Consider the following 57,399-nt stretch of genomic DNA (forward strand, 5'->3'; position numbering starts at 1 on the left):
TGCACCACTTGCAGCTTAAACTGGTCGCTGTACTGGTTCCGCATAGAAACACCCCGAAGGTTGGATTGGGTGTCCAACTTTCGGGGTGCAGTTCACCTTGGACCGGGCGCCGTGCGTTTGGGGCGGGGAAATAGTAGAGCGCGGCGACGGTGGCGCCATCGCCGATACGTCGGACCGGCTCTATGCCTGCGTTTTGCGGGGACGCCCCCTTTAGTGCCATTGGCCCGGGATGTTTTGAGTCTAAATATTAAATATTTAACTATAAAGTATGAGTTATTTCGCACTTTTTGAAGTGACAAGAAAAGGCTTTTTCTCGTCAAGTCTATTCTAAATTAATGATGAATCTGGCGGTTAAGCTTGCCACTTTATTTGTATGCAAGAAGTTAAGTAATATTCTTTATGCCAGTATAAAGAATCAAAAATTTGTTTCTGATGTGGATATTATTTAATGCTTGAGAAAACCGAGGTATATTTTCCAGAATGTCTTATTATTAAGGCCATGTTTCAGACAACGATGACGGGCCATGGGACGGCGGCGATGTCCTAGCGGTAGCGTGGCCGAAAGTTTCAGATAGCCGGCGTGTCGCTAACAGATTATGCATCAAATTTTATCTAAAGGGAGCTCTGGCATGATTTATTTTTTTAATTATTTTCAATGAGCTACATGAAAAATTCGGGCCTTGGTGGTGGTGAGGTATGGATTTGTGTTGCCAGGGGGCGACAGGGAAGATGAGGCGTGAAGGACGCACGGCAGCACCCATTAAAGCCAGCGAATGATGCATTGGTGAGTCAAGAAAAAGCAGCGCATTGAAGCGTGTAGAACCGTCTTCACGCGTTGCTGTAGCGGCTGATCGTGACGACTAATTTCGAGGTTTCCGAAAGCTAGGATCATGAGATCTAGTGAGTATGTGGCTTATTCAGATGAGTTATTTAAGCGCCTGGCGAGGCTCCGGAAGGCAGCTGAGGTAATGGGAAGTTGCTGTGTTGGATGCCTGCCGGGCGAATCGCGAAGGTTACCCAGTGACAGAGCAGTCCCCTTCGACGCACACAGGCCCACAGGATATTGATCTCAATCACTTCGTCGGCTGGCTGCTCGATCACAAGTGGTTGATTGCCTTGAGCGTGATGCTGTTCGGCATCGGCGGTTACCTGTATGCCGGCGCACAGCCGCGCATTTACAGCGCCGATTCGCTGATTCAGGTTGAAAGCGAGAACAGTTCGCTGATCAATCTGTCGGGAGGGCCCGGGCAGGGTGGGGTCGGGCAGAACCGCACGCTCACCGAGATCGGCATACTGCGCTCACGAATGGTGCTGGGAGAGGCCGTCGACCGTGAGACCCTGACCCTCGGTGTCACGCCCAGGCGCTTTCCCCTGCTCGGCAACTTCCTGGTCAACAAGGGCGTGACCTTACCCCCTTTCCTGGCGGGCCAACCCTATGTCTGGGCGGGGGAGTTCGCCGAGGTGTCGCGCTTCGAGGTACCGGAAGAGGCGGCGGGTGGGCCCTATATCCTCCGCGCCCAGGGCCAGGGACGTTACACCCTGCACCAGGGGGGGCGCCGCGTGCTGACCGGCCAGGTAGGTGAGACGGTCCACGGCGACGCCGGCCATCGCCTCTTCGTGCAGCGCCTCGAGGCCCATGCGGGGGCCGAGTTCCAGCTGCATCTCAGTAGCCGGCTGGGGGCCATCAACGGACTGAAGTCGCGGTTCAGCAGCATGCAGGCGGAAGGGGTCTGGCTGGTGAGCCTCAACTTGACGGGGGAGGACCCGGCGAGCATCGAGCGCACGCTCAATACCATCATGCAGGTCTTTCTGGCCCAGAATATCGAACGTCAGTCGGCGGAGGCCGATCGACAGCTTGAATTTCTGGAAGAGCAGATCCCCCAGGTCGGTGACCAGCTGGCCGCTTCGGAAACTGACCTTAACAGCTATCGCGTCCAGCACGACTCCGTGGACCTAGACTTCCAGACCGAGGCCTTGCTGAATTCGCTAGTGGCGATCGAGAATCAGCTGGCGGATCTCGAGTTCAGGCGGCTCGAGCTGCAGCTACGTATTACTCGCGTCCACCCCACCTACCAGGCGCTGCTTGAGAAGCGTCAGCAGTTGCAAGCCAACAAGGCCGAGCTGGAGGCCCGCATCGAAGAGCTGCCTGATGCCCAGCAGCAGGTCCTCCGCCTGGAGCGCGCCACACGGGTCAATCAGGAGATCTATGTTCAGCTGCTCAACAAGCAGCAGGAGATGCGCCTGGTCAAGGCGGGGGCCATCGGCAACGTCAGGATACTCGACGCGGCGGTGGTCCAGCCGGGTCCCATTGCGCCGCGATCGGACGTGATTCTGCTGATGAGCCTGCTGCTGGGACTGGGAGTGGCCGTGGCCATCGTCATGGTCCGCTACGTGCTGAACCGCGGGATCGAAACGCCTAAACAGCTCGGGGCGCAGGGCCTGCCGGTCTATACCACCATCCCGCTCTCCAGAGAGCAGAGGCGACTTGCCCATGGGGTGCGGTCGGGAGAGCGTCGGCCTCATGGCGCGGAGGGGGCCGACGTGTTGGCCCTGCGCAGCCCTACCGACCTGGCGGTCGAGGCGCTACGGAGTCTGCGCACCAGCCTGCACTTCACCATGCTGGAGGCCCCTGACAATCGGCTCATGATCACCGGGCCCGCCACGGCCGTGGGCAAGAGCTTCCTGTGCATTAACCTGGCGGCGGTATTTGCGCAGGTGGGCAAGCGGGTGCTGGTGATCGACGGGGACATGCGCAAGGGGCATATCCATGAGGTCTTTCATGGTGAAAGTGACGGCGGGCTTTCCGACCTGCTGGTCGGCCAGCTGACTCTGCAGGAGACCATCCGGGGGACCGAGGTGCCGGGGCTGGACTATATCGCCCGCGGCTTCTTGCCGGATAACCCTTCCGAGTTGCTGATGCGAGAAAGCTTCACCCGGCTGCTGGCGGAGGCGTCATCAGGTTACGACTTGGTGATCATCGATACGCCGCCGGTGCTAGCGGTGACGGATGCCGCCATCGTCGGTAAGCAGGTGGGGACCAGCCTGCTGGTCGCGCGGTTCGGCATGACGCCTCCGGGCGAGATAGAGGCCACGATAGAGAAACTGGAAAACAGCGGTGTGGTGCTCAAGGGCGCCATCCTCAATGGCATGCAGCGCAAGGCGTCGACCAAGTACAGCTATTATAACTACGCCTACAAGTAAGCCGATTACCCCATTAAGAACTTCTTTCCCAACCATTCAGACAGTGTGGGCTTTTCCGTCGGCAAGGCTTGGCGAGCGCGCTGTGAATCCCTCCCTGGGCGCTACCTTTGCCCTGCGGCGCTCTCGCGTCCTGCTCCGCTTGCAGGGCCTGGGTTGGCCATCCATGGCCAACCCGTTCGGCGGGAAGAACATCCACTGGATGTTCTTCTACTTCCGCCTCACCCATGGCAAAGGACACTCGCTTCGCCTTGCCCCCGGTGCCCACTATGGCTGGGGTTAAAAGGAGCTCTCAACAGGACTTCCTGTACAACACGAGTCTCTTTTCATTATGGTCACGATGGCTTCCGCCTTTCCGGGGCAGGGGCAGCATTCGCGTTATTTCAAGCGATTATTCCATAACGGCAAGCTGCAGTTATGGCTGGGGGGCATGCTCACCGTGCTGCTGCCGTCGCTGGCGGCCTGGGGAGGCGCCTTCTGGCAGACGGCCGATGCCACGCAGTGGCTGACCTTGCTGCTTATAGCGCTGGCTTACTGGAGCGCGATGACGACCGTGCAGCGCATGGGGCGCTTACCGGGCACTTGCGCCTACCTGCTGAGCCTACCGGCCGCCACGGTCTGTTATCTGGTGCCCTACCTCGTGGTGCAGGGGACGGAAAATGCCCTGCATCTTCGGCTCTATGTCGCCAGCTACTTGCTCACGGCGCTGTACTGTACCGCCGGCTACTGGTTCGGACGCCGTTACCGGGTGCTCAAGCTGGCCGTGGTGCCTTTCGGCAAGGCCCCCGGGCTATGCCACAACCATGGCGTGGAGTGGCTCAGCCTGCGTGCCCCGACCCTGGGCCAGGCCTACGTGGATGCGGTGGTCGCCGACCTGTGCACCGAGCTACCGCCGGAGTGGGAGCGTTTCCTGGCGGACTGCACCCTGGAGCGGATACCCGTCTACCACGTCAGCAGCACCTATGAGTGGCTGACCGGCCGGGTCCAGATCGGCTATCTTCACGAGAATCGCTACGGTAGCCTGCAGCCGGATGAAGGCTATCAGGTGATCAAACGTGGCCTGGACCTGCTCATCGTGCTGGCCCTACTGCCCGTGGCGCTGCCGTTGATGGCTATCATCGCCACTGCTATCCGCCTGGACAGCCGGGGGGCGGCGTTGTTCGCCCAGCAGCGCATGGGGTTTCAGTGCCGCCCCTTCACGGTTTACAAGTTTCGCAGCATGTTCTGTGATCGCCAGGGGGCCGGTTTTACTCGGCATGGCCACGACCCGCGCATCACGCGTGTTGGCCGGGTGATCCGCAAGTATCGGCTGGATGAGCTGCCGCAGCTGTTCAATGTGCTAAAGGGGGAGATGAGCCTGATTGGCCCGCGACCGGAGTGCATGGACCTGGCCGACTGGTATCAGAAGGATGTGGCGTTCTTTCACTATCGTCATGTGGTGCGTCCTGGCATCTCCGGCTGGGCCCAAGTGGAGCAGGGCTACGCCGCCGAGGTGGAGGGCATGGTCCGCAAGTTGGAGTACGACTTCTATTACATCAAGAACATCTCGTTCTGGCTCGACCTGCTGATCGTGCTGCGCACCATCCGCACCGTATTGACCGGTTTCGGCTCGCGCTGAGCGACACCGCCGGCCTGGCCTTTCGTCACGATACGCGCCCTCTACCCAGGCGCGTTCTACCCAGGCACCCCTTTCCATGCTGAGTCAGCTCAAGGAACTCTACACTCTTCTCACCGCCGAGCAGCGCAGGAAGCTGCTGCGCCTGCAGGGGCTGGTGGTACTGATGTCCATTGCCGAGATCGCTGGGGTGGTGTCCATTGGTCCCTTCATGGCCCTGGTGGGTGACATGAGCCAGCTGCAGGGCGAGGGAATGATCGCCGGGCTTTACCATGCCAGCGGTGTCGAGACGCCACGCGCCTTTCTGTTCTGGCTGGGCATTGGAGTGCTGGTGGTGCTCACCGGGGCGGCGCTGGTCTCGATGTTCACCATCTGGCGGCTCTCCATGTACGGGGCGCGGGTCGGGGCCGAGCTGTCCAGTCGGCTCTATCGCCACTACATGCATCAGCCTTGGCTGTTCCACGCCACGGGCAGCAGCAGCCAGCTGACCAACCAGATCGCCCAGGAGTGCGGACGAATCACCAATGGGATCATCAATCCGCTGATGCAGATGAATGCCAAGCTGGTGATGGCCTTGCTGATGTCATTGGCGATCTTTCTCTACAACCCGCTGGTCGCGCTGGCCGGGTTGGGGATCTTCTCCGCCGCCTACATTCTGCTTTACCGCACAGTGCGAAAACGCCTGATTCGCAATGGTAAGACGATTTCCGGTGTTCAGCGTCAGCGCTTCCAGCTGATGGGAGAAGGGTTCGGCGGCATCAAGGATGCGTTGCTGCTAGGGCGCCAGCAGTGGTTCACCGAGCGTTTCGACAGGGCCTGCGAGCGCTTCGCCAGGGCGCAGGGCACCAATCAGGCCATGAGCCAGGCGCCCCGCTACGCCATGGAGTTGGTGGCGTTCGGCAGCGTGATCTTTCTGGTGCTCTATCTGTTGGCCGTTCACCAAGGCAACCTGGGCACCATTCTGCCGGTGCTCTCCGTCTACGCCCTGGCAGGCTTCAAGCTGCTGCCGGCCTTTCAGCAAGTCTATACCAGTGTCTCGCGCATCCGCGGCAACCTGGCGGCCTTCGAGGGGTTGCGGGATGACCTGCGCGCCAGTGCCCTGATGCCACCGGCCATACCTAGCCACCAGCCTCGTAAGCCGCGAGCAGACAGCTGGGCGCCGCACCATGCTATTCGGTTGGAAAACGTCAGCTTCACCTATCCCGGCAAGCAGCAGCCGGCGTTGAAGGGGGTGGACCTGGAGATACCGGTCAATCGGGTGATTGGTCTGGTGGGGGCCTCCGGTTCCGGCAAGTCGACCGCCATCGATCTGCTGCTGGGACTGATCGAGCCGTGCCGGGGCCAGCTCTTGGTGGATGGGCGGCCGGTGACAGCCGGTAACCGCCGTGCCTGGCAGAACGCCCTGGGGTTCGTGCCCCAGGCGATCTTCCTGGCGGACAGCAGCATCCGCGAGAACATCGGCTTCGGGTTGCCGCCCGATATCATCGAGGACGATAAGGTTCGGCATGCGGCCCACCTGGCGCATCTGGATGAGCTGCTAAACGAGCTGCCCGAGGGGCTGGAAACCCGGGTCGGTGAGCGCGGCGTGCAGTTGTCCGGTGGTCAGCGTCAGCGTATCGGGATTGCCCGGGCGCTCTACCACGACGCGGAGGTGCTGATCCTGGACGAAGCCACCAGTGCCCTGGATGGCATCACCGAGAACGCCATCATGAAGGCTATCCATGACTTCTCTGGCAAGAAGACGGTCATCATGGTGGCCCATCGCCTGGCGACAGTTAGGCAGTGCGACCACATCTATCTGCTTTCCGGAGGGCAGGTCGTGGATCAGGGCAATTATCCATCCTTGTTGAAGCACAGCAGGACGTTCCAGCGCATGGCGCAACATGCATAAAAGAACGTAAATTTGCCTTTTCTGGGCAAGCTCTTTTTGGGAAAAGCAGCTACATAAACAAAACCCGATCGGCAACGTTCATGTCAGGGCCAACTGGGCTGACGTGGCGCGCTGCTTGCGTGGCGATTCTTCAAAAGGGCAAGGGAGAATACCATGATCAATACCATACTCGTGACCGGCGGCGCCGGGTTTCTGGGCTCGCACCTCTGCGAGCGGTTGCTGAATGAAGGCAACAACGTCATCTGTGTCGACAACTTCTCGACGGGAAGCAAGGACAATATCCTGCATCTGCACGGCAATCCGAGGTTCGAGATCATACGCCACGATATCAATTTCCCCCTCTATGTAGAAATCGATCAGATCTATAATCTCGCCTGTCCGGCAAGCCCCGTGCACTATCAGCTCGACCCGGTGCAGACCATCAAGACGAATGTCCACGGCTCGATCAATCTTCTGGGACTGGCCAAGCGCACCAAAGCTAAAATTCTTCAGGCTTCGACGAGCGAAGTCTATGGCGACCCGGAGGTGCACCCTCAGCCTGAATCCTATTGCGGCATGGTCAATCCCATCGGCAGAAGGAGCTGTTATGACGAAGGTAAGCGCTGCGCCGAAGCGCTGTTCTTCGATTACTATCGACAGTACAATCTTGATATAAAAGTGGCGCGTATTTTCAATACCTACGGACCACGGATGCATCCTGACGATGGACGCGTGGTCAGCAACTTCATCATGCAGGCCCTACAGGGCAAGGAGATCACCATCTATGGAGATGGCCATCAGTCGCGTAGTTTCTGCTATGTCGATGACCTGGTGGATGGGCTGATTCGACTCATGAATACCGACAAGGTGGTCGGACCTGTCAATCTCGGAAACGATGGCGAGTTCTCGATGCGCGAGCTGGCGGAAAAGGTGATCCGGCTCACGGGCAGCCATAGCCAGCTCAGCTACCACCCCTTGCCCATGGATGATCCCAGGCAGCGCCGGCCGGAGCTCGGCCAGGCCAGGGAAAAGTTGGGCTGGCAGCCCACCGTGGCACTGGAAGAGGGGTTGAAGGCGACGATCGACTATTTTGCCGGCCTGTTGCAACGCCATGGTGACGCCGTGAATGTCAACGCGGATGTCAACATACCGGAGCTTGCCGTCAAGGCATCTTGAAACGAGTCCGGCACGCCTACGCTGACCTTTCCTGAGATAGTGTTGCCTTGAGAAATTGTATGGCCAAGCCTGTGATAATGTTCGTGAAGAAAGTGGTGAACAACGTCATCAGGGGGGCGATGAAGAAAACTCCTGTTCTTCTGGAGCATGTTTGGTTTGTGAGCCCTAGGCGCTCCAGGTTTTCTTCGTGGTATCAGGATACGGTGACGGCACAAGACTGGTTTGTGGAGGCGGCCAGTGCTCAAGAAATGTTGGCCGTGCAGCCGAAGTGGAAAGGCAACAAAAAAGTCACGTATTCTGGCGTCAGTGTTTTGTCCAAGGCCAAGCTGTTGATGTGTCGACCGCCGGAGATTCATCAAAGGCACCCTGCCTCACGAAAGGCCATTGTCTGTACCCGGCATTACCGACCATTGAAGTATCCAGGTGCGCAGTCGGTATTGTTTTCATTGAACTTCATGTTGACTCATTTCGGCATCTGGCGCAATGGGAAAAAAATGGAGCACCTGTCTGCCACGGTAGCCTTGTTAGGCAATCGCGTTTTTGACAATATCAATTATTACCATTTCTGGGCCGACGTAATTGCCGATGTCTGGTATATAAAAAATAATCTACCTCGGTCAGAGTGGCCAGATTATTATCTTGTGCCTTTCGCAGAGCTGGCCTGGCAGTGGGAAGTGTTATGGCAGTGTGGTGTAAGGGAGGAGCAAGTAATACCTTATGCCAAGTACGACGTCCTGTTTGTTGAAAAGGTCGTTATTCCGATTCGCGACAAGGGGGCTGCAAATCTTCCTCCGTGGCTATCTCGTGCAATTCATGACATGTCGGGGTGGTCACCTAGGTCAGGGGGAAATGGACGGTTGGTCTTCGTGTCGCGAGCCGATGCCAGTCGGCGAAGACTTGTCAATGAAGATCGACTGCGGGAGCGCCTTCGCCAAGAAGGGTTTGAAGTGCATGCCTTAACAGGATTGAGTATTAAGGAGCAGCAACATCTTTTTTCCTCTGCCTCGATAATTTGTGCGCCTCATGGTGCATCTCTGACAAATCTGGTGTGGTGTTGCCCTGGTACTGTGGTCATCGATTTTCTTTCAGAGCGGCACCTGGTGCCTTGTTTTAAAGAGTTGGCGGAACAAAACCAGGTGATCTATTATCCTTATGTTTGCCGGGCGGCAGCAGAAGACGAGGGTGGTATTAATGATGACATGGTGTTGCTAGATGGCCAAATTGAGTCGGTGGTAGAGGTTGTCAGCCGGCATGTTGGGACATCCGGCCACGCTTTGGATATCAGAAAAGGATAGCGCCTCAGGTTAATCGGGTCTTTTTGAGGTTCTGGTGCGAGAACCGGATGGGAGAGTGCACAAGTGGAAGCAAATTCCGACAGCCTTGTATCCATGATTGTGCCAGCTTACAATGTAGAGGATTATATAAATGGATGTGTGGAGTCACTTGTTCATCAGTCACATCCTGATCTCGAGATTATCGTCGTCAACGACGCGTCGACCGACAAGACCTCCGGTGCGGTGCTGGAAGGTTTCACGCGTGATAGCCGCGTGAGGCTTATTGACCTAGAGCATAATGTGGGAGTCCATGCCGCTCGAGCGAGAGGGATTCGCGAGGCACGAGGACGCTTTATCGGGTTTGTCGATAGTGATGACAAAGTCGCACCACACATGGTGGAGCGCCTGTTTGAGGTGGCGCAGGCCCATCATGCTGACATTGTCGTATGTGGTGCAGAGAAGGTGTCTGAATCAGGCGAATCTCTCGGCAGGAAAGTAAGATTTACGCATTCCTTTGCTCGTCATCATCATCTTCTGGAAGCTTTTTGCAGTAGGCAATATGGCTCCGGGGTGCTTTGGAATAAATTATACAAAGCAGAGCTGATAAAAAAGCATGGCACGATACCTCTGGATAGAAAAGTCGATGCCTCTGAAGATTATGTAGTAAATGTCGGTTGTTTTTCTGAAGCGACATGTGTTGCCACGGTCGCCGATACGCTGTATTTTTATTTGATACGAGCTGACAGCGCTTCTCGTAACGAAGATAAGGCCAGGCACTTTGTTCGAATCATGGCGGCATATGCAAGCTGCCTTGAGATTTATGCAGATTTCTCACCGCAGCAGAAGGAAGAGGTGACCAAGCTGTTTGCGAGCCAGCTTTGTTTTAGTGATTACCAAATTCACGCGGTGGAGCAGCTGTATCGCCATGACGAGAATTTGAGGGAAAGCCTTTCGAGCCTGTCAGCGCTGTATCCGGCGGGGGTGTATACGCTTATTCACGCGTTTCACCGGCCAGAAAATGCCAGTAACCACGGTTTCATAAAATATGCCGGCCAAGTGCATAAAGCTATAAGAAAATGGTTTTAAGAGCAGTCCGGTTCTTGGGTCCGTTGTTGGATCACGTGCGACTATAAATGACAATCTCTTGACGGGCCACTAGGTAGGACGATGCTTAAGGCACTGGCAAAAAAAATACCGGGGGCCCACCGTGGCTACGATGCTGTGGTCGTGGTGCGTCGCAATCTAGCGAATGAGCTTAAGGTTTGGAAGCTGTTGCAACATCAGCGCCAGCCGTTTATCGGCAACCCCGATTCCAATGTTGTTGTCAGCTTGACCTCGTTTCCGGCCCGGATCCATCATGCCTGGATTACGGTTGAAACTCTGTTTCAGCAAGAGTTCAAGCCTTGGAAAGTAGTGTTGGTGCTTGCGGAAGAAGAGTTTCCCGAAAAGAAACTGCCCAAGAGGTTGCGAGCACAGACCGAGCGTGGACTCGAGGTATTATGGACAAAAAGAAACACTCGCAGCTATAAGAAACTGTTACCGACCCGCAACCACTACCCCGATGCCACGATCGTCACGTTTGATGACGACGTGTACTATGAGCCATGGCGCCTTGGGCAGTTAGTCGAGGCATCACGGCGATATCCAGAAAGTGTGATTGGTCATAGAGGGCGGGAAGTCACGTTGGGTCGGACTGGCTTGCTTCCCTATATTGAATGGAAATACGCGACGCTCTCGACGCCTTCCCACCGCACCCTATTAACAGGCGTCGGGGGGATTCTCTATCCCCCCCATATTTTAGACCATGACTTGCTGTTGGATCGGAAGCGTGCCATGAGATATTGCCCCACTGCGGATGATATCTGGTTCTGGGCGGTTTGCCTCAAGTCCGGCACGTCAGTCCGGTGCTTGGGGCACTCTGCTCGTTGCCAGGTCAAAAAGGAGCTTGCTCGGCACTCTCTGGATGCGGTTAATCGCGTAGGGGGACAGAACGATGTTCAGTTGAAAAACGTGATCGATGGTTTGCAGCTGTGGCCTACCGTGATGCGTGGTGAATGTCAGGCCAGGCCGATGGAGTCGGCCCGGCTGCCAACAAGTCTTTACCAATAAACTCCGAGTCGGTCGTTTTGGTGGTCATCGTGGATGAGCCCGTATTGGTTTCTGTCATTATCCCTACATATCGTGACTGGCAGCGCCTGCAGCAATGTCTTGGTGCGCTGGCCCATCAGTCGATGCTTGACAAAGAATACGAAGTGGTCGTTGTGAATAACGATCCTGACGACGCGCCTCCGGCCGGCTGGTGCTTACCCAAAAACGTTAGAATGCTTCAGGAGCGCAAGCCGGGTGCGTACGCGGCAAGAAATGCAGGATTGAAAGCTGCTAGAGGACAGTTTTTGGCCTTTACGGACTCTGATTGCCTGCCTCAGCCGGACTGGCTAACACATGGTATCGCAGCTCTCGTAGCCGATAATGCAGATCGAGTAGCCGGGTGCATTGAGGTATTGAGTGATAACAAGAAAATGACGCCGACGGAGTGCTATGAAAGCCTTTTTGCCTTTGATCAGCCGCAGAATGTCACCCGCGGCGTGGGCGTGACGGCGAACCTGCTGGCACGTGCTAATTTGTTTGACACGGTGGGGATGTTCAATGAGGACTTACTGTCAGGTGGCGACATCGAGTGGAATCGCCGTGCCACGGCAATGGGATATACGATCAGGTATTGCCAGCAGGCGGTTGTCGGGCATCCGGCGCGTCGTACCTGGTCGGAAATGGCTCGCAAGGTGCGAAGAACCACGGGAGGTAAGTTGGCGATCAATCCCCAGTATCGCCTCACTATTTTCAGGTCGCTATGCCCCCCTCTCGAGGCTAGTGCCCATATTGCAAGACAGGACGGCGCCTTCCTGCGCACAAGAATGTTGGCCTTCTGGGTGGCCTATCGTATCAAGGTGTTTCGCTACTTCTACTTTCGGAAGTTGAAATCGGGCCGCTGTGCGGCCGAGAGGGGTTGACCCAGGGGTGAAGATCGCGATCGTGCTACCAGACCTTCGCGGGGGAGGGGTCGAGCGTATCCGGCTGTCGCTGGCGGGCGAGTTCCGCCGGCTGGGACATGGCGTCGAGTTCGTGCTGATGCAGGCGCAGGGTGAGTTGCTTAGCGAAGCGATGGCCTCCTTTGCGGTGCACGATCTTGCCTGTCGCCGTATCCGTCAGCTGCCTTGGGCGCTCGCTCGGTACCTTAGGCGTTACCAGCCCGACGCGCTGCTTGTGGCCATGTGGCCGCTGACAGTCGTCGCGCCCTTGGCGTCTAGGCTTTCCGGTCATCCTTGTGACGTGCTGATATCGGAGCACAACACGCTATCGGCACAGTACGCGGCCCAGGGGTCGCTGCATTTGCGGCTGCTTCGCTTCAGTATGGCCTTGGGGTACCGGCTTGCCCGGTCGCGCGTGGCGGTGTCGGAGGGCGTGTCACGCGATCTGGCGGCGCTTTCCGGGCTCGAGCGAGACCGCTTCACGGTGATCCATAACCCGGTGCCATGTCGTCCCCCTCCCAGCCGGGAGGCCATGGCCAGGGCAACTGCGTGTTGGGGAATAGCCGGCGGACAGCGCATCGTATCGGTGGGAAGTTTCAAGCCACAAAAGAATCATGCCATGCTGCTGCGTGCCTTTGCGAGACTGGAAAGACGTAATGCACGACTCATGTTGGTAGGCGCTGGCGCCGAAGAAGATGAGCTGCGCCGGCTTGCGGTTGAGCTGGATATTGGCCACAAGGTGATTTTTGCCGGTTTCCATGCAGACCCCACTCCTTTTTACTTGACAGCGGATCTCTTCGTACTAGCTTCGGATTTTGAAGGGTTTGGCAATGTCATCATTGAAGCCTTGGCGTGCGGAACTCCCGTCGTATCGACCAATTGTCCTTCCGGACCCGCTGAAATATTGAAGCATGGCGAGTATGGTCGTCTGGTGCCGGTAGGCGATGATACGGCCATGGCGGATGCCTTGGCGGATGCCTTGGCGTCCGAGCATGATACCCAACGACTGAAAGCCAGGGCCACAGAGTTTTCGCCGGCGATAGCGGCAAGCAAGCACCTCGACTTGTTAGCTAAGTGAATCACGGTATCTGATCGTGTATGCGTGACTTTCGTTTATCAAAGAATGTGTTGACGTCGCCTGCCTTTTTTGTAGAGTTTGTGGGGCCGGCAGGCAGCGGAAAGTCAACATTGATTGATTATATACGGCGTCGTCATGGACATGAGTTTTCCCATGTCGGCGTGCCGCACCGCTCAATTTTTCATAGAGCCAAGTCTCGGATTATTGAAGAAATCTTCACGAGGCGAACTTTTGACGGTCATGATTTGGATGGTTTTTCAAAAGATAGGCTGGTAAAAAGGTTTTCGAAAATCAATGCAGGCCTTGACTGGTATGCTGACCGTCGAAGTGGCATCTTTTTGCTTGACGAAGGGCCGTTGCGCATCATGATGGATTATTCTTGTCATAACCAGAATCAGTACAGGATATGGCGTAATTTTTGCCTGAGGGCTTTGCAACGTTTTTCGCATTATCGTGTCCTAGTGATTTTCGTCAAGGTGCGTCCAGAAACTCGGCACGAGTGGAGAAAGAAAAGAATGGGGCCTCTGGAAATGGCTAACCCGAATTTCAATCCACACTTCAGAGGAGAGTGTCCGACCCCGGGAGAGCTTTTGTTCTTTCGAGAAGAGGCCAAGCGGACCCTGGCTAGCCGCATGTTTGAGCATGTTGCAATGGATGAGTTGGAGAATCAAGGCGATGTGGACGAGGTAGCAGCCCGTGCGCGCCAGTTGATACACGCCTATTGCAGTAGAGAGCCTTGAAGGAATGCTGACACTCAAGGACAGAGCAGAGGTCTGGTTGAAGCACCTCCAGTTTCACTGGGAAATGGTAGCCGTGTTTCCAGTGCCTTGTTTGGTGAGCCCGTAGGACATCGACCTATCCGTCACCACCTGGCCTATGCGCCTGATCTTGTAGATAATTACTTCACCTTTACTTTCGTTCGAAATCCCCGGGAACGTTTGTATTCAGGATATCATTACTTTGCGAGTCGCGCCGGATCCGATGGGCATCGGGATCATCGCTGGGCCAGCGTCATGTTATCGGAGGTTTCCTCATTTCGAGAGTTCGTAATTCTTCTTGAAAACTCGGCTTATGCCAGTCAGTGAATCCGGTCAGCGGTGAGCTGATGATGGATTTTATCGAGCGTTTCGAACAGCTGGAGCGAGATTTTTCACATGTGAGCCATTGTCTGAGTGCTCAGGTGATACTGCCGCATCTTCGCAAGGGGCCCTAGGGCGCATACCTTGACGCTTATGATGCGCATATGGTGGAGGTGGTGCGGTGCTTTTATGCCACCGATGTTGAGCGGCTAGGTTATGAATTCAAAGAGCGCGCAGGGGTATCATCCCGCAATAGCAAGCACCTGTAAATGAAAAATCATGATGTCACACACGCAGGGTATCGTAGAAATCATCGGCCCCACCGGCGCAGGTAAGACCGCGCACCTCAAGGCGCTGAGCAACGAGGCGCCTTTCTTTATTGAAGCTCGACACCGTGTTCGTCAGCATCTGTTCATGCTGGTTAGATCAACCATGGCCTGGGTTTTTCTGCAGCTGAGGTTTTGCTTTCTGGATGCCAGACTGTCTCTGTTCAAACGCATATGTGTCTATTATGCTGCGTTGAAGACGGTGGAGGAGGGCGATAAGAAGGCCTGCGAGAAGGGAAAGTCGCATGAAAAAGTTCAGCATGAGGTGCATCTAGTGGATGAAGGGGTTTTCCATGTTCTGTTGATGCATCGGTTTGCTTCACTGAAAGAGCAGGCGGCCTGGGCCTTTTTCTCCCGGCAGCAGATCTGCAGGCTGGCAAAAAACGAGAGCATTGTGATTTTTGTTCTGTCAGTATCTCGAGAGCGCCGCCACGAAAGGCTAAGAGTTCGTAATGAAATAGAGTCGGAAAGATTGCGTGTGGCCAATCATCATAAAGGCGGAGCCTTTGGCCCACTGGGGGTGGAGTTTATTCGTTCGCTGGAATGTGAAGCGGCGGGTCGTGTAAAGGTGGTGGTGCTGGATAACAATGGTGAGGATAGTGTCGCCGCCAATGTGGCCATGATCCAGGCGATGCTGATGACCCAAGAGGAAGTTCTGGGGCCAGTGGGCGCGCCGGCCGCAGTAGAAGGGGCATGGAAGCGAAAGCATGGAGCTCTGTAGGTGAAAGGTGACATGCTACTTCCCAACGGTGGGACAAGCCGCAACGCTGCTACGTTGTTCATTACATATGATGGGTTGCTTGACCCGCTGGGAGGCAGCCAGATCCTGCCCTATCTGTACAGCATTGCAGAGCATCCACGGGCCGTGCATGTCGTGAGTTTCGAAAAGCCTGTGCGGTTCGCCAACGGGGCCGCAACGCTTCGGTGCGAGTTGGAGAGGCGACAGATCGGCTGGACCCCGCTTACGTTCACGTCACGCCTGGGAAAGCTGGGGAAAGGCTGGGATCTGCTGCGCATGCACACGACAGCGCTCAGGCTGCAATGGCGTCATCGGTTCGGCGTGGTCCACTGTCGCAGCTATCCGGCCATGCAGGTGGGCTATTTCCTTCGCCGTCTCACCGGCGTGAAGACCATATTCGATATGCGGGGGCTGTGGGTCGATGACCGAGTGGAGGGTCAGCTATGGCCGCAGGAGCTCTGGCTCTACCGTCGGCTCTATCGCCATTACAAGCGCTTGGAGCAGCGGCTGCTGGAGGGGACAGACGCGGTCGTCGTACTGACCGAGCGCGTGGTGCCAGAACTGCGTCGCCTGGCGCCTCGCATGCAGGCGCCCGTGACGGTGATTCCCTGCTGTGCGGATTTCGATCATTTTTCAGCGGTAACGACGGCTCACAAGCGAACGACGCGTGCCGAGATCGGCATCCATAAGGACGCCTTGGTCATCGCCTATCTGGGATCGCTGGGTACCGTCTACCTGCTCGACGAGATGTTTCGCCTGTTCGAGACCATAGCGCGTCGGCGTGAGGATGCCCACCTGCTGCTGATCACCCAGGATTGGTCGGATCGGCATGAGGCACGCCTGGCCGCATCGTCGCTCACCGACCTTCGCCATCGCATTCATGTCAGGTCGGCGCATCGTGACGAGGTCCCCAGGGTGCTCGGCACTGCGGACATCATGTTGAGTTTTCGACGCGCCACCTATTCCCAGATGGCATGCTCACCGACGAAGCTCGCCGAGGCGTTTGCCCTAGGGATCCCGGCGATCAGCAATGCCGGCGTGGGCGATATCGATGCGCTCACCCGGATCCTGGATGCCGGCATGGTGATCGATCTGCATGACCCGGCCGCCTTCGAGCGCGTGGCCGCCAATCTCGACAGCCTACTGGCCAAGGGAGGGGGGCGGTTGCGTCATAGGGCGCAAAAGCATCTGGGGCTGGAAAGGGCCCGGCACGCCTATCGCCGGCTCTATGCGCAACTCGAGGCGATGCCATGAGAGGCGAGCCTGAGCTCTATGTGGTGGATGTGTGCGGCACCCTGGTATTCGATGACACCACGCTGGGGCTCGTGCGCCACCACTTTGCCCGGGATGGCACGCGGCCGCTACGTGCCTGGTTGGTGAATGCGGTGGCTACCCCTCGCCGCCTCCCGTGGTGGGGGGTTGCCGTTGCCGAGAAGCTGACGGGACAGCAGCTGCTGAAGCACTTTGCCGTGCGTCTGCTGGCCGGAGAACGTAGCGAGGCCCTGGAGCAAAGCGCCCAGGAGTATGCCAAAAGGCTTTTGGCCGAGCGGCGCATCATCCCCGTCTGGGAGATGCTGGAGGCGCCGTTCGCGACAGGGCGCGTCGTGCTGGCCTCGGCCAGCCTGGAGCCGGTGGTGGCGGCCCTGGCCTCGCTGACCGGGGCACGGTATGTGGCCAGCCGTCTCGAGCAGCGCGACGGACGCCTGACCGGGAGCTATGCGACGGACCTGACCGGTCGCAAACCTCAGGCACTGGTCGAAAAGTATGGGGAGACGCTCCTGGAAAACCCGGTCAGTGTGATGACCGACAATGCCTCGGATCGGGCCCTGGTCGAGAGGGCCTCGGTGGCGTATATCGTGCTCCACCGCGCGGCTCACCGTAAGCGCTGGCATGGGGTCGGGGCAAACGTTATCGAGATACAGCCATGAGGCTTTGCTATCTCCTGCCGTTCAGCTACTTCCTGGACACTCGCCTTCGGGAAGGCAGCGTGGCTTTTCACTTGGTCTTCGAATGGCTGGCCGCGGTGGTGCTCGTCGTGGCGGTCGGCGCCGCGCCGCCGCCGCAGGCCCTGGCCATGGCAGGCCTTACCTACCTGGCGTTCATCAGCCTGTACGAGATCGGCTATCTCGCCAACGACCTGTATGCGGCCAGAAGGGAGCCGAGAGGGCGCCAGCGCGGGCCCCAGGCGATGGCACACGGCTGGGTACTGGCGTGGTGTAGCAGTCGTTTGGCGGTATTCGCGCTGGTCACGGTGTGGCTGGACCTGCTCGCGGTATCTGGTTGGTGGTCGTTCCATATGGCCCTGTGCCTCACCTTTGCCCTGCACAATGTCCTCCAGGATAGCGAGCTCAAGACTGCCACCTTCCTGTGGCTGGCGTGGCTGCGGTTCATGGCCCCGGTGATGTTCGTGGTGGAGGATGGCCAGCGGCTCGGTATCGGGCTGGCGGCGGCACTCTCCTATGTGGTGTTTCGCCTGCTGGGCTATCTGGACAGCAAGGGCCTGCTGCGTATGCCCGGCAGACAGCGTGCGGCGTTCCGGTTGTTCTGCTTCGTTATGCCGCTCATCGGCCTACTGGCCCTCTGGCCTTATACAGGCGCCGAAGGCTTCATGGTGTTGACGGGCTACTTTGCTGTGGCGGCGGCGGTGGGCACCCTGGCGGGGCCGGCGCTGGCGCGTGTCTCCGCGTTAATGGGCAGGTAGGCACCATGTGTGGCTGCACAGGTTTTTTGACAGGCAAGGCACTGACGCCAGCTGAACGGCAAGGCCAGGTCATGAGCATGGCCGATGCCCTTCAACACCGAGGGCCCGATGACGTGGGGGTCTGGGTCGAGGACGGGGAGGGTGTGGCATTGGGGCATCGGCGGCTCGCCATCCTGGATCTCTCTTCGGCCGGCCATCAGCCCATGCCTTCACCTTGCCAGCGCTATGTGATCGCCTTCAACGGCGAGATCTATAACTACGAAAATCTCAGGAACAAGGTGCAAGGATCAAGGGGTGGTCATCTCCAATGGTGGGGGCACTCCGATACGGAAGTGTTATTGGCTGCGTTTAGTGCTTGGGGAGTAGAGGAGACGCTAAAGACGGCGGTGGGGATGTTCGCCATTGCGCTGTGGGATCGCAAGACCCGGACCCTGATCCTGGCGCGGGATCGCTTCGGCGAAAAGCCGCTCTACTATGGCTTTGCACAAGGCAGGGGCTTTGCACAAGGCAGGGGCTTTGCACAAGATGCGAGCGAGAACAGTGCAGGGGGGGTGACAGGCAGCGGGCCGCTGCTGTTCGGCTCAGAGCTCAAGGCCCTGATGGCGCACCCCGAGTGGCGAGGCACCCTGGCTACGGCGTCGCTCGAGGACTACCTGCGCTTCGGCAACGTGGGCGGGCAGGCGAGCATCTTTCAGGGCGTGGCCAAGTTGCCGCCGGGGAGTTGGCTGCAGGTGACGCCGGGTGATGTCCTGACCGGGGCGTTGCCGGCACCGCGGAGCTTTTGGTCGGCGGAGGCGGCGGCGCGCGAGGCGCGGCAGGCCGAGCCCCTTTCGGACCCCGAGGCCGCCGTGTCGGCCGTCGCCCGGTCGCTGGGCCAATCGGTCGGGCGTCGCATGATCGCCGACGTGCCCTTGGGAGCCTTCCTCTCCGGTGGTATCGACAGCTCGCTGATCGCGGCGCTGATGCAGCAGCAGGCCGATCGGCCGGTGCGCACCTTCGCGGTGGGCTTCGAGGATGCTCGCTATGATGAATCCGTGCATGCCGCGGCGGTGGCCAGACACCTCGAGACCGAGCACCTGACCCTGACGGCGACCTCGGGCATGGCCCTCGACTTGGTTCCCCGTTTGCCCGACCTCTATGACGAGCCATTCGCCGACTCCTCTCAGCTGCCCACCGTGCTGATCTCGAGGCTGATCCGCGAGCATGTCACCGTGGCCCTGTCGGGCGATGCCGGTGATGAGCTGTTCGGTGGCTACAACCGCCACCTGTGGGTGCCACGGATCTGGCACCGGATCAGGCGGCTTCGGCTGCCGGCCCGGCGTGCCCTGGCGGCGTCGTTGAGGGCCGTTCCTTCCCGGACCTATGACCGGCTGATGCAGTGGGGTGGGCGAGTGCTGCCCGCTCGCCTGCAGGTTCGCACCTTTGGCGAGAAGCTGCACAAGCTGGCGGCGGTGCTGGAAAGCTCCAGTGAGCAGGCGCTGTTCGCCGGGGTAGCCGCCATGAACCGCCGGCCGGCGACGCTGCTGGTGGGGCAGGGGCCGGGCAGGCCGCCGGGCGCCCTGTTCCCGGCCCTTGAGCAGTTCACGGGCGTGGAGTGGATGTTGCTGATGGACACGCTTCACTACCTGGTCGATGACGTGCTGGTGAAGGTCGACCGTGCCAGCATGGCCGCCAGTTTGGAGGTGCGTCTGCCATTCCTCGACCCCGAGGTCTTTCATGCCGCCTGGCGACTCCCTACCGATCTGCGTTTGCACCAGGGGCAGGGCAAGTGGGTGCTGCGTCAGCTGCTCTACCGTCATTTTCCCCGCGAACTGATTGAGCGGCCCAAGATGGGCTTCGCCGTGCCGCTGGATGCCTGGCTGCGAGGCCCGCTCCGGCCATGGGCCGAGGACCTTTTGTCCTCCGCCAGCCTCAAGGCCTTACCCGTGATCGATGCCTGCCAGGTTCGGGCGCTGTGGCAGGCCCACCTGAGGGGCCAGGGCCATTATGCTCAGCAGCTCTGGGCGGTGCTGCAGCTGCTCGCCTGGCAGCGCCGCTGGCGCCCCGGTTTACCCTGAGAGTTCACGTCCAGCATTCGGACAAGCCTACTCTTACCTGCCACTCCCCGAGCTGTCTCTACACCCTCTTGTCGATTGCCATGCTGCCCTACTGGCTTCTCTTCCTGATTCCCTCACTGGGGGTGCTGGCGCCCTATCGGCTGGCGCCTGCGTCCCGCCCCTTGATGTGGTGGCTGGTGGGCAGCCTGTTTGCCCTGACCATTGGCCTGCGCTTCGAGGTGGGAGGCGACTGGGGCTCCTACCTGACCTACTTGGAGCGGGCCTCGGCCATGACGCCGTTCGAGGTGATCACGGCGGAAGACCCGGGCTATTACCTGCTCAACTGGTTGGTGGCGCAGCTGGGCGGCAGCATCTACTGGGTGAATCTGGCCTGTGGTGCCATCGTGATGGCCGGGGTGATCGCCTTCGCGCGCCAGCAGCCGCTGCCCTGGCTGGCCCTGCTGGTGGCGGTGCCCTACCTGATCACCGTGGTGGCCATGGGATACACCCGCCAGTCGGTGGCCCTGGGGTTCATTCTGCTGGGCCTGGTGGCACTCGGCGAGGGACGGGTTCGCGTCTTCGTGGCCTGGGTGCTGATCGGCGCCGCCTTTCACAAGTCGGCGGTGCTGTTGCTGCCGATAGCGGGCTTGGCCGCCAGCCAGAGCCGACTCACCTCCATGGCCTGGGCGGGGACGGCCACGCTGATCGGGGGCTACCTGTTCTTGTTCGACGCCGCCGATGAACTCTGGGCCAATTACGTCGAGGCGGACTATCAGTCCCAGGGTGGGTTGGTTCGGGTGCTGATGAATGCCGTGCCGGCCATCTTGTTTCTCGTGTTTCAGGGTTATCTGAAACTCGAGGCGAGTGAGCGGCGGCTATGGTGGTGGCTGTCGGTACTGGCCATCGTCTGCCTCCCGCTGGTGGTGATGTCTTCCACCGCCACCGACCGCGTCGCCCTGTACTTGATCCCCCTGCAGATCTTCGTGTTCGCGCGGCTGCACCTGCTGTCCGGCGACCTTCGATGGCAGACGGTGATCGTCTGCAGCGTGCTGGTCTACTACGCGACCGTGCTGTTCGTGTGGCTGATGTTCGCGGCCAATGCCGAGAGCTGGCTGCCTTATCGGCTGGTGTGGTTCGTCGCTGGGTAGGCGCGCACCGATCTTTTAGAGAGCGGCATGAAAAAACGGCTTTCCTTGAGCGGCGTGGCAGTGTTGATGGCCGTATGCGCCGGTCTTCTCAGCACCTACCTCTGGGTGACGCAGGTGGATAACACGGTCACGGCGGACGACCGGAGAGCCATCGAGCAGGCGCTGGGACCGGCTCTTGAGCGTCGGTTTCCCGAGGCGATATCCGTTGACGCGCTGCGCTTTACAGAGGAAATCGCGTTTATCCGGACCGTCCAGCGCGGGGTGCTGGAGGTGGTGCCGGTCGATGCGGGCATTCCCCACGGCATGTCGCGCGAGCCCGCTGACCTTCTCGAGCGGGGAAAGGGCCTTTGCTTCGATCGCAGTCGCTTCATGGAAAAGGCGCTGCGCCGATACGGCTTCGAGACACGTCATGTCGCCATCTACTCGACGGCAAAGACCGGGTCGGCCCTGAAATCCTTATTGACGCCACAGGTCAGGTCTCACGCCGTGACGGAGGTCATGACCTCAAGAGGGTGGGTGGTGGTGGATTCCAATGAACCCTGGGTCTCTCTCGGCAAGCACGATCAGCCGCTTTCGATCGCGGACATCGCGGCGCTGGATCGAGCAGAAATGGGCAAGGCTCTGCTCACCCCGCCCCGGTCGTCGATCTATGCCGAGGGGTTCACCTTCGTCTACGGGCTCTATTCACGGCACGGCAAGTTCTATCCGCCCTATGACGTGGTACCGGATGTTCAGCTTGCCGAACTGCTCCATAACACGCAGCGACTGTTTCGCTAGGCGCGCCTTTCCCCAGCCTCCTTCGGTGGGGGCGCCCACCTCGATGCTGAGTCGCCGCTTCCATCGGTCTTGTTGTGAAGTGAGGGTGCGGCCATGAGCTGCCTGGAAAGTCCCCTGGTGCTGGTCTCCAATACCTCCTGGTACCTCTACAACTTCCGTCGCGGCACCTTGGTGGCACTGCGCGATGCGGGCTTTCGGGTGGTGGCGCTGGCGCCCGAGGATGCCTACTCCCGCCGCTTGGTCGAGGAGCTTGGCATCGCGCACGTGACGCTGCCCATGGAGGGCAGGGGCACCCGACTGCTGGGTGAGGGAAGAAGCCTGCTGGCACTGGCCTACACGCTGCGCCGTCTCAAGCCGGCCTTCGTGTTCAACTTCACGGTGAAGGCTAACGTCTATTCCGGTCTGGCCTGCCGGGTACTGGGCATTCCCTACGCTAATAACGTCTCCGGGCTGGGCACCGCTTTCCTGCACGACAGCTGGCTGTTTCGCCGGGTTCAATCGCTTTATGGCATCGCCAATCGCGGGGCGCGCTGCGTGTTCTTTCAGAATCAGGAAGACCATGACCTCTTCCTGAGCCACGGACTGCTGTGCGATACCCCCACCGCGGTGCTGCCGGGCTCGGGCATGGATGTCAAGCGCTTTGCCTTCTCGCCGCTGCCGGCCACTGGTCCCTTCACCTTCGTAATGATCGCCCGCCTGCTCGGCGACAAGGGCGTGCGTGAGTACGTACAGGCGGCGAGACAGGTGCGTGCCGCCCACCCAAAGAGCCGCTTCCTGCTGATCGGCCCCCACGGGGCCAGCAATTGCACGGCCATCCCTGAAGAGGAAATCCGCCAGTGGCGGGACGAGGGCGTGGTCGAGGTACTGGGTGAGCAGGATGACGTGCGGCCCTTTATCCAGCAGGCGCATGTGCTGGTGCTGCCCTCCTATCGGGAAGGCATGCCTCGCACGGTGCTGGAAGCTGCGGCCATGGGGCGGCCGGCCATCGTCTCCGATGTGCCGGGCTGTCACCAGGCGGTCGTGAACCACCAGACCGGCTGGCTGTGCCAGGTGAGAAGCGCTGGCTCGCTGGTGCAGAGCATGGAGCGATGCCTCGCCATGCCCCAGGCGAAGCTGCAGGCCATGGGGAGGGCCGCACGGGCTCGCATCGAGAGGGAGTTTGATGAACGCATCGTCGTGGAGGCGGCGCTCGATTGTCTGTACGACCTGAAGGCCGGGCGCGGCGAGGTGCTTTCCTGAAGCGCCGGGCAACACCAGCCAGCAACACCAGCCAGTGATGCAAGGGGGAAACGATGCTGACGATCGATAAGGTGCGTCTAGGGGTGATCGGCCTGGGCTATGTCGGGCTGCCGTTGGCGGTGGAGTTCGGCAAGGTGTTGCCTACCCTGGGCTTCGACATCGACACCCGGCGGGTGGATGAGCTGAGCCGTCATGTCGATCATACCCAGGAAGTGGAGACGGCACGGCTGGCCGAGGCTTCGCAGCTGAGCTTCTCGAGCGACATCGAGGCGCTGCGCCACTGTAACGTCTATATCATCACCGTACCGACGCCTATCGATGCGAGTCACTGCCCGGATCTCACTCCCTTGGTCACCGCCAGTGACACCGTGGGCCGCGTCGTGCGGCCGGGCGATGTGGTGATCTATGAGTCGACGGTGTTTCCCGGGGCGACCGAGATGTACTGCATTCCGGTGATCGAGCGGGTCTCGGGTCTGGCCTACAACCAGGAATTCTTCGCGGGTTACAGCCCCGAGCGTATCAACCCGGGCGACAAGGAGCATCGGGTCACTTGTATCCGCAAGGTGACCTCGGGCTCCACCCCGGAGGTGGCGGCGTTCGTGGACGCGCTTTATCGACGGATCATCACCGCCGGTACGCATCAGGCCAGTTCCATCCAGGTCGCCGAAGCGGCCAAGGTGATCGAGAACGCCCAGCGTGACCTCAATATTGCCCTGATGAACGAGCTGGCGGTGATCTTCAACCGGCTGGGCCTCGATACCGAGGAAGTGTTGGAGGCGGCCGGCAGCAAGTGGAACTTCCTGCCGTTTCGTCCCGGCTTGGTGGGGGGCCACTGTATCAGTGTGGACCCTTACTACCTGACCCACCGTGCTCAGCAGGTGGGCTATCACCCCGAGGTGATTCTCTCCGGGCGGCGTATCAACGACGGCATGGGGGCCTATGTGGCCAACCAGCTGGTCAAGCAGATGGTCAAGCGGCGCCTGCAGGTGCAGAGCGCCCGGGTACTGGTGATGGGCCTGGCCTTCAAGGAGAATTGTACGGATCTGCGTAATACCCGGGTCGTGGATATTCTCAGTGAGCTTTCCGACTACAACGTGGTGGTGGATGTCTATGACCCGCAGGTCAACAAGGTTGAGGCCGAACGGGTCTATGGCATTCGCCCGGTCGAATTCCCCGAGCCCGGCGCCTACGATGCCATCATCCTGGCCGTGGCCCACCGGGAATTTCGCGACCTGAGGGTCGAGGACATTCGTGGCTGGGGCAAGCCCGAGCATGTGCTCTATGACCTCAAGTACGTGCTGCCGAAGCAACATGTCGATCTGCGGCTGTAATATAGACGCTAAGGTTGGTTGGCACGCCTGGGTGTCCCGTTATCCTTGGGCGCTGGGCGCTGGGCGCTGGGCGCTGGGCGCTGGGCGCTGGGCGCTGGGCGCTGGGCGCTGGGCGCTGGGCGCTGGGCGCTCGGCCCTCGGCCCTGAATAGGCTAGAATCCTCCCATTCCCACGATCCTGAACATCAACGCCAGGGAGGCACTATCCATGCAGGCTATGCAGGCGGTCATCCAGGCATTTCACGACATGTCGCCCGACCCGGCCGAGCCGGGCCAGGCGGTGAGCTTCGGCACCTCCGGCCATCGCGGCCGCGCGCAGGAGGGGTCGTTCAATCGGGCGCATATCCTGGCCATCACCCAGGCGGTGGTGGATTGGCGCCGCGAGACGGGGATCCGCGGGCCGCTGTTTCTCGGCCGCGACAGCCATGCGCTGTCCCGGCCGGCCTGGGAGTGTGCCCTGCAGGTGCTGGTCGCCAACGGGGTCGCGGTCCATATCGAGCGCGACGGGGAACTGACCGCCACGCCGCTGGTGAGTCGGGCCATCCTTGACCACAACGCCGGGGAGAGAGAGGGAGCGGCGCAGGCGGACGGGCTGATCATCACGCCGTCACACAATCCGCCGGAGGATGGCGGCATCAAGTACAACCCGCCCCATGGTGGCCCGGCCGAAGGGACGGTGACCGGCGAGATCGAGCTGCATGCCAACCGTTACCTGGCCGCGGGTGTCGAGACCATCGCCAGCGTGCCCTTGGAGAAGGCTCTGGCCAAGGCACGGCGCCACGATTTCGTCGGCGACTACGTGGCGGCGCTGGGCGAGGTGCTGGACATGGAGGCCATCGCGGCGTCTGGCCTGAAGCTGGCCGCCGACCCCATGGGCGGTACGGCCCTGCCGATATGGCAGGCCATCATCGCGCGCTATGGTCTGGACCTCGAGGTGGTGAATCCGGCGATCGACGAGCGCTTCGCCTTCATGCCGCCGGACCATGACGGCAAGATCCGCATGGACTGTTCCAGTGCGGCGGCCATGGCCAACCTGCTGGCCATGCGGGACGGCTTCGACCTGGCCTTCGGCAACGACCCGGATGCCGACCGCCATGGCATCGTCGATGCCGAAGGCCTGATGAACCCTAACCACTACCTGGCGGTGGCCATCGACTACCTGATCACCCATCGCCCCGAGTGGTCACAGGCGATGAAGATCGGCAAGACGCTGGTCTCCTCCTCGCTCATCGACCGGGTGGTGGCGGCCCGGGAGCGTAGGCTCTATGAGGTACCGGTGGGCTTCAAGTGGTTCGTGGAAGGCCTGCACCAGGGGTGGCTGGCCTTCGGTGGCGAGGAGAGTGCCGGGGCGAGCTTTGTGACCTTTAATGGCCGGCCCTGGTCCACCGACAAGGACGGCATCCTGCTCTGCCTGCTGGCCGCCGAGCTCATGGCGGTGACCGGTCGGTCCCCGAGCGACTATTATCGCGAGCTCACCGTGCGCCATGGCGAACCCCATTACCGACGCGTGGATACCCCCTGCCGCCGCGAGCAGCAGCAGGCCTTCAAGACGCTGACGCCCGAGCGCCTGGCGATCGCTACCCTGGCCGGTGACCCGGTGACGCAGGTAAGGGTCAAGGCCCCAGGCAACCAGGCGCTCATCGGCGGGGTAAAGGTGGAAACCGACAATGGCTGGTTCGCCGCTCGGCCCAGCGGTACCGAACCGCTCTACAAGGTCTACGCCGAGAGCTTCCGCGGCCCCGAGCATTTGCAGACGCTGATCGAGGAGGCCCAGGCGCTGCTCGCCGAGCGGCTACAGACCGACGCCTGAAAGCGGGAAGAGACGCTTGCTTCTGGTCCCTGGCACCCTTGCCATACTGGCTGGGCGCTGGGCGCTGGGCGCTGGGCGCTGGGCGCTGGGCGCTGGGCGCTGGGCGCTGGGCGCTGGGCGCTGGCTCTACGCCGTAAGTATGGCAAGATAGCCCCATTCGAATCTCGGGGCGGTGACGATGCAGCAGTCGGTAGTGCGGCAGGGAGCGCGGGAACGACGAGTTCCCTGGAACGCCAGCAACACGGTGCTGCTGTTCGCCTTTGTCGCGTCGCTGCTGCTGGCGCCCTGGGGGTATGCCCTCGTGCCCCTGGCCGCGGCGGGGGTCGCGCTGGCCGGCACGCTATCGGTCGGTCGAGAGGCGCTGGCTGCCCTCGATCGCGAGGATGGCCTGTGGCTGCTGGTGCTGCTGGGGTATGCGGGCTTGTGGTTGTGGGATGTGTCGCGTACCGGCGTCTGGCCGGTGGGCGAGGGCTACCGCGGCGTGCTTTTGCCGCTGTGGCCGCTGCTGGCGGCCGGACTGCTGGTGTGGTTGCGTCTGAAGCCGCCCTCGCGGATGGGCTGGTGGCTGGGCCTGGTGGTCGCAGGGATCGGCGTCGGGCTCATCGCCCTCTATGAGCGTTTCGTGCTGGGCGCCTACCGCGCCGATAACGGCATGAATGCCATCCCCTTCGGCAATCTCTCGCTGCTGGTCGGTTTCCTGGCGCTGGCGGCCATGCTGGGTCGGCTGTCGCGCCCGCCGCCGCGGTCCTCGCCATGGTTGACGTTGGCGCTCGGGCTGGCGGCCGTGGCAGGGTTGGCCGCCTCATTGCTCTCCGGCACTCGCGGTGGCTGGGTGGCCGTGCCGCTGCTGGCCTGGCTGGGCTATCGGGCCTTTCGGGTGGTGTTTCCCCGGCGTCAGATCAGGATCGTCGCGGGCCTCTCGGTGCTGCTGCTGGCCGGGCTGGTGGCGATGACGGCGATCACCGGCTATGGCGTGAGCGATCGGGTGGCCAAGGCGGTGGACGATGTCGAGGACTATTTCCTCGAGGGGGATACCGGCAGTTCGGTGGGCCTGCGCCTGGAGATGTGGCAGGCCGGGGCTTGGCTGTTCATCGAAAAACCGCTGCTCGGCTGGGGCGAGGGCCGCCTGGAGGCGGCGCGAGATGACCTGGTGGCCCAGGGTCGGCTGAACCCCGGCGTCAGCGAGTATGATCAGTTGCATAGCGATATCATCGATACCGCGGCGCGGCGTGGCCTGGTGGGGGTCGCGACCCTGCTGGCCCTCTATGGCGTGCCGGCCTGGCTGTTCGCCGGTTACCTGCGGCGCTGCCGGGATGCCCAAGGGCGAACCCTGGCACTTTCCGGACTGATGATATCGGTGGCGTTCGTCGACTTCGGGGTGACGCAATCCATGCTGCGCGATGTGAGAGGCCTCAGCGGTTACTTGGGATTGAGTGTGGCATGCTGGGTATTGTTGAGGGCTCGACTCGATGTGCTGAGACGACGCTCACGGTCAAGGACCAGGGGCAAGGAACCTCAAGGAACATAAGGATTTCCCCATGAAACTCTTGATCACCGGCCTGGCCGGCTTCATCGGCCATGCCGTGGCCCGACGACTGTCGGGACAGGGTCACCAGATCCTGGGCCTTGACAACCTCAATGACTACTACGATGTCGCGCTGAAGCAGGCGCGTCTGGAGGATCTGGCGGACTGCGAGGATATCCGCTTTGTCAGGCTCGATCTGGCCGACCGCGACGGCATGGCAGCATTATTCGCCGAGCACCGCTTCGATCGCGTGATCCACCTGGCCGCCCAGGCCGGGGTGCGCTACTCGCTGGAGAATCCGCATGTGTATGTGGACAGCAACCTGGTGGGCCACCTGAACGTGCTGGAGGGCTGCCGACGCCACGGCGTGGAGCATCTCGTCTACGCCTCGTCCAGCTCGGTCTACGGCATGAACGACAAGGTGCCTTTCGCCACCGCCGACAATGTCGACCACCCCGTCAGCCTGTATGCCGCTACCAAGAAGGCCAATGAGCTGATGGCGCATACTTACTCGCACCTCTACGGTATTCCCACCACGGGGCTGCGCTTCTTCACCGTCTATGGGCCCTGGGGCCGGCCGGACATGGCGATGTTCAAGTTCACCCGGGCGATCCTCGCGGGCCAGCCCCTGCAGGTGTTCAACCATGGCGACATGTCGCGTGACTTTACCTACATCGATGACATCGTCGAGGGAGTCGTGCGTATCCTCGAGGTGATCCCCGGCAGTGATCCGGCCTGGCGGGCGTCGCATGGCGGGCCGGACACCAGCAGCGCGCCCTATGCGCTCTACAACATCGGCCATGGTAGCCCGGTGGGCCTGATGGACTTCATTCGTGCGGTGGAGGCGGCCACCGGCCGAGAGGCGATCTGTGACTACCAGGCCATGCAGCCCGGGGATGTGCCGCGCACCTGGGCAGACACCGAAGCGCTGTTCGCCGCCACCGGCTATCGCCCGCAGGTGAAGGTCGAGGAGGGCGCGCGGCGCTTCGTCGACTGGTATCGCGGCTACTATGGCGTCTAGGCGCGTTTATGGAGAGACACGCCTTTCTCGTTAATAAATGTGACAAAATGTGTTTTTTGTACGATAGTAAAACGAACCGTGAAAATCAGCCCGACGCCCACCCCGGCGCCGGTTTCAGATGATGGCAGGAGTAAGGGATGAAGATCACGATTTTCGGCACAGGGTATGTGGGGCTGGTCACTGGGACCTGTCTGGCCGATGTCGGTCACGACGTGATGTGCATGGATGTGGATGCCGACAAGATCGCGCGTCTGCATGACGGCGAGGTGCCCATCTACGAGCCGGGCCTCGAGGGCATGGTCAAGGACAACGTGGCGAATGGGCGGCTGCGCTTCACCACCGACCCGGCCGAGGCGGTGGCCTTCGGGACCCTGCAGTTTATCGCCGTGGGCACCCCGCCGGACGAGGACGGCAGCGCCGACCTCAAGTATGTGCTGGCAGTGGCCGAGACCATCGGTGAGCACATGACCGATTACAAGGTGATCGTCGACAAGTCCACCGTGCCGGTGGGCACCGCCGACCGGGTCCGCGAGCGTGTCGCCGAGACGCTGGCCAACCGCGACGCGACGCTGGCCTTCGATGTCTGCTCCAACCCCGAGTTCCTCAAGGAGGGGGCGGCCATCGAGGACTTCACCTATGGCTCGCGGATCGTGGTGGGGACCGACTCGGAGCGCGTCAAGGAACTGATGCGCGAGTGCTATGCGCCTTACAACCGTCAGCACGAAAAGATGATGTTCATGGATGTGCGCGCCGCCGAGCTGACCAAGTACGCCGCCAACGCCATGCTGGCCACCAAGATCAGCTTCATGAACGAGATCGCCAACCTGGCCGAGCGCCTCGGCGCCGACGTGGAGCAGGTGCGCCACGGGATCGGCAGCGACCCGCGCATCGGCTACCAGTTCATCTATCCCGGCTGCGGTTACGGCGGCTCCTGCTTCCCCAAGGACGTGCAGGCGCTGGCGCGCTCGGCGGCACAGGTCGACTACCAGGCCGAGCTGCTCAATGCCGTGGAGGCGGTCAACCGCCGGCAGAAGCAAAACCTGTTCACCAAGCTTTCCCAGGCCTTCGATGGTGACCTGGCCGGCAAGACCATCGCCCTGTGGGGACTGTCGTTCAAGCCCAATACCGATGACATGCGCGATGCGCCCAGCCGCACGCTGATGGAGGCGGTGTGGAATGCCGGCGGCCGGGTCCAGGCCTTCGATCCCCAGGCCATGAAGGAGTGCCGTCGCCTGTATGGCGAGCGCGACGACCTGATGCTGGTGGCCGACCGCATCCAGGCGGTGAAGGGCGCCGATGCGCTGGTGATCTGTACCGAGTGGAAGGAGTTTCGCACCGTGGACTTCGAGTGGCTGAAGGCCAATCTCGCCATGCCGGTGATCGTCGATGGCCGCAACCTCTTCGACCCCCAGGCGGTGAAGCGGGCAGGGCTGCTCTACTACGCCGTGGGGCGTGGCAACTCGCTGAAGATCGCCCAGGAAGAGACGGCCTGAGCGGCGGCTGAGTCACACCGCACCAGGTCACGGTTGACCACACGCAACGGGCCCGCCGAATGGCGGGCCCGTTGCGTGTGGAGGGACACTCGTCCAGGGGCCGGCTATTCCCAGGCCTGATCGCTCTGGTCCCACAGGCGGTGCAGGTCGCGGTCCTGGGTGATGTCGTACAGCCGGTAGCGACGGTCGAGGCGTGCGCCGCCGTCGCGGGTCAGGGGGGCCCAGGCGAGCCCCATGTGGCTGCGGGTGGAGGTGGTAAAGAAGGCATCCAGCGGCAGCGACACGTAGATGCCCTTGTCGAAGCTGCCTTCGCCAAAGTCGTCGCCGGCATCGGTGAAGGTGGCCCAGGCGCCCATGATGGCGCCGGAGTCGAATTCCCGTGACAGATCGAAGGTGACGCCGACATCCTTGGCCAGATAGCGACCGACGCTGACCTTGGCCAGCACATCCTCGATGCCGGTCTCGACATAGGTGCTCAGGTGGCCCGTCCAGGTGGTGTAGTCGCGCAGGCCGAACCGCTGGTCGAAGTCACGCTGCTTTACATAGTTGAGGTCGGCCCCCACGGCCCAGTCGCTATTGAAGGGACGGTAGAGCAGCTCGCCCCCCACGCCGGCATACATCATCTCGAGCAGGCCACCGTAGCCCATGGCGAACCAGTTGTCGTCGAGGCGGGCGGTGCGGGTGTACTGGAGGTTGGTCAACCCGAGCTCGCCCTCGGCCAGGTAGTTGCCGAGGAAGGTGCGCACCCGCGGCAGATCGGAGTCAGCAATGAAGTCAAACTGATCAAGGTTGTCGAACAGGGTCCAGCCCAGCGTGCCCGAGAACCAGCCGTTGGCGTCGGTGTAGAGTTCTCCATGGGCTCGCAGCTGCAGCTGGTAGAGATAGCCATCTGGCCCGCCCAGGTTCTGGTTCAGGGCTGGCGAGATGCCGTACGCCCAGCGCTTCGCCGGATTGTCCACCCGCACCTCGCCATCCCGGGCGGGGCCGCTGGCCGCCTGGGAATAGAGGCTGTAGCGGTAGTCTGCCTCGGCCTCGCGGGAGGTAGCGGCGGCCACGAAGCTCTTCCGGGGGTGCACGTCGTCGCGCAGGAACAGTCCCTGGGAATACCAGCGATAGCGGAAGCGTTCGACGTCCTCACCGGCGTGGTGGTGCAGGATGCGATTGGCGCGCCCGGCGGTCTTGGCCAGGGAACGAAAGCGGGTGGCTTCCGCTTCCACGACCAGCTCATCCCCTTGGTCGACGATGCGCAGGGCGCGAAGGCCGGCGTTTTCCTGCAATGCCTGGCTGGCGGCCTGCCAGTCGCCGCGTGGCGGGGTGCCCTCGGGGGCCAGCGCTACCGGCGGGGCGTCGCGCTTGACCTGGCTCAGGCCGGCGAGGTTGGCGCGCAAGGCGATGCCGGCCATGGCGGTGTTGCCACGCTGCCAGCCCAGGCGCAGCGCCAGGTTGTCGGAGACTTGATAGCGGGCGCCGAGGTTAAAGGGCGAGTCGCTGTCGACGGGGGAACCGGCCGGCTCGTCCTCGTAGTCGTTACCCTCGTATTCCAGCTGCAGGGTCAGGGGCCGCCACGGGGTCTGGTACTCCACCCCGCCGAAGAAGGCCGCCGGGCCGCGGAACAGCTGGTCCAGGGCGAACTCGCCGCCCTGCTCGCCACCGGCCTGCTCGGGGCGGTCGTCGAAGCGCTCGTCGAGCCAGCCCAGCGGCGAGGCGAGATCGCCGCGCTCGCCCAGGTAGCCCCAGCCGAGGCCCAGGCTGACGTCGATATCGTGCCAGCGCTTGCTGGCCACCAGATATTCGGCGCCGAACAGCGAGGTGCCACCGGCATCGCGCAGGCCGAGGGCCAGCTCGGGCCAGTAGCGGTTCTCCTGCTTCAGGCGAAACTTGGCGTCAAAGCCCTTGTCGAGGTAGTCCCGGTCGCCGGCGATGCGTTCTCCGAAGAGACGATCCTCGACCTCCACGTAGCGGAAGGTGAACTCGAACCAGTCGGTGGGCTGCAGGCTGAGGTTGTAACGTCGATAAGGCTCGGTGCGACTAACGGAGAAGGTCAGCTCGCCCGTCGGCGCCATGCGGGCGGTAGGGGTCTGCATCAGCCCCACGCCGCCGAAGTCGCTCTGGGCGGTGCCCAGGTGAATGTCGCCTGCCTGCCCCCAGGCCGCGCCGGTCAGGGCGGGAGCGACGGGGCCGGCGGCCAGCAGGGCGCCCAGCAGTGTCCGCCTGCCGAGCCGGGGCGGCAAGAGGGGGAGGCTATCGATCGTGGTGCGGCGCTTGGGCATCGGTATTACCGGTCGCTGGTCGGCAGGGTGGCGGAATACAGGGTGCAGCGATCGCCGGGCAGGCGTGTCGCCAGGTAGTGAGGCAAAGTGGTGTCGATCCAGGCGGCGCCGAGGGCCGAGGCATCCTGCGCGAATCCGTCGAGCGGAAGCGGCAGCCGCTGGACGAGGCGGCTGCCCGGCGTGATCTCCACTTCCTGGTGGTTCCAGGCGGCGATGCCGACCTCGTCGACCTGGCCTAGCGGGGTGATTCGCCAGGCGGTGTCGCTATGGCGGCTGGCCTCGCCGTCGGAGGCCTCGCGCAAGGCCTGTGACACGGTCAGTTCCGGCCGATAGGCAACCCGGGAGACGCCCCCGGCATGCCAGACCTCGACCCAGCTCGGTGGCTGGCAGGCGCCATAGCTGGCCAGCGAGGTCAGGGGCGGATCGTGACGGGGGTTGGCCACCAGGGCGGTGATATCGGCGCGTCCCGGGGTGCGGGCCTGGTCGGGCTGCTGGTGGTAAGCCGCGACACCTTGTCGCCAGGCCCCCAAGGCATGCGCCCAGGCCAGGTTGCCTTGCATGGCCGCCTGCTGGGCGACGATGGCCAGCTCGGCTTCCAACTCGCGTCCCTGGCGTGTCTGCGCCACGACATCGTCACGATGGCGCATGAAGGCGTAGCCGGCCGGCGGCTGAGTCTCCTGCTGCAGCCAGGCATCTCGCAGGGTGGGGGCTTCGGCCTGGCCGAATGCGGGAAGGGCCAGCGGCAGGCTCAGCGCCAGGATGAGCAGGGTGGCCGGCCAAAAGCGCGGTGTGCGCGCTTGGCCTGAGAGAGTGTCGTGCATGCTGCCTCCTTGCTCACTTACCACCAGGGGCGGGCGACCTGCCATTCGACCGGCGCGGCCCCCGGCCAGGGCGTCTCCGTACCGGCCCAGAGACGCTGGGTCTCGGGGTCGCGCCACAGGATGTTGTGACTAGTGCCGGCCCCCTGCCAGTCGACGGTCTCCTCGCAGCGCTCGAGTGCCAGCGTGGTCAGCGGCAGTGACACCGACTCGGGCGTGTGGCATTGCCAGGTGGCCAGGCCCTGGGCCCGATGGTCGGCGCCGTCGGCCTCCTGCCAGTGACTGCTGACGCGATAGCGCCCGCCCGCGGCGGGAGCGGTGCGGCTCAGGGACAGCAAGTCGCGGCCGAAGCCCGCCGTACTGAACAGCCGCCCGTCCGTCAGGGTCAGCGTGCCCTGATCCCGGGCTTGCCACAGGGTGGTGGCATCGCCCGGCTCCCCCGCTTGGTAGGCGAGCACCAGCAGCGACCGGTTGCCATAGGCGTTCACCAGCAGCGAAGCATAGGGCAGTTTGCGGGCCTGTTCGCGATGCACCTCGAGGGATCCGCCCCAGGCGTCCTCGAGGGTCTGACCTGCCAGCGATGAGCAGGCCGATAGCGGAAGCAATAACAAGGCCACGCAGAGGTGGCCTCGATGGACACCAAGGCCGCCGGGCATCAGCGCGTGCCTGTGGTGCCGGTCGTACCCGTCGGGCCGGTTGGACCGCCGCCACCAGGCCCGACCGGAACGGTCGTGCCCGAGGTGCCCGAGGCGCCCGACGAGTCGCTGTCGCCGGACATGACCCCGACTGCCACGCCGAGCGTGAGGGCGGTCGCGATCACCGTACCGGTGATCGCGGCAGTGGACATGCCGGCCGCCGCGGCACCTGCCGCCGTACCGCTGCCGACCCCGGTCGAGGCGGCACCGGTGGTGGTGGCGCTTCCCGTACCGGTGGCGGCGGGGTCCTGGGCCATGGCCAGGGGTGATGCCAGCATGCCGAGTGTGGCGATCAATGCTAACGGTTTCTTGCGCATGGTACGTTCCCTCCTTGTCGTCACCATTGCCTGTCGGGATGGGCTATCTGCTACTGAGGCAATGGCATTTCTCAGTGTAACAGTTTGTGCGCTGCCGCATGTTCGGGTGATTGTAAAGGATATTACGCAGGAGAGTGAAAATTCTGCTGACGAATATATCGCCATTTGGCTGAGATTTCTTTCATCCTTTCTGATATTCCTCCTGTTTCCGGTATTATTTGATTGCTCCTTGGGGTGCGGAAGGAGGTAGGCTTTTTGTTATTCGTTTTTATAATAAGGAAATTATTTATTATTCTTAGGCATTGCCGTGGTTGGCTGCTTATTCCGAATGACGAAAGGGCGAGCCGCATAGGGAGGCCAATATCCTGGCTGGATTTGCGACCTCCTGCTTCTGTAGAATCCTGACATTGCAATTGCCACCCTCATTCCTACAACAGAAATGTGATGCCTCGATGAACGACATGGCCCCCTCTGGTCCTCCTGTCGCCAAGTCACCTCGGGTGCTGCGTCGTGAAATGTTGCGAGCCAACCGGTTCATGGGCCTCCATCAGGCCTGGTGGGGGCTGATTCTCGCGCCTGTGCTGATCCTTCTGGCCTACCTGGTCGTGGGGGCCTGGCAGTGGTGGTGGGGATTGCCTGCCTTCCTGGTGGGCTGGGGAGGCGCCGAGCTGTGTTTTCTGCCGCGCCGTGTGGTGATCCATCGCCTCGCCGTCGAGGAAAGCCGCGCTGCGGTTGTCCGTGAGGCCTGGAAGCATGGTGTCGCCCTGCGTGACGTGAAGGTCGAGGGGCGCCGCTCGACCCGGTAATGGCCCTTCCCGCCGACTGCTCGAAGATTCCTCGATACCGGGTTTCCTTGTCGCCTTCTTTATCCACGGCACGGGCCTGGTTTGGCCTGCCGTGAAACCAGGCTCTTCTCCATCGCGACAGCGGTCATTTTTTCCTCATCAAGGATGAGAAAAATCACGTGGCAGAGACTACCCCTGAATGTAACAATTTGTATGTCAATTGGTCGTTTCGGTTAATTCCATTCGGGCATGCGACGAAGGTGACGGGAGCAGGCGGTACTGCCTCGTTCAGGCTTCCAGTTTACGGTGGGCAGATAGCGCATTCAGCGCCTCTGCCAGGAGGGGTGAACGATGTCACAGCCACAGGTAGGTGTCTGGCATGCGAGTCGCGCCGAGTTGGCCAGGCGCGGCCGGCTGGTGCGCGACCTGGTCCGTGAGGAACAGGCCCGACAGCAGGGGACGCTGATACAGGGGATCAATCTCGAGGCCTATCTTGACCGCATCTTGGCGAGAGATGAGTTCGTCCTGCTGGAGGTGGAGGGGCGCCTGTGCGGATTCTGCGCCTTCTACATCCATGACCTGACACTCGACAGCGCCTTCATTACGCTGTTGCTCCTAGCGCCGGAGGTACGCGGCTGCGGCCTATGTCGCCAGGTCCTGGCGGGGGTCGCCGAGGTGGCACGCCACCGTGGATTCGAATACCTGACGCTGTGGGGCCGTCATGATCGTGTGGACACCCTGCGCCTCTACCAGCGTATGGGGTTTCGTGCACTGGCAAGCAGTGACTGCGGCGAGGTGTTCATGCGGATGGCGATCATCGAGAGGTCACCCTTGGCCATGACGCCGGTCCCGGCACCGGCGGTGAGCTGAAGGCAAAGGGCCAAGACGCAAAAGCGGGCTCGGGGGCTTGCCCGCTCCTGGCTATCGACGGGGTCTGGCGAGTGGCAGGTGGCCGTAGCAGGGTGGCGAGGCCGGCTCCCGGTCCGCGGCATCCTCGTCGCGCAGAGCCTTGAGCAGGGCGTCGCGCAGCAGCGGCAGGTGGGAGTCCTCGATATGACGGGCGGCCGTCAGCAGGGTGAGGCGTCCCCGTCGGGCATGGCGCATCAGCGGGATCAGGCGCTGGGGGGCATCGCGCAGCTCGCCGCGATAGCGCACGGCGTACACGCCGCTCGAGATCTCACCCTGGTGGTACTGTCGGCGTAAGGTCGGCGAGGGTGACGCCTCCCGGTACCAGTCGGTGAGCGCCAGGCTCTCTTGCGGTTTTCCCCTCGGCCAGAGGCGGTCCACCAGGACCCGGGCGCCATCCTCGGGTAGCGGCTCGGCATAGACCCGTTTGAGCACGATATCGTAGGCCATGACAGTCTGATCCTCGCTAGCGATACGAGCGCGATGCTTCCCTGCGCCGTTGCGACCCAGCTTCTCCTTGGGGCCCTATCCTATTGCTCCTTTCTTCTTTCTCCTTTCTCCTTTCTCCTTTCTCCTTGCTCCTTGCTCCTTGCTCCTTGCTCCTCGACCCTTGCCTCTGTCCTTACGGTACTTCCGCCAGGGCTTCGCGGGCGCGTGCCTGCCATCGACCGGGACGCGAGGCGGCCTGGGCAAGGGCCTCTCGTGAGGCGTCGAACGCCCCCTGATCCTTCAGCAACAGGCCCAGGTTGAGCCAGGCAACGGCCAGGTCGGGGTCGACCGTTACGGCCTCGCGGAAGGCATCGCGGGCCTCGGCGGTATCGCTCGTAGCATGACGCGCATTGCCCAGGGCGAACCAGGCCATGGCCGCCCGGGGGTGGCGCTCGACCAGGGCCTGCCAGGCAGGCAGCGCGGTGTCGGCTCCCTGAACGCGCTCGAAGGCGGCGATGGCGCGTATGGCCGGTTCGGGGCGGCTTCCTGCCGGCAGTTCACCCGGTGCCAGGGCCACGAAGGCCCAGCGGTCGCTGCGGGCCCAGGTGGCGTCGAAGCGGGCAAAGCCGGTGCGCTGCTCGGGTGTCAGGCCGCTGTGCAGCACCAGGGTCTCGCTCGGCAGGTCATAGCCGATGGCCACGGCGTAGTGCCAGACCGGCCAGGCCGGCAGCGAAAGGTTCTGCATGACCACCACGGGATGTCCTGCGGCGATCTCGGTGAGCAGGGCATCCAGGCGGCCCTCGAGTCGGTAGGGAACGCGCCCCTGGCGCCTGACGGTGGCAAGCATCTCCGGTTGCACGCTGCCGTCCCGGCCGGGCAGGAAGACCTGGGGGATCAGGGCATCGACGGTCACGGGCACCTCACTGGCGTTCAGCACCATGGCCAACGAGGCCGGTCCACACTGATAGTCGCGCTGCCCGTGGAAGGGCACCGTGTCGAGTAGCGCCGTTGCAGGCAGGGCCTGTTCGGTGACGGGGTCCAGCCGAGGCGTCGTGACACAGCCGCTCAGGGCCAGCAGATAAAGGCACAACGCGAGAACGCCCGCGAGGCGGGCGTTCGCACGATGCCGGTAGCGACCTAACATCCGGTAGCTCCCCGATCAGCGCGTGAAGGGATAGACGTCGGTCAGGCCGAGGATATCGGTCACCAGCAGGATGACGAAGACCGCGAAGAGGGCGCCGACCACGCTGGCCCCAGCCGGCAAGTCCTCGAGCTGCGCGGCCATCTGACGGGCCTCGTCGTCGGAGAGCGCGGCGACCCGGGCCTTTACGTCTCTCGGGTCGACGCCCTGGGCGAGCAGCTGCTGCTGGACATCGTCCCGGGCCAGGATCTCGCGGATCTGCTGGCGGTCGGTGCTGGTCTGGTTGGCGGCCAGCGCGTCTTCCGTTCCCACCAGGCCGGTGCCCGGCGCGGCGGCCACCGGGAGGCTGCCGAGCAGCAGAGTCGCGATCAGCAGCAGGCTGACGGTACGGCGGAGGATGTTGATCATCGTGGTGTTCCTTCTTCGTTGGATGGGCTTCCGGCTCCAGGCACCGTCGGTGACGTGAGCATGCCGGCCGAGGCCGACGGCATTGCGATGCCCGACCAGTATAGGATGAAATGACGATGGATTTCATGCTGTTGAATCGCCCAGCGCCCAGCGCCCAGCGCCCAGCGCCCAGCGCCAAGGGGCAAGGGGCAAGGGCTATCGATACGAGGAGGGCAGTTCCGCGAGCAGGCCGCGACCGCCGGCCAGGGTCAGGGCCAGGTCGTGCAGGCCATCCCACAGCGGGAGGGGGCTGGCACCCTTGATGGCGAGGTCCAGGCGCTGGGCGAACAGCAACAGCTTGTGCAGCCGTTTCAGGGGCAGCCGCTGCAGGGCCTGCTGGTAGGCCGGACGGCGCTTGTCGAAGATCGGCGGCTTCTGGGCCTTGCAGGCATGCTCGAGGCTCTGTCCCTGGTCGAGGTGCTGGTGGAGCGAGAGCAGGGTGCGTAGCTCCCGGGTCAGGGCCCAGAGCACGATGGGGCCTTCCACGCCCTCGCCGCGAAGCCCGGCCATGATCCGTGAGACGCGCCCGCGCTCGCCCTTCAGGCAAGCATCCATCAGGGTGAAGACGTCGTACCGGGCGCTGTCCTCGACATCCCCGGCGACCTGCTGGGGCGAGATGCGTGCCCCGGGGGAGCAGAGCAGGGCAAGCTTCTGCAATTCCTGGTCGGCGGCCAGCAGGTTGCCTTCGGTGCGCTCGCCAAGCAGCCGGGCGGCATCCAGATCCAGGGTCAGGCCGTGGTGGCCGGCCCGGTCGCGCAGCCAGAAGTGCAGCCGCGAGACGTCCACCGGCCAGACCGGGACGAACAGGCCGACCTTGTCCAGGGCCTTGAACCAGGCACTCTTCTGTTCGCGGAAGTCGAGCTTGCCCATGGAGAGCAGCAGCATGTTGTCGCTGCCGGCCATCTGTTCGGCATATTCCCGCAGGGCCTTGGCCCCTTCCTGACCGGGCTTGCCGCTGCCCAGGCGCAGCTCGATGAGCTTGCGGGAGGCGAACAGCGACAGGCTGGCGGCGGCCTCGGTGAGCCGTCCCCAGGCAAAGTTGGCCTCCACATGCAGCACCTCGCGCTCCTCGATCCCGGCTTCCTTGGCGGCGGTGCGCACGGCATCGCAGGCTTCCGTGTGCTGCAGGGGCTCGTCGCCGGCTACGATCACCACCGGCGGCAGTTTCTTGGCCAGGGACTCGGAAAGCTTGTCGGCAAAGACCTTCACGTGAGCGTCCTCTTCAATCCAGCGCCATCACGTCGCATCCAGTGCCCGCAGGCGGTCCATGAGCTGGCGGACCGCCTCGCGCCGCAGCCGTTCGGTCACCGCCTCGCGCAGGTCGTCCTGAGCCAGCAGGTCGTCATCGCTGACGCTGATCCGTTCGCTGACCTCGAGGCGTTGCTGGTCGAGCAGGTAGGCACCATCCTCGCGCCGCTGAACCGAGAAGGGCGCATCCAGGGTCAGCTCTAGTTCTTGGTTGCCGGCATCCATGACGCCCAGGTTGCGCTCGTACAGGCGAGGTGGGCCCAGGTTGAGCACACGCGGGGCATCGGCATGGACCCGAGTGCCGCTACGCTCGAGGTGTTCGGCCACCAGCCGGGCGAGCTCGCTGTCGGGACCCGCCAGGGCCATCTCCTCGAGGGCTATCTCAGCGCCGTCCAGGCCGCGCAGGCGAAAGCCGCAGCCGGTCAGCGCCAGGGTGGCGCCGGCGGCCAGGCCGAGCCGAAGCAGGGTGCGGCGCTGCATCACCCCACCACCACGTTGACCAGCTTGCCGGGTACGACGATCACCTTGCGCACGCTCTTGCCCTCGAGGTGACGCTGGACGTTCTCCGCGGCCAGCGCCTGGGCCTCGATGGTGGCCTTGTCGGCGTACGCCTCGACCTCGATGCGGGCCCGCAGCTTGCCGTTGACCTGGACCACCAGCTCGATGCTGTCACGCTTGAGGGCCGCGTCGTCGACGGTTGGCCAAGGGGCATCGATCACCGCTTCCTTATGGCCGAGCGCGGCCCATAGGGCGTGGCAGGCGTGGGGGGTAATGGGGGCGAGCAACAGCACGCAGGCCTCCACCGCCTCGCGGGCCACCGCCAGATCCGGCGCGTCGGGCTTGTCGCGCTCGCCTTGGAAGCGGCCCAGGGCGTTGGTCAGCTCCATCACCGCGGCGATGGCGGTATTGAAGGTGGTGCGCCGGCCGATGTCGTCGCTGGCCTTGGCGATGGTCTCGTGGGTCTTGCGGCGCAGCTCGCGCTGGGCGTCGCCCAGGGCGCTGACGTCTAGTTCGCCGGGTTCGCCGTCAGCCCGGTGGTCGGCCTCAATATGTTCAAACACCAGGCGCCACAGGCGCTTGAGGAAGCGATGGGCGCCTTCGACGCCGGAGTCCGACCATTCCAGGGACTGCTCGGGCGGGGCGGCGAACATCATGAACAGGCGCACGGTGTCGGCGCCGAAGCGATCGATCATCGCCTGGGGGTCGACGCCGTTGTTCTTGGACTTGGACATCTTCTCGATGCCGCCCATCTCCACCGGCTGGCCATCGCTCTCGAGCACCGCACTCAGCGGCCGGCCCTTGTCGTCACGCTTGACCACCACGTCGGCGGGATTGAACCAATCCTTGCCGCCGTTCTCGGTGGGCCGATAGAAGGTCTCGGCGATCACCATGCCCTGGGTCAACAGGCGCTGGAAGGGCTCGTCGGACTCCACCAGGCCGAAGTCGCGCATCAGCTTGTGGAAGAAGCGTGCGTAGAGCAGGTGCAGGATGGCGTGCTCGATGCCGCCGATGTACAGATCCACCGGCAGCCAGTAGTCGGCGCGTCCGTCGAGCATGGCCTCCGGGTTGTCGGCGCAGCAGAAGCGTGCGTAGTACCAGGAGGACTCCATGAAGGTGTCGAAGGTGTCGGTCTCGCGCACCCAGCCGTCGCCCAGCTCAGAGAACTCGGGCATCTTCTTCAGCGGCGAGCCGGAAGCGTCCACGGTGACCTCCAGCGGCAGCTCCACCGGCAGCTCGTCGTCGGTAAGCGGCACGGTCTGGCCCTCGGGGCCGTACTTGACCGGGATCGGCGCACCCCAGTAGCGCTGGCGGGCCACACCCCAGTCGCGCAGACGAAAGTGGGTCTTCACCTCGCCATGGCCCTGCTCTTTGAGCCGGGTGGCGATGGCATCGAAGGCCGCCGAGAAGTCCAGGCCGTCGAATTCGCCGGAATTGATCAGCACGCCATAGTCGTCATGGGCGCCCTGGCTGAGGTCCGGGGCCTGGCCGTTATCGTCGGCGATCACCGGCTCGATGGGCAGGGCGTACTTGGTGGCGAACTCCCAATCCCGCTGGTCATGGGCGGGCACGGCCATAACCGCGCCGGTGCCGTACTCCATGAGCACGAAGTTAGCGACGAAGACCGGCACACGGCGGCCGGTGAGGGGATGCACGGCCTGGTAGCCGGTGGCCATGCCCTTCTTCTCCATGGTGGCGAGCTCGGCCTCGGAGGTGCCGCCATGGGCGCACTCGTCGAGGAAGGCGGCGAGGTCGGGCTGGCCCTCGGCGGCGGCGCGAGCCAGCGGATGGGCGGCGGCCACAGCCACGTAGGTCACCCCCATCAGGGTGTCCGGGCGGGTGGTATAGACCCGCAGCGGCTCCAGGGCCTGATCCTCATGGTCGGCCACGTCGAAGGCCAGCTCCACCCCTCGGGACTTGCCGATCCAGTTGCGTTGCATGGTCTTGACCTGCTCGGGCCAGTCGACCTTGTCGAGATCCGCCAGCAGCTCCTCGGCGTAGTCGGTGATCTTGAGGAACCATAGCGGGATCTCCTTGCGCTCCACCGGGGCGCCGGAGCGCCAGCCGCGGCCCTCGATCACCTGCTCGTTGGCCAGCACCGTCTGGTCCACCGGGTCCCAGTTGACCGTGGACATCTTCTTGTAGACCAGCCCCTTCTCCACCAACCTGGTGAAGAACCACTGTTCCCAGCGGTAGTAGTCGACGTCGCAGGTGGCGAACTCGCGGCTCCAGTCATAGGCGAAGCCCAGCGCCTTGAGCTGTTCGCGCATGTAGTCGATGTTCTGGTAGGTCCATTTCGCCGGCGGTACTTGGTTCTTGATGGCGGCGTTCTCCGCCGGCATGCCGAAGGCGTCCCAGCCCATGGGCTGCAGCACGTTTTTGCCCTGCATGCGCTGGAAGCGGGTAACCACGTCGCCGATGGTGTAGTTGCGCACATGCCCCATGTGCAGCTTGCCGCTGGGGTAGGGGAACATCGACAGGCAGTAGAACTTCTCGCGGCTGGCGTCCTCCACCGCCTTGAAGCACTGGTTCTTGACCCAGTACTGCTGGGCGTCGCGTTCGATATCAAAGGGCTGGTATTGTGCGTCCATCGCTGTCTTCGGGTACCTTGCTAGTCGAGAGCAGCGCGCATGGCGCTGCGCATGTCAGCGGGCCTGGTGCGGCATCAAGGTAGGGCGCCGTGCCGGCGCGAGACCATTGATTTGCCGACGGCATGTCGTCTAAATGGAAGACTCTTCGGGAGCGCCAAGGATACCCCAGCACGGCAGGCCCCGGCTATGGTGGCATGCCGGGGCGCCTGTCCCCACCAGGCCATAAGGAGTGGAACATGAGCGATCACAAGACCTCCGGGCACAAGGACCACCGTCTGCGCGAAGGGTATGAACGCATGCTGGCCCGTCTCAAGGATGGGGCCGACGAGCTGACATGGGAGAACCTCCAGCAGGAACTCGACGAGGCCGTCGAGTTCGAGGCCGATGTGGAGGAGTTCACCCGGGACGAGCTGGCTCTGCTGCGGGCCTGGGTCGAACGGGACCTGAAGGAGATGCGCCGCTACCTGGGCGCCGGCGGTGAGGGCGTGGCCAGCTGGCTGGGTATCGATCTCTCGGTGCTGTCACGCCGGGTGGTGGAGTCCCTGCTCTCCATCGCCGATCGCAGCGTGATTGAACGGGAACAGCTGGAGGATGACCTGGAAGCGGCCCGCGCCGACTACGTGGCCGGGGAAGTGGCGGCTCCCGGACGCATGGCCTGTGCGCACTGCAATGCCACGGTCGACCTGGAGGGGGTGGCCCGCATCGAGCCCTGTCACCGCTGCGGTCATCGCTACTTCGTGCGTGCCCCCAAGGAAACCACCGAATAGTCGACGGGGCGGCGCTGGCAGGGCCAGTGCCGCCCGAATCGATTTGCCCGCAGACGATCGTCAGCGTCTCTAGACCCTTTTTTGCTTTCCGGCGGCCTGGCCTAGGCTGCCTACCCCATGTCCAGGGCACCCTGCTCCCTCAAGTCGAGGCCGGCAGCGGCTGCCTCGCCTCCCTCTTCTATCCCTTTCTCCTTATATTTTCCTGATGCTCGCCCGGCTGGCTGCTGCATGCAACCTTCTGAGATGGGCGAGGTTCATCAGCGTTTTCTTAACGCTAAAGCATGGATTTCACTGATTAACATGATGAAAAAAATGGGTGTGCAAGCCCTCCACCTCCAAAGTATCTTTTTGTAAAACTGTTATGTGTTTTTGTGGTTGAGTGGCCGATATAAGGCAACTGATGGGTGGTTTCATGTAGATGGTTTTATGTAGATGGTTTTCTGGATGCTCGCGCTCCAATCATGGAGGCACGGGGGTGAAGCAAGGGGCAGAAACAGGAGGGAGAACATGGCCAAGAGAATATTTGATGTTTCCATGGCAGCTCTTGCCCTTGCGCTGCTTTTTCCCTTATTGGCCATCGTGGCGATGATTGTCTACTTCAAGATCGGCTCGCCGGTCTTGTTTCGTCAGTTGCGTCCGGGCCTTCATGGAAGGCCCTTTGAAATCATAAAGTTCAGAAGCATGCGTGATGCCTTCGATGAGGCGGGTAATCCCTTGCCTGACGATCAGCGGTTGAGTCGCTTCGGTGCTTGGCTGCGATCCACTAGTCTGGATGAGTTGCCCGAACTCTGGAATGTGATCAAAGGGGAGATGAGTCTGGTCGGGCCTCGGCCCTTGTGTATGGAATATCTTCCTCTGTATAGCGCCGAGCAGGCTCGGCGTCATGGTGTACGGCCCGGGGTGACAGGATGGGCGCAAGTCAATGGGCGAAACAGCATCACCTGGGAAAGAAAGTTTGAGCTTGATGTCTGGTACGTGGACAACCGGTCGTTTCTGCTGGATGTGAAGATCCTGTTTCTGACATTGGTAAAAGTTCTGAGGCGCAGTGGAGTTTCAAGCGAGCATCACGTGACCATGGAAGATTTTACGGGCAGTTGAGTGTTCAGGCGATGCTGAGGCATACGAGGCGGAAGCAGATGAGAATGACTGCCTGCTGACAAACGATAGCTGCATGTTGGAAGGAGAGGATGGCATGTTCAGAGGTGATGCTAGCGTGGCCGTGGTACAGGAGGCGCCCACGCTTCAGGATGATGTATATGTCTTCAAGGTGGTATCGAGCGAAAGCGAGTGGCGAAATGTACTTGAGACAGTGGGAGGTTATGATTTTTATCATACCTGGGATTACCATGAGATCAGCAGGCGAAATGGAGAGGGGCAGCCGCTGCTTTTCCTGTACAAGAATGCGGCCTGCATAATCGCCTGGCCGCTGATACTGCGCACCTTCCAGGCTGAAGGCCAGGAATGGAAGGACGTCACGTCTGCGTATGGCTATCCGGGACCCCTGGTAAAGGGCGAGATCACCGCCTCCGACAAGCGCCAGTGGGCCCGTTGTGTAGTTCGCTGGTGCCAGGAGCATCAGGTAGTTTCGATCTTTTCGCGCCTGAATCCCTTGATTGATCACAATGCCGTTCTGGAGGGCTTGGGGGAGGTCAAGACGATGGGGACAACGATACCGATCGATCTTCGTATGCCCCTCGATATCCAGAGGGAAAAGTTCAGGTCCAGCTTGAAAAGAGGCATCAACAAGCTGGAAAAAATGGGCGGTGTTTGCGAAGAAGTCGACCCGCTATCCAACCTCGATGAGTTCCTGACAATTTACGAAGAGACCATGCGGCTTCGTCATGCCAATGAGTACTTCTTCTTCAGCCGTGATTATTATGAGTCCTTGTTCTCGGCAAGCGATTTTGATGCCAGGATGTACGGTGTGTATCTGGAAGGCCGTATGGTATGCGCGGGAATTTTCGTCTATACGGGAAATATTGTGCAATATCACCTGGGGGGTACGCTGCCCGATTTTTATCACTGTGCGCCCAGCAAGCTCCTTCACGACAAGGTGAGGATTTATGCAACCGAGAGGGGGGCCGAGTGGTTCATGCTGGGGGGAGGTGTAGGGGGAGATGATGATCCCCTGCTGTATTTCAAGTCCGGATTTTCCCGATTGAAGATGCCGTACCGGGTGGCCAATATCATTGTGAACCCGGTGGCCTATGAATGGCTAGAAGACAGAGCCGTTGCATCGGCAAGGAAACTCGGGATGCCCCTGGATCCTGATTACTTCCCAAGTTATCGAAGTATTCCGAATGTCGTCTTTGACCATTGAGTCATGTTGACCGCACCTCCATCGTTAAAAGGGCCGCCACGGCGAGGGCGGCCATGATCAGGGCGTAGCGCAGGTTCTCGCGCATCATCAGGGTGCCGCTGACGCCGTAGCGTCCTTGAAGCGAGAGGTTGATGCCCGACAGCGGCCCCACACTGGTGCCCACCGCCCAGGCCGCCAGGGCCACGCAGGCGAATAGGGTATGGCGACTGGCTTCCAGGTCGAGCACCGAGGCCAGCACCGAGACCCCGATGATGGGGTGAAGCCCTGCCACGGCGCTGGCCACGATGGCCAGGAAGCTGACGACCGCCTCCCAGGCACCGAATTCTGCAAAGAGCGTCCATTCGCTGCCGGTGGCGGCCGCGATGCAGGTCGAGAGCCCCCGAGTCAGCAGCCCGGCGCAGAGGAACAGCGAGATCTCGCCGCGCATCGCCGGCAGTCGAGTGAGGGTATGTCGATGGACGCGCTGCAGCGTCCAGCGGGGGCCGGCTGGCAGGTTACTGGCCAGGGCTACGCCCGGCAGCAGGAAGGTGATGATGGCGACGATGGAAAGCGATGGCGTCAGGCCATAGTGGAAGAGCATCACCAGGCCAGCCAGCCCGGCTGGCATCAGCAGGCTGGCCGGCGACAGGGAGAAACCGGCCGTGTCCGTTAGGTCGAAGCGCTGTGATAGCTCGAGGGTGGTCAGCAGCCCCGAGGCCAGGGCCAGGGGCAGGCCGAACGCCAGCACGCCGGTATAGCGCATGTCCGGCGCCAGGGTCATGACCACCCCCATCGAGGCGAAGAAGGGCGACCACAGGGCCGCGCTCGACAGTCCCCGGTTGAGGCCCAGCAACTGGGGCGTGGTGAGCGGGGCCCGCCGTGCCAGACGGTCGCCGACCATGAACACCGTGGAGAGGTTGAGGATCGCGCCCAGCAGGTGGACCCCGAGCCAGGTGCCTGCCAGGCCGCGGGATCCCATCACCGCCTGGCCTGGCGGTCGCTTGTGCCCTTGGTCACGGCCGATCAGGCCGATGAAGCTGACACCCACCAACATGGCCACGACATGGGTGTTGCCGTCGAGGATCGCCGGCCAATCGATGGCCGCACCGTAGCGGAGCGCCGCTATCACCAGCAGTCCCAGCCCGATGACCACCAGGGCGCCGGCCTGCCGGCGCGTCCGGGCGGGGATATCGACCCACAGCAGGGCGGTGGCCAGCCAGAGGCCATATCCCACCAGGTGAGGGGCCGGCGAAAGGGAGGCGAAGCCGAGGATCTGCAGCATCAGGGCCGCGAGGATCAGGCCGCCGGCGATAGCGTGGCGGGGAATCACGGGCGCAGTGGGGGTGTCGGACACGGATTAGGAGTTCCTGTGGCAAATGCTAAGCAGTCTAAACAATTTGCAGTGAGGTTGTCCTGGGCGCCTGTCGGCGCCATCGCGATCTGAAGATCACTCCCACAGCAGAATCACAGTCCAGTGGTTTTGTGGGAGCGAAGCTCTGCTTCGCGATCCGTTGCGAAGCGGCGGTGAGTTTGCGTCGCGATGGCCTGAGGCGTCAGCGCCACTCCCTGGCGGCCGGTTCCCGGGCCGTGTCCAACTGGTCAAGCATCGCCCGGGCGGCATTGGAGAGGGTGCGGCTGCGATGCACCAGATAGCCCAGGGGGCGATGGATGGGCGGGTGGTCCACCTCAAGGACATGCAGGTCGCCGGCCACCAGACGCTCCGGCAGCAGGCTCCAGCCTAGCCCGATGGCGGTCATCATCTTGAGGGTTTCCAGGTAGTTGGTGGAGACCGCCACCGGCAAGTCGAGACCCGCGGTGGCGAAGCGGCCCTCGATCAGGCCACGAGTGAAGGTCATGGGGCCGGGCAGCACGGCGTCGAAATCGCACAGCTCGGGCAGGACCAGTCGGCCTCGCCGGGCCAGGGAGTGGTCGTGGGCGCAGACGAAGCACAGCCGGTCAACCCATACCGGCACCACCTCCAGTTGCTCGTCGGGGTGGGGTGCGAGGGTGACCACGGCGATCTCCAGGGCACCGTCGAGCACCCCTTGGTAGGCCTGCTCGCTGTCCAGGAAGTGCAGGTCGAGTCGTACCTCGGGATGTGCCCGGGTATAGGCCTTGAGCAGCGGCGGCAGGCGATGCAGGCCGATATGGTGACTGGTGGCGAGCGTCAGGCTACCGGCCACGTCGTGGCTGAGGTTGCCCAGCGCCCGGCGGCTGTCGTCGACCATCACCAGGATCTGCCGGGCCCGGGGCAGCAGCACACGACCGGCCTCGGTCAGGGTGACGCGACGCCCGATACGATCGAACAGCCGGGCCGCGATCTGGTCCTCGAGCACGGCGATGCGCTTGCTGACCGCCGGTTGAGTGAGATGGAGTTGCTCGGCGGCGCGGGAGAAGCTGCCGTGATCGGCGACGGCGAGAAAGGCCTGCAGACTCTGGGTATCCATGGCGTGCTCCTTTTTCTATTCCAGAAAGGAATTCATTGAATAAATAACATGAATTGATTTTATGGGCGAGGCGGGGGAGACTGCTGGAAAAGCGCCCAGCGCCCAGCGCCCAGCGCCCAGCGCCCAGCGCCCAGCGCCCAGCGCCCAGGGGCCTGTCGCCAGGAAAGCCACGATACCGGGGAACACAGAGTCTCAGCGGAATTCGAATACCGACCGGACAAGTACAGGGCCGCAGGCCCGGGAGAATGCAATGGCAGGCCAGACACTCTACGACAAGTTGTGGTCGCAGCACTTGGTGAAGGAGCGCGACGACGGCACCGCCTTGATCTACATCGATCGCCAGTTGCTTCACGAGGTGACCTCGCCCCAGGCCTTCGAGGGCCTGCGCCTGGCGGGTCGCAAGCCCTGGCGGATCGACGCCAACCTGGCGACCCCGGATCACAACGTGCCGACCACGCTCAAGGAGCGGGCCGAGGGCAATGCCGGCATCAAGGACCCGGTGTCGCTGATCCAGGTGCAGACCCTCGATGACAACTGTAACGAGTTCGGTATCGAGGAGTTCCGTATCAATGATCCGCGCCAGGGCATCGTCCACGTGGTGGGCCCGGAGCAGGGCGCGACCCTGCCCGGCATGACCGTGGTCTGCGGCGATTCCCACACCGCCACCCACGGCGCCTTCGCGGCCCTGGCCCATGGCATCGGCACCTCCGAGGTGGAGCATGTGCTGGCCACCCAGTGCCTGCTGGCCCAGAAGATGAAGAACATGCAGGTGCGGGTGGAGGGCACGCTCGGTGCCGGGGTGACCGCCAAGGATATCGTGCTCGCCATCATCGGCCGTATCGGTACCGCCGGCGGGACCGGCTATGCCATCGAGTTCGCCGGCAGCGCCATCCGTGACCTCTCCATGGAGGGGCGCATGACGGTGTGCAACATGGCCATCGAGGCCGGCGCCCGAGTCGGCCTGATCGCCGTGGACGACATCACCATCGACTATCTGGCGGGCCGCCACTACGCGCCGACCGGCGAGCAGTGGGAGGCCGCGGTGGCCGACTGGCGTGGCCTGGTCTCCGATGGCGACGCCGCGTTCGACAAGGTGGTCACCCTGGACGCCGCCGAGATCGAGCCTCAGGTCTCCTGGGGCACCAGTCCGGAGATGGTTACCGGCATCGGCGGCGAGGTGCCTGACCCTGCCGAGGTCGACGATGAGACGGCGCGCACTGGCATCACCCGGGCGCTCGAGTACATGGGCCTGGCCCCCAGGCAGAAGATCACCGATATCCGCCTCGACAAGGTGTTCATCGGCTCCTGCACCAACTCGCGCATCGAGGACCTGCGCGAGGCGGCGAAGGTGGCGCGTGGCAAGAAGGTGGCCGACTCTATCAAGCTGGCCATGGTGGTGCCGGGCTCCGGCCTGGTGAAGCGTCAGGCCGAGGCCGAGGGGCTCGACCAGGTCTTCCTCGAAGCCGGCTTCGAGTGGCGTGAGCCGGGCTGCTCCATGTGCCTGGCCATGAATGCCGACAAGCTCGGGGCCGGTGAGCACTGTGCCTCGACCTCGAATCGCAACTTCGAGGGGCGCCAGGGCTTCGGTGGCCGGACCCATCTGGTCAGTCCGGCGATGGCCGCGGCCGCCGCCATCGCCGGTCACTTCGTCGACGTTCGCCAGCCCGATACCCAAACTGCCGTCCAGGAGGCCTGAGCCATGCAGAAGTTCCAACGTGAGGAAGGTCTCGTTGCGCCCCTCGATCGGGCCAACGTCGACACCGACCTGATCATCCCCAAGCAGTTCCTCAAGTCGATCCAGCGCACCGGCTTCGGCGTCAACCTGTTCGATGAGCTGCGCTACCTCGATGAGGGCCAGCCGGGTCAAGATGTCAGCAAGCGCCCGCTGAACCCGGACTTTGTGCTCAATCAGCCGCGCTACCAGGGGGCCAGCGTGTTGCTGGCCCGGCGCAACTTCGGCTGTGGCAGCTCCCGGGAGCACGCCCCCTGGGCGCTGGCCGACTTCGGCTTCCGGGTGGTGATCGCCCCGAGCTTCGCCGACATCTTCTACAACAATGCCTTCAAGAACGGCATCCTGCTGGTACGCCTCCCCGAGGAGACCGTCGATCGGCTGTTTGCCGAGGTGCACGCCAACGAAGGCTATCGCCTCGACGTGGACCTGGAACACCAGCGGGTCATTACGCCTAGCGGCGAAATCCTCGAATTCGAGGTGGACGAGTTCCGCAAGCAGTGCCTGCTCGAGGGACTCGATGACATCGGCATCACGTTGAAGGATGAGGAGGCCATCCGCGCCTTCGAGGCCAAGCATCGCGCCGCGCGGCCCTGGCTGTTCCGCGAAGCGTAGCGGCTGCGGGCCACGGGCTTCGAGCTGCGGGCTTCGAGTCGCGGGGCATGGGCTTCGGGGTTCGTAGCTCGCTGCCCGTGACTCGTAGCCCGCAGCTTTACTTAAGCAAGGACGACGCAATGACTCAGAAGATTCTGGTACTGCCGGGGGACGGTATCGGCCCCGAGATCACCGCCCAGGCCAGCCGCATCCTGGCCGCCTGCCAGGCGCGCGGCCTGGATGTCGAGGTCGAGGAGGCCCTGGTGGGCGGGGCGGCCTATGATGCCCATGGCGAGCCGCTGCCCGCCGCGACCCTGGATAAGGCCAAGGCCGCCCGAGCCATCCTGCTCGGCGCCGTGGGTGGCCCGCAGTGGGATACCCTCGAGGAGTTGAGCAAGCGTCCTGAAAAGGGGCTGCTCGGGCTGCGCAAGGAGCTCGGCCTGTTCGGTAATCTGCGCCCGGCCATCCTCTACCCGCAGCTGGCCGAGGCCTCGAGCCTCAAGCCGGAGGTGGTGTCCGGCCTCGACATCATGATCGTGCGTGAGCTGACCGGCGGCATCTACTTCGGCCAGCCGCGCGGCATCGAGGAGCGCGACGGGCAGCGTGTGGGCTTCAATACCTATGTCTACTCCGAGAGCGAGATCGAGCGTATCGGTCGTGTGGCCTTCGAGATGGCCCGTAAACGCCACAAGAAGCTCTGCTCGGTGGACAAGGCCAACGTGCTCGAGGTGACCATCCTGTGGCGCGAGGTGATGGAACGGCTGGCACCGGAATACCCGGATGTCGAGCTCTCGCACCTGTACGTCGACAACGCCGCCATGCAACTGGTGCGCGCACCCAAGCAGTTCGATGTCGTGGTCACCGGCAACATGTTCGGCGACATCCTGTCCGATGCCGCCGCCATGCTCACCGGCTCCATCGGCATGCTGCCCTCGGCCTCGCTTAACGAGAGCGGACAGGGCATGTATGAGCCTTGCCACGGCAGTGCCCCGGATATCGCCGGCCAGGGCATCGCCAATCCGCTGGCGACCATCCTCTCGGTGGCCATGATGCTGCGCTACTCCCTGGATGCACCGGCGATGGCCGAGCGCATCGAGGCCGCCGTGGGCAAGGTGCTCGACGACGGCCTGCGTACCGCGGACATCGCCTTCGAGGGACGACGCACCGTCTCTACCGCCGAGATGGGGGACGCCGTGCTGGCGGCCTTCGAGGCCCTGTAGTCCGTCCTGGACAGGTCTGGTGAGGCCACCGGAGTAAAGCCCCCACCGGCATTGGACGCCGGTGGGGGCTTGTTGTGATAGCGTCCGGGCTGGCCCAGCCTTGGGGCACTGGGCCATGGAGCGTTCGTGCTGGCGTCAGTGCCCGAGCCGCCGGGCAGCCTCTATGGCGGCCCGCACCCCGGGTGTACCGGCCTGCATGCCGCGGTCGTCCAGGTAGAGCTGTAGTTGCGTGAGGTTGCGCACCTGCTGCAGGTCGCTGGTCAACTGGATCGACTGGCGCAGCCCGCGATCCGGCACGATGGTCTGCGTCACGCGTCCCATGCCGGGCATCTCCATCCCCACGCCCACGCCCTCAGGCCCCTGATGAACCGAGAGCCGCGTGCCGGAGGCCAGCCGACGGGTCGTATTGCTCCCCGGTGCCGGCTCGACCCGGCCGGGGTGGTCCGTGGCCGGGCGCACCTCGATCTGCAGGTCATTGGCGGCGGCATTGAAGTCCCCGCCTGCCTGGATGGTCTGCACCACCCCTCGAGCATTGCCGGTTCCCACATCCCGTACGGTGGCGCCATTGCCGGCCGGGCCGCCCCCGCTTGGCGCGCCTGCCGTGACCTGAGTGAGGCGGGGCTCGAAGCTCACCGTGGGCACCCGGCCGCGCAGGTCCCCCTGCAGATGGCCCTGCACCTGTAGGTGCTCGCCCTGGGCGGTGCGCCACTCGCTGGTCATCTGCACCCCGAAGAACATCAGCCGCCCCTGATCGACGAAGCGTCCACGTAGCGACCCGAGCTCCGCATCACTGAGCTGGCGCCCCGCGCGGAACTCGGCGAAGTCCGGGGCGGCGGCCATCGCCGGGGCCACCGGCAGGCCGGCCAGCGCCGCGGCCAGCAGGGCCGTGGCCCCTCGCCGCATCCAAGCTGGCTTTCCTTCTTGCTGGATCATGATCGTTACCTCCTGAGGCGGCACGGCCCCGGATCAGAACAGGTCGGCGTGCCGGAAACCGAAATCGAGCAGCGCCTGCCGGGGCACCGGCGCGACGACATCGTGCAGGCGATGGGCGGTCAGCGGCGGGCGGGGATCGAGCAATGCCGTCTGGCGGTCGAAGCCCGGGCCCACGACCGCGAAGATGATGCGGTTCCAGGCGTCGAGGAAGGCCTCGCGGTCCATGATCCGGTTACCTAGCGCCGGGTCGCCCACGTAGACCCGATCCCCCTGGGCCTTCTTCAGCACCACGAAGTGCTTGTAGCCATCGAGGTCGAGCAGCACGATGACCGGGATCGAGATCGCCTCCAGGCTATCGGGCGCCACCTCATAGCCCCGGCCGCGATAGCCTAGGGTCTCCACATACTGCTTGAGGTCGAGCAGCGAGAAGCCGCGTTCCTGCACCACGGCGGGGTCAGCCACCTCCAGCAGGCCAGCCAGCACGCTCTCCTCGGTCATCCCGGGATGGGGGTAGGCATACTTGAGCAGGGTGGCCAGCGAGGCCGCCCCGCAGGAAAAGTCCGTATGCTGCTCGACCAGGTGCTCGAAGCGTCGCTCACGGATCGACTGGATGTCCTTCTGCAGCAGGGTCCCGGTGACGATATTGCCCAGGCGCACGGTGGCGGCTTGGGCCTCAATCCCGGCGATGGACAGCGCCAGGCACAGGGGTAGCCACCAGCGCCGTGGATGAAGGGTCATGACGGCCTCCTTGGCGAGTACTGGGCATAAAGGGGAAGCCGGGCCCCTGGCCTGCTCGGCAGGCCAGGGGCTCGACCGAGGGCTTACTGCGCCCCACCCGTGGCCGAGGCGATGGCCAGGGAGTTGCGCTGCAGGTTGTTATTGCCCGCGGCCACGTTCACGCCGATGTTGCCGCTGGCGTCCAGCAGGGCAAGGCCTCCCAGGGTGGCGTTGTTCTCGGCGGCGATATAGACGGTGTTGGTGGTGGTCACGCCGCCGGACAGGGTGCCGCCCATGGCCATCAGGCCCGCCTCGCGGAAGCCGAGGCGGCCTCGCTCCGTGCCGGCGAACTGGTCGGTGTTGGCACTGTTGCCATCGAAGTCCAGGTGACCCACGTAGGTGGAGCCCCCCGGGTGGCCGCTTGCCTCGGAGCCGCCCAGCCAGATCTCCGGGTAGACCTGGTTGGTCTGCTCCCAGGTGCCTGCGTAGCCGCCGCTGCCGCCGCCGAGGTAGCCGCCCACCATCACCCCGGACACCCTGACGCCGACCCGGTTGGTGAAGGTCTCGGTGTGGCCCTGGCTACGACTGAAGTTGTTGTAGGCGGTCTGCACGCCACCGGTGGTGGCATCGGCGGAGCCGGACCGGGTATTGGAGGAGGCGGCCAGCGAGTTCTGCTGGGCGTTGCCGACCCCGGCGGCCACGTTGACGCCGATATTGCCGGTGGCACCCCGCAGCGCATGCCGGTCCAAGGTGGCGTTGTTGGGGCTGCCGGTGCTCTCCACATAGGTGTTGGAGGAGGACTGGGCCGAGAAGGCCGCGGCCTGGCCGAATACCCGTTCGGCATCCGAAGCCGACAGGGCAGCGTCATTGGCCTGACTGTTGCTGTCACCGGCCGCCACGTTGACGCCCACGTTGCCCGAGGCGCCTTGCAGGGCGTGATCGCTCAGGGTGGCGTTGTTCTCGGCCATGCGGTTGGAAACGCCGGTATAGTTGATCAGCTGCTTGCTATCCACGGTGGCCCCGGAGTAGTGGCGCGCCGGGTCGAAGGTCCAGACATTGACGTAGAAGTCCTTGTAGGTATCCGAGTCGTGGCGCAGTTCCACATCGATCCGATTGTCGAAATCGGAGTCGATGGTGCTGTCGGTGTCGAACTTGTTGTAGCTGCCAATGAGGCCGTTGTTGACGCCATCGGCCAGGGCATAGGGCGTGGCCATCAGCGCGGTGATGGCCAGAGCCAGCGGAGCTTTCTTGAAGGTGATCATGATCGGTCTCCTGAAGGACGCGAGTCGTTTCTGTGGCATTGCGATCCCACTACCGCGCGAGCTGCATGGACATGCTAAAGCTGTTGCGGGTAGCGTTCCCCGTGCCGGCTGACTGGTTGACCTGGATGACGCCGCGGGCTCCCTCGAAGCTCGACTCGTCGATCTCGAGCCGACGCGGGAGGCTGTCCGAGCCGTCATGGCCCCCGTTCAGCCGCTGCTTATCGGCCAGCACCTGCTGCAGGGTGGTGTCGTTGAGGTGGCTGGCCGATATGCCCAGAGCCACCCCGAAGGTGTTGCTCTGCACATTCCCGAGGCCCGCAGCCTGGTTGATCGACAGCCAGCCCTGTGACTGTCGAAAGGCGCGGTCCTGAATACTGGTGCTGTCTTGACGAGGCGTGAGGTCCTCGGTGAGGTGTGCCTGCTGGAGCAGCGTGTTGGAGGTGGTCGCCCCATCGCCGATGGCCAGGGTGCCGTGGTTGCTCTGCAGGTTGCCGTCGCCGGCGGCCAGGTTGGTGGTGACAACCCCCTGGATGCCGCTCAAGGCGCCACCGTTGAGGAGGCTGGTGTTGCGGGAAGCCGGTTCGCCCTGGGCGGCCACCTGCAGACTGGCCACAAGCAGGCAGACGCTCGCCGTGACCCGAAGCGCCTTGTGGCCCCTTCTGTGCTTGATGGATAGGAGGAATGGCATGGCAGCGTCTCCGTAACGTTGTGTCACTCTTCTTTACGTTTACAGAGCAATTGCCGTGCCATTTTTTTAAGTTATTGATATTTATGAAATCGTCTTGATGGTTTGGTAAAAAAATGTAAATGTAGTGTTACTAAAGTGTTGCTATTGAAGGGGTAGTGGGCCCCTTGGCACTGATAGGTACCAAAGAATCAAGTAGTTAGCATGTGGCTAGCCAAGTGTCACAGAAGTGAATCGTCGGGTATGGTCAATGCCTGTCGGGGCAGCACAGATGCCTCTCGGAGCCTCACCAAGTGAGATGAAGAGGCCGGCAGGAAGGGATGATCATCGGGAGACCGCGTGACTTCATGGGTCGGCCTGCGTGGCGGAGTCGGCTCATGTATACTATGGGCCACATTCGATTTCTGGAGGACTTCCCATGTTGAAAGTCGGTTTCGTTGGTTGGCGCGGCATGGTCGGCTCTGTGCTGATACAACGGATGGTGGAAGACGGGGATTTCCATGGCATCGAGCCGATCTTCTTTACCACCTCGCAGGTCGGTCAGCCCGGTCCCGATGTGGGCGTGGATGTGCCTGCGCTGAAAGATGCCTTCGATCAGGAGGCACTCAAGGCGCTGGATGTCGTCATCACCTGTCAGGGCGGCGACTACACCAAGGAGGTCTACGAGGACCTGCGCGGCAGCGGCTGGAAGGGCTACTGGATCGATGCAGCCAGCACCCTGCGCATGGCCGATGACGCCACCATCATCCTCGACCCCGTCAACCGCCACATCATCGATGCCCAGTTGGCGCGCGGTACCCGGACCTTCGTCGGTGGTAACTGCACCGTCAGCCTGATGCTGATGGGGCTCGGCGGGCTCTTCGAGGCCGACCTGATCGAGTGGATGACCTCCATGACCTATCAGGCGGCCTCGGGCTCCGGTGCCAAGCACATGCGCGAGTTGCTCAACCAGATGGGGGCGCTGCGCGATAGTGTGACCAGCGAACTTGCGGATCCCGCCAGCGCCATCCTGGATATTGACCACAAGGTCACGTCGGCGATGCGGGGTGGCGACTTCCCCACCGAGAACTTCGGGGCACCGCTGGCCGGCAGCCTGCTGCCGTGGATCGACTCCAAACTGGAAAGTGGCCAGAGCCGCGAGGAGTGGAAGGCATCCGTCGAGACCAACAAGATCCTCGGGCTGCAGGACAATCCGGTCCCCATCGATGGCATTTGCGTGCGCATCGGCTCGATGCGCTCCCACAGCCAGGCCTTCACCATCAAGTTGAAGAAGGACGTGCCCCTCGACGAGATCGAGGAGCGCATCGCGACCCACAATGACTGGGTCAAGCTGATCCCCAACGACAAGGACGCGACCATCGACGGCCTGACGCCGGCTGCCGTGACCGGCACCATGACCGTGCCGGTGGGCCGCCTGCGCAAGCTGGCCATGGGCGGCGAATACCTCTCCGCGTTCAGCGTCGGTGACCAGCTGCTGTGGGGGGCCGCCGAGCCGCTCAAGCGGATGCTCAAGATCCTGCGCGAGCAGTAAATCGTTCGGGCTTTCTTGCTTCAGCCCTTCTCCAGCCACGGGACGTCTTCTTACGGGAGACGTCCCGTGTTGCGTTGGTAGGGGCAAGACAGGCGAGGGCGCACCAGTGGGCATAATATGGTACATAGGCATCATCATGCTTCATGAGATATGACCATGTGATGACATACGCTCGTCGGCGCCATCAAGGGATCAAGGGACCCATGAAACGCAAGCTGACATTCGCCATGCTGCTCTCACTCACCGTCACCAGTCCGCTGGCCCAGGCGCTGGGGCTTGCCGATGCCGAGGTTCGCTCGACGCTCGATGCGCCGCTGCGTGCCACGATTCCGCTGACGGGCAGTGGTCACTTGCGGCCGGGGCTGCTCAAGGTCTCGGTCGCCGATGCACGGGCCTTCCAGGCGGCAGGCCTCGAGCGCACCCCGTTGGCCGCCAGCGTGAGCCTGGATGTCAGGCGGCGCCAGGGACGCCTGGTGCTGGATCTTAGCACCCAAGGGGCCGTACGCTCGCCCTGGCTGGACCTGCTGCTGCGCTTCGACTGGCCTGAAGGCCAGCAGCTTCGTGAGGTGACCCTGCTGCTGGATCCGCCGGACTATGATCAGATGCCGG

49 protein-coding genes (1 of these 49 only partly in view) are annotated in these 57,399 nt (G+C 62.7%); 33 read left to right on the plus strand and 16 right to left on the minus strand.

The window, feature by feature from the left end:
• Positions 1-1,020: 1,020 nt before the first annotated feature.
• The 23 genes from FHR94_RS00005 to FHR94_RS00120 all read left to right on the plus strand — a co-directional run bounded on the left by FHR94_RS00005 (position 1,021) and on the right by FHR94_RS00120 (position 30,461).
• Complete coding sequence (locus tag FHR94_RS00005) at positions 1,021-3,201, plus strand: polysaccharide biosynthesis tyrosine autokinase (protein WP_343064617.1); 2,181 nt, start codon at positions 1,021-1,023, stop codon at positions 3,199-3,201.
• A gap of 328 nt (positions 3,202-3,529) precedes the next feature.
• Positions 3,530-4,816 carry an exopolysaccharide biosynthesis polyprenyl glycosylphosphotransferase gene (locus tag FHR94_RS00010; protein ID WP_246389766.1) on the plus strand — a complete coding sequence of 429 codons (1,287 nt, stop codon included), beginning with the start codon at positions 3,530-3,532 and terminating at the stop codon, positions 4,814-4,816.
• Positions 4,817-4,892: 76 nt separating this feature from the next.
• On the plus strand, positions 4,893-6,704 hold the full coding sequence (locus tag FHR94_RS00015; RefSeq protein WP_183323244.1) for an ABC transporter ATP-binding protein: 1,812 nt from the start codon (positions 4,893-4,895) through the stop codon (positions 6,702-6,704).
• Between the two features lie 153 nt (positions 6,705-6,857).
• A complete protein-coding gene (locus tag FHR94_RS00020) occupies positions 6,858-7,859 on the plus strand; it encodes a UDP-glucuronic acid decarboxylase family protein (protein WP_183323246.1) in 1,002 nt (333 codons plus the stop codon).
• A 59-nt stretch (positions 7,860-7,918) separates the two neighbouring features.
• On the plus strand, positions 7,919-9,154 hold the full coding sequence (locus FHR94_RS00025) for a glycosyltransferase family 61 protein (RefSeq protein WP_183323248.1): 1,236 nt from the start codon (positions 7,919-7,921) through the stop codon (positions 9,152-9,154).
• 63 nt (positions 9,155-9,217) lie between these two features.
• Positions 9,218-10,219 carry a glycosyltransferase gene (locus FHR94_RS00030; protein ID WP_183323250.1) on the plus strand — a complete coding sequence of 334 codons (1,002 nt, stop codon included), beginning with the start codon at positions 9,218-9,220 and terminating at the stop codon, positions 10,217-10,219.
• An 81-nt stretch (positions 10,220-10,300) separates the two neighbouring features.
• Positions 10,301-11,242, plus strand: a complete 942-nt coding sequence (locus tag FHR94_RS00035; RefSeq protein WP_183323252.1) for a hypothetical protein — start codon at positions 10,301-10,303, stop codon at positions 11,240-11,242.
• 29 nt (positions 11,243-11,271) lie between these two features.
• Complete coding sequence (locus FHR94_RS00040) at positions 11,272-12,141, plus strand: glycosyltransferase (RefSeq protein ID WP_183323254.1); 870 nt, start codon at positions 11,272-11,274, stop codon at positions 12,139-12,141.
• 7 nt (positions 12,142-12,148) lie between these two features.
• Positions 12,149-13,237, plus strand: a complete 1,089-nt coding sequence (locus tag FHR94_RS19940; RefSeq protein WP_221188306.1) for a glycosyltransferase — start codon at positions 12,149-12,151, stop codon at positions 13,235-13,237.
• 20 nt (positions 13,238-13,257) lie between these two features.
• Positions 13,258-13,977 (plus strand): hypothetical protein, encoded by a 720-nt coding sequence (locus tag FHR94_RS00050; RefSeq protein WP_183323258.1) that lies wholly within the window; start codon positions 13,258-13,260, stop codon positions 13,975-13,977.
• Positions 13,978-14,595: 618 nt separating this feature from the next.
• Positions 14,596-15,363 carry a hypothetical protein gene (locus FHR94_RS00060; RefSeq protein ID WP_183323262.1) on the plus strand — a complete coding sequence of 256 codons (768 nt, stop codon included), beginning with the start codon at positions 14,596-14,598 and terminating at the stop codon, positions 15,361-15,363.
• A gap of 12 nt (positions 15,364-15,375) precedes the next feature.
• On the plus strand, positions 15,376-16,635 hold the full coding sequence (locus FHR94_RS00065; RefSeq protein WP_246389768.1) for a glycosyltransferase: 1,260 nt from the start codon (positions 15,376-15,378) through the stop codon (positions 16,633-16,635).
• Positions 16,632-17,309, plus strand: coding sequence for a haloacid dehalogenase-like hydrolase (locus FHR94_RS00070; protein WP_183323266.1), 678 nt, complete (start codon positions 16,632-16,634; stop codon positions 17,307-17,309). The genes FHR94_RS00065 and FHR94_RS00070 overlap by 4 nt, the downstream gene beginning before the upstream one ends.
• The gene (locus FHR94_RS00075; protein ID WP_183323268.1) at positions 17,306-18,082 is read left to right on the plus strand and encodes a hypothetical protein; all 777 of its coding nucleotides are present in this window, start codon (positions 17,306-17,308) and stop codon (positions 18,080-18,082) included. Before FHR94_RS00070 ends, FHR94_RS00075 begins: the two co-directional genes overlap by 4 nt.
• Positions 18,083-18,159: 77 nt before the next feature.
• The gene (locus tag FHR94_RS00080) at positions 18,160-20,139 is read left to right on the plus strand and encodes an asparagine synthetase B family protein (RefSeq protein ID WP_221188307.1); all 1,980 of its coding nucleotides are present in this window, start codon (positions 18,160-18,162) and stop codon (positions 20,137-20,139) included.
• 80 nt (positions 20,140-20,219) lie between these two features.
• Positions 20,220-21,266, plus strand: coding sequence for an EpsG family protein (locus FHR94_RS00085; RefSeq protein ID WP_183323278.1), 1,047 nt, complete (start codon positions 20,220-20,222; stop codon positions 21,264-21,266).
• Between the two features lie 27 nt (positions 21,267-21,293).
• The gene (locus FHR94_RS00090; protein WP_183323280.1) at positions 21,294-22,043 is read left to right on the plus strand and encodes a transglutaminase domain-containing protein; all 750 of its coding nucleotides are present in this window, start codon (positions 21,294-21,296) and stop codon (positions 22,041-22,043) included.
• Positions 22,044-22,136: 93 nt separating this feature from the next.
• Entirely contained in the window at positions 22,137-23,282 is a 1,146-nt protein-coding gene (locus FHR94_RS00095) for a glycosyltransferase family 4 protein (RefSeq protein ID WP_183323282.1), read from the plus strand.
• A gap of 53 nt (positions 23,283-23,335) precedes the next feature.
• A complete protein-coding gene (gene tviB, locus FHR94_RS00100; RefSeq protein ID WP_183323284.1) occupies positions 23,336-24,613 on the plus strand; it encodes a Vi polysaccharide biosynthesis UDP-N-acetylglucosamine C-6 dehydrogenase TviB in 1,278 nt (425 codons plus the stop codon).
• Between the two features lie 216 nt (positions 24,614-24,829).
• Positions 24,830-26,422: a phosphohexomutase domain-containing protein gene (locus FHR94_RS00105; protein ID WP_183323946.1), complete on the plus strand. Its 1,593-nt coding sequence runs from the start codon at positions 24,830-24,832 to the stop codon at positions 26,420-26,422.
• A gap of 178 nt (positions 26,423-26,600) precedes the next feature.
• The gene (locus FHR94_RS00110) at positions 26,601-27,950 is read left to right on the plus strand and encodes an O-antigen ligase family protein (protein ID WP_183323287.1); all 1,350 of its coding nucleotides are present in this window, start codon (positions 26,601-26,603) and stop codon (positions 27,948-27,950) included.
• Between the two features lie 10 nt (positions 27,951-27,960).
• Positions 27,961-28,968 (plus strand): NAD-dependent epimerase, encoded by a 1,008-nt coding sequence (locus FHR94_RS00115; protein WP_183323288.1) that lies wholly within the window; start codon positions 27,961-27,963, stop codon positions 28,966-28,968.
• Between the two features lie 137 nt (positions 28,969-29,105).
• Complete coding sequence (locus FHR94_RS00120) at positions 29,106-30,461, plus strand: UDP-glucose dehydrogenase family protein (RefSeq protein WP_183323291.1); 1,356 nt, start codon at positions 29,106-29,108, stop codon at positions 30,459-30,461.
• A 104-nt stretch (positions 30,462-30,565) separates the two neighbouring features.
• Here the strand turns inward: FHR94_RS00120 and FHR94_RS00125 are convergent, their stop codons facing one another.
• Genes FHR94_RS00125 through FHR94_RS00140 form a run of 4 tightly spaced genes read right to left on the minus strand, consistent with a single transcriptional unit; the run spans position 30,566 to position 34,561 of the window.
• Complete coding sequence (locus FHR94_RS00125) at positions 30,566-32,731, minus strand: YjbH domain-containing protein (protein WP_183323293.1); 2,166 nt, start codon at positions 32,729-32,731, stop codon at positions 30,566-30,568.
• Positions 32,732-32,736: 5 nt separating this feature from the next.
• The gene (locus tag FHR94_RS00130; RefSeq protein ID WP_183323295.1) at positions 32,737-33,552 is read right to left on the minus strand and encodes a capsule biosynthesis GfcC family protein; all 816 of its coding nucleotides are present in this window, start codon (positions 33,550-33,552) and stop codon (positions 32,737-32,739) included.
• Positions 33,553-33,569: 17 nt separating this feature from the next.
• Positions 33,570-34,166 (minus strand): YjbF family lipoprotein, encoded by a 597-nt coding sequence (locus tag FHR94_RS00135; RefSeq protein ID WP_183323297.1) that lies wholly within the window; start codon positions 34,164-34,166, stop codon positions 33,570-33,572.
• Positions 34,167-34,204: 38 nt separating this feature from the next.
• Positions 34,205-34,561 carry a hypothetical protein gene (locus tag FHR94_RS00140; protein WP_183323300.1) on the minus strand — a complete coding sequence of 119 codons (357 nt, stop codon included), beginning with the start codon at positions 34,559-34,561 and terminating at the stop codon, positions 34,205-34,207.
• Positions 34,562-35,097: 536 nt separating this feature from the next.
• Between FHR94_RS00140 and FHR94_RS00145 the strand changes: the two genes are divergently transcribed.
• Both FHR94_RS00145 and FHR94_RS00150 read left to right on the plus strand, forming a co-directional pair.
• Positions 35,098-35,367 (plus strand): hypothetical protein, encoded by a 270-nt coding sequence (locus FHR94_RS00145; protein ID WP_183323302.1) that lies wholly within the window; start codon positions 35,098-35,100, stop codon positions 35,365-35,367.
• Positions 35,368-35,697: 330 nt separating this feature from the next.
• Positions 35,698-36,216, plus strand: coding sequence for a GNAT family N-acetyltransferase (locus FHR94_RS00150; protein ID WP_183323304.1), 519 nt, complete (start codon positions 35,698-35,700; stop codon positions 36,214-36,216).
• A 51-nt stretch (positions 36,217-36,267) separates the two neighbouring features.
• Here FHR94_RS00150 and FHR94_RS00155 read toward each other — a convergent pair whose 3' ends face one another.
• The 6 genes from FHR94_RS00155 to leuS all read right to left on the minus strand — a co-directional run bounded on the left by FHR94_RS00155 (position 36,268) and on the right by leuS (position 42,606).
• Positions 36,268-36,702 (minus strand): DUF488 domain-containing protein, encoded by a 435-nt coding sequence (locus FHR94_RS00155; protein ID WP_183323306.1) that lies wholly within the window; start codon positions 36,700-36,702, stop codon positions 36,268-36,270.
• A gap of 172 nt (positions 36,703-36,874) precedes the next feature.
• Entirely contained in the window at positions 36,875-37,825 is a 951-nt protein-coding gene (locus tag FHR94_RS00160; protein WP_183323308.1) for a PA2778 family cysteine peptidase, read from the minus strand.
• Between the two features lie 15 nt (positions 37,826-37,840).
• A complete protein-coding gene (locus FHR94_RS00165) occupies positions 37,841-38,227 on the minus strand; it encodes a PA2779 family protein (protein WP_183323947.1) in 387 nt (128 codons plus the stop codon).
• Positions 38,228-38,425: 198 nt separating this feature from the next.
• Positions 38,426-39,478 (minus strand): DNA polymerase III subunit delta, encoded by a 1,053-nt coding sequence (holA, locus tag FHR94_RS00170; RefSeq protein WP_183323310.1) that lies wholly within the window; start codon positions 39,476-39,478, stop codon positions 38,426-38,428.
• Positions 39,479-39,505: 27 nt separating this feature from the next.
• Positions 39,506-39,997, minus strand: a complete 492-nt coding sequence (locus FHR94_RS00175) for an LPS-assembly lipoprotein LptE (RefSeq protein WP_183323313.1) — start codon at positions 39,995-39,997, stop codon at positions 39,506-39,508.
• Positions 39,997-42,606, minus strand: a complete 2,610-nt coding sequence (gene leuS / locus FHR94_RS00180; protein WP_183323315.1) for a leucine--tRNA ligase — start codon at positions 42,604-42,606, stop codon at positions 39,997-39,999. The genes FHR94_RS00175 and leuS overlap by 1 nt, the downstream gene beginning before the upstream one ends.
• Before the next feature lie 236 nt (positions 42,607-42,842).
• Between leuS and FHR94_RS00185 the strand changes: the two genes are divergently transcribed.
• From FHR94_RS00185 to FHR94_RS00195, 3 genes are all read left to right on the plus strand, one after another.
• A complete protein-coding gene (locus FHR94_RS00185) occupies positions 42,843-43,373 on the plus strand; it encodes a zinc ribbon-containing protein (RefSeq protein WP_183323317.1) in 531 nt (176 codons plus the stop codon).
• Positions 43,374-43,880: 507 nt separating this feature from the next.
• Positions 43,881-44,471 (plus strand): sugar transferase, encoded by a 591-nt coding sequence (locus FHR94_RS00190; protein ID WP_183323319.1) that lies wholly within the window; start codon positions 43,881-43,883, stop codon positions 44,469-44,471.
• Between the two features lie 94 nt (positions 44,472-44,565).
• Entirely contained in the window at positions 44,566-45,693 is a 1,128-nt protein-coding gene (locus FHR94_RS00195) for a GNAT family N-acetyltransferase (protein ID WP_183323321.1), read from the plus strand.
• A gap of 1 nt (position 45,694) precedes the next feature.
• Here FHR94_RS00195 and FHR94_RS00200 read toward each other — a convergent pair whose 3' ends face one another.
• Together FHR94_RS00200 and FHR94_RS00205 are read right to left on the minus strand one after the other, a co-directional pair.
• Positions 45,695-46,954 carry a hypothetical protein gene (locus tag FHR94_RS00200; protein ID WP_183323948.1) on the minus strand — a complete coding sequence of 420 codons (1,260 nt, stop codon included), beginning with the start codon at positions 46,952-46,954 and terminating at the stop codon, positions 45,695-45,697.
• A gap of 271 nt (positions 46,955-47,225) precedes the next feature.
• On the minus strand, positions 47,226-48,119 hold the full coding sequence (locus FHR94_RS00205) for a LysR family transcriptional regulator (protein ID WP_183323323.1): 894 nt from the start codon (positions 48,117-48,119) through the stop codon (positions 47,226-47,228).
• Positions 48,120-48,369: 250 nt separating this feature from the next.
• Here FHR94_RS00205 and leuC point away from each other — a divergent pair, with 250 nt between their 5' ends.
• The 3 genes from leuC to leuB all read left to right on the plus strand — a co-directional run bounded on the left by leuC (position 48,370) and on the right by leuB (position 51,662).
• Positions 48,370-49,815: a 3-isopropylmalate dehydratase large subunit gene (gene leuC, locus FHR94_RS00210; protein ID WP_183323325.1), complete on the plus strand. Its 1,446-nt coding sequence runs from the start codon at positions 48,370-48,372 to the stop codon at positions 49,813-49,815.
• A 3-nt stretch (positions 49,816-49,818) separates the two neighbouring features.
• The gene (gene leuD / locus FHR94_RS00215) at positions 49,819-50,463 is read left to right on the plus strand and encodes a 3-isopropylmalate dehydratase small subunit (protein ID WP_183323327.1); all 645 of its coding nucleotides are present in this window, start codon (positions 49,819-49,821) and stop codon (positions 50,461-50,463) included.
• Positions 50,464-50,582: 119 nt separating this feature from the next.
• A complete protein-coding gene (leuB, locus tag FHR94_RS00220; protein WP_183323329.1) occupies positions 50,583-51,662 on the plus strand; it encodes a 3-isopropylmalate dehydrogenase in 1,080 nt (359 codons plus the stop codon).
• Between the two features lie 135 nt (positions 51,663-51,797).
• On the opposite strand, the gene FHR94_RS00225 is transcribed toward leuB, so the two are convergent.
• From FHR94_RS00225 to FHR94_RS00240, 4 genes are all read right to left on the minus strand, one after another.
• On the minus strand, positions 51,798-52,595 hold the full coding sequence (locus tag FHR94_RS00225; RefSeq protein ID WP_183323331.1) for a hypothetical protein: 798 nt from the start codon (positions 52,593-52,595) through the stop codon (positions 51,798-51,800).
• Between the two features lie 33 nt (positions 52,596-52,628).
• A complete protein-coding gene (locus FHR94_RS00230) occupies positions 52,629-53,333 on the minus strand; it encodes a C39 family peptidase (RefSeq protein ID WP_183323332.1) in 705 nt (234 codons plus the stop codon).
• 83 nt (positions 53,334-53,416) lie between these two features.
• Complete coding sequence (locus tag FHR94_RS00235; RefSeq protein ID WP_183323334.1) at positions 53,417-54,574, minus strand: hypothetical protein; 1,158 nt, start codon at positions 54,572-54,574, stop codon at positions 53,417-53,419.
• Between the two features lie 49 nt (positions 54,575-54,623).
• On the minus strand, positions 54,624-55,262 hold the full coding sequence (locus FHR94_RS00240) for a hypothetical protein (protein ID WP_183323335.1): 639 nt from the start codon (positions 55,260-55,262) through the stop codon (positions 54,624-54,626).
• A 415-nt stretch (positions 55,263-55,677) separates the two neighbouring features.
• Between FHR94_RS00240 and asd the strand changes: the two genes are divergently transcribed.
• On the plus strand, positions 55,678-56,790 hold the full coding sequence (asd, locus tag FHR94_RS00245; RefSeq protein WP_183323337.1) for an aspartate-semialdehyde dehydrogenase: 1,113 nt from the start codon (positions 55,678-55,680) through the stop codon (positions 56,788-56,790).
• Positions 56,791-56,993: 203 nt separating this feature from the next.
• Positions 56,994-57,399, plus strand: the start of a protein-coding gene (locus tag FHR94_RS00250) for a FimV/HubP family polar landmark protein (protein ID WP_183323339.1). It continues 1,988 nt past the right edge of the window; the window shows 406 of its 2,394 coding nt (coding positions 1-406); the start codon lies at positions 56,994-56,996; its stop codon lies off the right edge, out of view.

Origin of the sequence: Halomonas cerina, from assembly GCF_014192215.1 — a bacterium.
GTDB lineage: Bacteria > Pseudomonadota > Gammaproteobacteria > Pseudomonadales > Halomonadaceae > Halomonas > Halomonas cerina.

What these genes read in the sequence shown, in the direction of transcription:
- FHR94_RS00010 (WP_246389766.1), top strand. Translation starts at nt 3,530, where the DNA reads ATGGTCACGATGGCTTCCGCCTTTCCGGGGCAGGGGCAGCATTCGCGT.
- FHR94_RS00015 (WP_183323244.1), top strand. Translation starts at nt 4,893, where the DNA reads ATGCTGAGTCAGCTCAAGGAACTCTACACTCTTCTCACCGCCGAGCAG.
- FHR94_RS00020 (WP_183323246.1), top strand. Translation starts at nt 6,858, where the DNA reads ATGATCAATACCATACTCGTGACCGGCGGCGCCGGGTTTCTGGGCTCG.
- FHR94_RS00025 (WP_183323248.1), top strand. Translation starts at nt 7,919, where the DNA reads ATGGCCAAGCCTGTGATAATGTTCGTGAAGAAAGTGGTGAACAACGTC.
- FHR94_RS00035 (WP_183323252.1), top strand. Translation starts at nt 10,301, where the DNA reads ATGCTTAAGGCACTGGCAAAAAAAATACCGGGGGCCCACCGTGGCTAC.
- FHR94_RS00050 (WP_183323258.1), top strand. Translation starts at nt 13,258, where the DNA reads ATGCGTGACTTTCGTTTATCAAAGAATGTGTTGACGTCGCCTGCCTTT.
- FHR94_RS00060 (WP_183323262.1), top strand. Translation starts at nt 14,596, where the DNA reads ATGATGTCACACACGCAGGGTATCGTAGAAATCATCGGCCCCACCGGC.
- FHR94_RS00065 (WP_246389768.1), top strand. Translation starts at nt 15,376, where the DNA reads ATGCTACTTCCCAACGGTGGGACAAGCCGCAACGCTGCTACGTTGTTC.
- FHR94_RS00070 (WP_183323266.1), top strand. Translation starts at nt 16,632, where the DNA reads ATGAGAGGCGAGCCTGAGCTCTATGTGGTGGATGTGTGCGGCACCCTG.
- FHR94_RS00075 (WP_183323268.1), top strand. Translation starts at nt 17,306, where the DNA reads ATGAGGCTTTGCTATCTCCTGCCGTTCAGCTACTTCCTGGACACTCGC.
- FHR94_RS00080 (WP_221188307.1), top strand. Translation starts at nt 18,160, where the DNA reads ATGGCCGATGCCCTTCAACACCGAGGGCCCGATGACGTGGGGGTCTGG.
- FHR94_RS00085 (WP_183323278.1), top strand. Translation starts at nt 20,220, where the DNA reads ATGCTGCCCTACTGGCTTCTCTTCCTGATTCCCTCACTGGGGGTGCTG.
- FHR94_RS00090 (WP_183323280.1), top strand. Translation starts at nt 21,294, where the DNA reads ATGAAAAAACGGCTTTCCTTGAGCGGCGTGGCAGTGTTGATGGCCGTA.
- FHR94_RS00095 (WP_183323282.1), top strand. Translation starts at nt 22,137, where the DNA reads ATGAGCTGCCTGGAAAGTCCCCTGGTGCTGGTCTCCAATACCTCCTGG.
- tviB (WP_183323284.1), top strand. Translation starts at nt 23,336, where the DNA reads ATGCTGACGATCGATAAGGTGCGTCTAGGGGTGATCGGCCTGGGCTAT.
- FHR94_RS00105 (WP_183323946.1), top strand. Translation starts at nt 24,830, where the DNA reads ATGCAGGCGGTCATCCAGGCATTTCACGACATGTCGCCCGACCCGGCC.
- FHR94_RS00110 (WP_183323287.1), top strand. Translation starts at nt 26,601, where the DNA reads ATGCAGCAGTCGGTAGTGCGGCAGGGAGCGCGGGAACGACGAGTTCCC.
- FHR94_RS00115 (WP_183323288.1), top strand. Translation starts at nt 27,961, where the DNA reads ATGAAACTCTTGATCACCGGCCTGGCCGGCTTCATCGGCCATGCCGTG.
- FHR94_RS00120 (WP_183323291.1), top strand. Translation starts at nt 29,106, where the DNA reads ATGAAGATCACGATTTTCGGCACAGGGTATGTGGGGCTGGTCACTGGG.
- FHR94_RS00125 (WP_183323293.1), bottom strand. Translation starts at nt 32,731, where the DNA reads ATGCCCAAGCGCCGCACCACGATCGATAGCCTCCCCCTCTTGCCGCCC.
- FHR94_RS00130 (WP_183323295.1), bottom strand. Translation starts at nt 33,552, where the DNA reads ATGCACGACACTCTCTCAGGCCAAGCGCGCACACCGCGCTTTTGGCCG.
- FHR94_RS00140 (WP_183323300.1), bottom strand. Translation starts at nt 34,561, where the DNA reads ATGCGCAAGAAACCGTTAGCATTGATCGCCACACTCGGCATGCTGGCA.
- FHR94_RS00145 (WP_183323302.1), top strand. Translation starts at nt 35,098, where the DNA reads ATGGGCCTCCATCAGGCCTGGTGGGGGCTGATTCTCGCGCCTGTGCTG.
- FHR94_RS00150 (WP_183323304.1), top strand. Translation starts at nt 35,698, where the DNA reads ATGTCACAGCCACAGGTAGGTGTCTGGCATGCGAGTCGCGCCGAGTTG.
- FHR94_RS00155 (WP_183323306.1), bottom strand. Translation starts at nt 36,702, where the DNA reads ATGGCCTACGATATCGTGCTCAAACGGGTCTATGCCGAGCCGCTACCC.
- FHR94_RS00160 (WP_183323308.1), bottom strand. Translation starts at nt 37,825, where the DNA reads ATGTTAGGTCGCTACCGGCATCGTGCGAACGCCCGCCTCGCGGGCGTT.
- FHR94_RS00175 (WP_183323313.1), bottom strand. Translation starts at nt 39,997, where the DNA reads ATGCAGCGCCGCACCCTGCTTCGGCTCGGCCTGGCCGCCGGCGCCACC.
- leuS (WP_183323315.1), bottom strand. Translation starts at nt 42,606, where the DNA reads ATGGACGCACAATACCAGCCCTTTGATATCGAACGCGACGCCCAGCAG.
- FHR94_RS00185 (WP_183323317.1), top strand. Translation starts at nt 42,843, where the DNA reads ATGAGCGATCACAAGACCTCCGGGCACAAGGACCACCGTCTGCGCGAA.
- FHR94_RS00190 (WP_183323319.1), top strand. Translation starts at nt 43,881, where the DNA reads ATGGCCAAGAGAATATTTGATGTTTCCATGGCAGCTCTTGCCCTTGCG.
- FHR94_RS00195 (WP_183323321.1), top strand. Translation starts at nt 44,566, where the DNA reads ATGTTCAGAGGTGATGCTAGCGTGGCCGTGGTACAGGAGGCGCCCACG.
- FHR94_RS00200 (WP_183323948.1), bottom strand. Translation starts at nt 46,954, where the DNA reads ATGCTGCAGATCCTCGGCTTCGCCTCCCTTTCGCCGGCCCCTCACCTG.
- FHR94_RS00205 (WP_183323323.1), bottom strand. Translation starts at nt 48,119, where the DNA reads ATGGATACCCAGAGTCTGCAGGCCTTTCTCGCCGTCGCCGATCACGGC.
- leuC (WP_183323325.1), top strand. Translation starts at nt 48,370, where the DNA reads ATGGCAGGCCAGACACTCTACGACAAGTTGTGGTCGCAGCACTTGGTG.
- leuD (WP_183323327.1), top strand. Translation starts at nt 49,819, where the DNA reads ATGCAGAAGTTCCAACGTGAGGAAGGTCTCGTTGCGCCCCTCGATCGG.
- leuB (WP_183323329.1), top strand. Translation starts at nt 50,583, where the DNA reads ATGACTCAGAAGATTCTGGTACTGCCGGGGGACGGTATCGGCCCCGAG.
- FHR94_RS00225 (WP_183323331.1), bottom strand. Translation starts at nt 52,595, where the DNA reads ATGATCCAGCAAGAAGGAAAGCCAGCTTGGATGCGGCGAGGGGCCACG.
- FHR94_RS00230 (WP_183323332.1), bottom strand. Translation starts at nt 53,333, where the DNA reads ATGACCCTTCATCCACGGCGCTGGTGGCTACCCCTGTGCCTGGCGCTG.
- FHR94_RS00235 (WP_183323334.1), bottom strand. Translation starts at nt 54,574, where the DNA reads ATGATCACCTTCAAGAAAGCTCCGCTGGCTCTGGCCATCACCGCGCTG.
- FHR94_RS00240 (WP_183323335.1), bottom strand. Translation starts at nt 55,262, where the DNA reads ATGCCATTCCTCCTATCCATCAAGCACAGAAGGGGCCACAAGGCGCTT.
- asd (WP_183323337.1), top strand. Translation starts at nt 55,678, where the DNA reads ATGTTGAAAGTCGGTTTCGTTGGTTGGCGCGGCATGGTCGGCTCTGTG.